Source organism: Propioniciclava sp. (genome assembly GCF_029977985.1).
In the GTDB taxonomy this organism is placed as follows: Bacteria; Actinomycetota; Actinomycetes; order Propionibacteriales; family Propionibacteriaceae; genus Propioniciclava.
On record NZ_JARKOT010000055.1, the window covers coordinates 1 to 44,487 of the forward strand.

The window sequence follows — 44,487 nt, forward strand, 5'->3', positions numbered from 1 at the left end:
CAGCAGAACCATCTGCGCCCGACGCCACGTCACCACCGACCCCGAACTACGACGCACGATCTGCAACAACCGGTTGCCCTCAACGTTGCTGATCTCCCGGACATGGACACGCTCCGCCATGACTACTCCTGAGGGGAAGAACAGGAATCCGACCCCCCAAGCGTCCCGGCACCGGGCCAGTCACCAACATCCGGCACGCCGTCAACACGGGCAAAGGTTCACAGCCGCGGTACTAGGTCAGAAACGTGAGGTAGGGGGCGCCCACCCGTGAGGGTGGACGCCGCCCCTCACTTCTGCTTCAGGGCCGCCTGGGCCGCCGCGAGGCGGGCGATCGGCACGCGGAACGGCGAGCAGGACACGTAGTTCAACCCGACCGAGTTGAAGAACTCGATGGAGGCCGGATCGCCACCGTGCTCACCGCAGACACCCGTCTTCAGGTTCGGCTTCGTGGACCGCCCCTTCTCGACGCCGATCTGGACGAGCTGCCCGACACCGGTCGCATCGAGCGACGCGAACGGGTTCGCCTTGATCACCTCGTTGTCGACGTACGCCCCCAGGAAGCCGGCCTCCGCATCGTCGCGCGAAATGCCGATGCCGGTCTGGGTGAGGTCGTTCGTGCCGAAGCTGAAGAAGTCGGCCTGGTTCGCGATCTCGTTTGCCACGAGCGCGGCGCGCGGGATCTCGATCATGGTGCCCACCGTGTAGTCGAGCTTCTTTCCGGCCTTCTCGAACTCGTCCTCGACGGCGGCGACAACGATCTCGCGCTGCGTCTTGAGCTCGGACTCGAACGCCACCAGCGGGATCATGATCTCGACGCCCACCGTCTCGCCCTCGCGCTCGAGCACGGCCAGAGCGGCCTTGATGATCGCGCGGGCCTGCATGTCGGGGATCGACGGGTAGAGCATCGCGAGGCGGCAGCCGCGCGTGCCCAGCATCGGGTTCTGCTCGTGCAGGCGCTTGACCTGGGCGAGCGTGGCGCGTTCGGCGGCCACCTCGGCCTCATCGGCCCCGGTCAGCTCGAGCTTCTGGACGAGCAGGCTCTGCTCCACCAGGTTCGGCAGGAACTCGTGCAGCGGCGGGTCGAGCAGGCGCACCGTGACCGGCAAGCCCTTCATCGCCGTGAAGATGGCCTCGAAGTCCTTCTGCTGCATGGGCAGGATCTCCGCCAGGGCGGCCGCGCGCTGCTCCTCGTTCTCGGCGAGGATCATCTTGCGGACGGCGGGCAGGCGGTCGGCCGCCATGAACATGTGCTCGGTGCGCGCCAGGCCGATGCCCTCGGCCCCCAGCTCGCGGGCCTTGGAGGCGTCCTCGAAGTTCTCCGCGTTGGCCCGGACGCCGAGGCGACGGATCTCGTCGGCCCACGCCCCCACCTGCTGGAAGTCCTCGTTGATGGACGGCGGCACGAGCTCGAGCGCCCCCGCGAAGACCTCCCCGGTGGACCCGTTGAGGGTCAGCACGTCGGACGTGCCGTAGGCCACGCCGTCGATCGTCACCGTCTTGCCGAGCGGGTCGATCTTGATGCCGGGTGCGCCGGCGACACAGGTGATGCCCATGCCGCGGGCGACCACGGCGGCGTGCGACGTCATGCCGCCGTGGGCGGTCAGGACGCCCTGGCTCACCATGACGCCGTGGATGTCGTCCGGCGTCGTCTCGTAGCGGACGAGGATGATCTTCTCGCCGGCCTTGCCGCGCTCCGCGGCGTCGTCGGCGTCGAAGCTCAGCGCACCGACAGCCGCCCCCGGCGACGCGGGCAGGCCCTTGACGATCGCCTTGGCGGTGTTGTTCGGGTCGATGGCGGGGTGCAGGAGGGCGTCCAGCTGGTCGGGCTCGACGCGCAGGATGGCCTCCTCCTTGGTGATGAGGCCCTCCTCCACCATGTCGACGGCCGTCTTCACGGCGGCTGCGGCGGTGCGCTTGCCGTTGCGGGTCTGGAGCATGTAGAGCTTGCGATCCTCGATCGTGAACTCCATGTCCTGCATGTCCTTGTTGTGGAGCTCGAGCTTCTCCATGGTGTCCAGCAGTTCGCGGAACGCCTCGGGCAGCACGCCCTCCATCTCCTCCAGGTTGCGCGGCGTGCGGATGCCCGCCACCACGTCCTCGCCCTGGGCGTTGGTGAGGAACTCGCCGTAGAGCTCCTTGACGCCCGTGGAGGGGTTGCGGCTGAAGCAGACGCCGGTGGCGGAGGTTTCGCCGCGGTTGCCGAAGACCATCTGCTGCACGTTCACGGCGGTGCCGAGATCGCGCGAGATGCCGTTGGCGCGGCGGTACACCTCGGCGCGCGGGTTGAGCCAGCTGGAGAACACGGCGTTGACGGCCCGGTTCAGCTGCTCGCGCGGGTCCGTGGTCCAGTGGCCGCCGAGCGCCTCGTTGGCGAGCTCCTTGAACTCGGCCGTCAGCTCCTTGAGGTCCTCGGCCGTGAGGTCGGTGTCCTGGGCGGCGCCCTTGCGCTCCTTCATCTGCGTGAGCGCATCCTCGAAGACGTGCGGCTCGATGCCCTCGACGACCTCGCCGTACATGGAGATGAAGCGGCGGTAGCAGTCCCAGGCGAAGCGCTCGTTGTCGGCGAGCGCGGCGACGGCGTCCACCGTCTCGTCGGAGATGCCGAGGTTGAGGATCGTGTCCATCATGCCGGGCATCGAGAACACGGCGCCCGACCGCACCGAGACCAACAGGGGGTTCTCGGCCGAGCCGAGCTTCTTGCCGGTGCGCTCCTCGAGGCGGGCGAGGCCGGCGGCCACCTGATCGGCGAGGCCGTCGGGCCATTCGCTGTTGTTGTTCATCGCGTCCACGCACGCCTGCGTGGTGACGGTGAAGGCATCCGGGACCGGGACCCCGATGCGGTTCATCTCGGCCAGGTTGGCACCCTTGCCACCCAGCAGGGGCTTCAGTGAGATGTCACCTTCACTGAGGTCGTAGACGTACTTCGTCTCGGTCATGGACTGCTTCTCTCCTTCGGTGCTCCGACACGTCGGTGTGCAGTGGCTCGCCGTCTCCCCGCAGTGGAGCAACCCGCGGGGGCGACCCGGGGTCAACCGTAGTCGAACGGGCCGCGAACGCGCTGCGGGGCGGACTCCGTCCACCAGCTGGACGCCCTGCAGGAACCACATGAATAAACACAGAACCACAGTCCTGCAGCCCTCAAGACCGTGGCAACCACAGGCAACACGTACGCTCGTACACGAAGCGTTACTACGATTCGTCGTATGACGTTGGATCCCGTGGGATCGTTGATGATCGACGAGGCCGGCCCCCTCTCCGGTCGGGTCTTCGTGCTGGACGACGTCGACGGCTCGATCACCCGCGAGGCCATCCGCCAGGGCGCGGACGTCCGCGCCTGGAGCGACGACGTCCGCGAGCAGTCCAAGCTCCCCCGCGCCCACGTCTTCGACGGCCCGCTCACCGCCGACTGGGTTCCCGACACCGTCCTCTGGCGGCTCCCGCGCGCCGTCTCCGGCGTCGAGGATCTCGCCGAGTCCCTCAGCACGTGGCTGACGCCGTCGGCGCGCGTGATCGCCGGCGCCCGCGTGAAGCACATGACGATCGCCCAGAACGCCGCCCTCGAGCGCTCGTTCGCCCACGTCACGGCCAGTCGCGGACGCCAGCGCTCCCGGGTGCTGCACGCCACCGGCGCGCGTCCCTCCCTCGCGCGCTGGCCGATGCGCCGCTACCTCACCGAACTCGACCTCACCGTCATCGCCCGCGGCACCGTGTTCGCCACGAACCGCCTCGACGACGGCACCCGCCTGTTGCTGCGCACCCTGAGCCGCATCACGTCGCAACCGCGCCGGCAGCCCTCGTCCCTCCCGACCGCGGGTGTGGCCATCGACCTCGGCAGCGGCTCCGGCATCATCGCCAGCTGGCTGGGGGTGCGCGGCTACACGGTCACCGCGATCGACGTCAGCCAGCATGCGCTGCAGTCCACACGGCTCACGGCGAACGCGAACCAGGTGCAGGTCGGGACGCGCCGCTCCGACGGCTTCGGAAGGACCCCGGACGCCTCGGCCGACCTCATCGTCAGCAACCCGCCATATCATCGGGGCGCGGCCAAAGACTCCACCCCGACGATCGAGATGATCCGCCGCGCCGGCGCCGTCCTGCGGCCGGGTGGCGAACTGTGGCTCGTCTACAACAGCCACCTGCCCTACCTGCCCGAACTGCGCCGCCACGTCGGCGTCACCACGATCGAGGCGCGCGACCGCAACTACATCGTCACCCGCTCCCTCAAGCAGCCCGAAGCCCTGAGCGAGGTCTGAGCGCGGGGCCGGACGCCGCCGGTCGTTCCAACGCCTCGTGCCACGATGGGGGCGTGATGCATCGCGCCCGGCAACCTCGCCGCTCGCTGCCCCGGTGGGTCCCGAACCAGCACGGGGCCTGGGCGATGCTCATCGTCCCCTTCGTCCTCGGTTCGGTCCTGCGCGCCCGGGCGGGCGAGTCGCTGGTGGCCCTCGTGCCGCTCTTCGGCTGCTGGATGGCGGGATACGTCGCCTTCTACGCCACCTCCGGCTGGTTGAAGGCTCCCCACGGACGCCGACCCGCCTGGCTGCCTTCACTCATCGCTGCCGCCGGGGCATCGGCCGCTTTCGGTGTCCTCGCCCTCGCGCTCGTCGGGTCCGGGCTGCTCGCGTGGGTGCCGGCATTCCTGCCCCTCCTCGTCCCGGCACTGGTCCTGGCCTCACGTCGCCGCGAGCGCGCCGTCCTGGGCGGCGCGCTGACCGTGGCCGCGGCGTCCCTCATGACCCTCGTGGCGCGCCACCCCGACGCCGGGCAGCTTCTGGCCCACCCGGACGCCGCGGCCGCCGGCGCCGCGGTGGGCGCGTTCGCCTACTTCTTCGGGACGGTCCTCTACGTGAAGACCCTCATCCGCGAGCGCGGCAATCGCGCGTACCTCGTGGCCTCCGTGGGCTGGCACGCGGTCGCGACCCTGGTCGCCGCCGCAGGCGCGTCGACGGGCGTGGCGCGCCCGTGGTGGGCGCTGTTCTTCGCCGCGACCACCGTGCGGGCGTGGGTCGTGCCGCACCTGCGGTCCCTGCCTACCCCGAAACAGGTGGGTTTCGGCGAGATCGCCCTGTGTGTCGCCCTGGTGGGTGCCTTCGCACTGACGTGAGCGGGGGGTACGTTGCTGCCCATGACTTCTCCCTCGGCGACCGCGGCCGAGCGTGCCCTCGCCCGCCGCAACACGTGGACGTTCGCCGTGGGCACCCTGGGTCGCGACTTCGTCTACACGATGGTGACGATGTTCCTCATCGTGTTCCTGACCGAGGTGCTCGACCTCGACGATGCGACGATGTGGTGGATCAACGGCATCCTGCTGGCCGCCCGCCTGTTCGACGCGTTCACCGACATCGTCATGGGCGGCATCGTCGACAACACGCGCTCGCGCTGGGGCGCCTACAAGCCGTGGATCGCGTTCGGCATCGTGGCGGCGTCCGTCTTCGCGGTGCTGCTGTTCACCGACTTCGGCCTGCGCGGGCCGGCGTTCATCGCGTTCTTCGCGGTCGTCTACCTGTGCTGGGGTCTGTCCTGGACGACGAACGACATCCCCTACTGGTCGATGCTGCCCGCGCTCACCCTCGACCCGGTGGAGCGGGAGAAGATCGGGTCCATCACGAAGGTGTTCGCCACGATCGGGCTGTTCGCTGCCGTCGCGAGTGTGATCCCGGTGACGGCTGCGCTCGGCGGGACGCCGCCGGCGTGGACCACGTTCATGCTCGTCGCCGTGCTGGCCACCATCGCGTTCCAGTCCATCACGCTGTTCGGCGTCAAGGAGCCGCACCTGGCGCGGACACAGGAGCGCACGTCGCTCCGCGAACTGGCGGCGATCGTGCTGCGCAACGACCAACTCGTCGTCACGTCGGCGTCCATGATCCTGTTCACAACCGGGTACGTCACGACGACGACGTTCGGCGTCTACTTCTTCAAGTACGCCTACCGCGACGAGGGCATGTACACGCCGTTCGCGATCGTCCTCGGGGTGGCGCAGCTGCTCGGCTTCGCCCTGTTCCCGCTCATGCGGAAGGCCCTCACACGCCGCCAGCTGTTCACCACCGCCATCGCCATGTGCGTGCTGGGCTACGTGGTCTTCTTCTTCGCGCCGATGAACATGATCCCGATCGGCATCGCGGGGTTGCTCGTGTTCATCGCCAACGCGATCATCGTGGTGCTCATCATGATGGCGATCACCGACTGCATCGAGTACGGCCAGTGGCGCACCGGCCGCCGCAACACAGCGGTCACGTTCGCCCTGCAGCCGTTCATCAACAAGGTCGCGGGCGCGTTGGCCACGGCCATCGTGGGCGCGACGCTGATCCTCACGGGCATCAACGCCGCCGCCACTCCCGCGGACGTCACCGAGGGGGGGCTCCTCGGCATGCGCCTCATGATGATGGGCTTCCCCATGATCCTGATCGTGCTCGCCTACCTCGTCTACCTGCGCTGGTACCGCATCGACGAGGCGTTCCACGCCCGCATCGTCGCCGACCTCACCGAGCGGGGCGAGCTGGGCGTCGTGTGACGCCGGCCCAGCCCCGCCGGTCTCGTCAGGCTTCGATCTCGACGACGGCGGCGTCCGGAGCGTTCTTCTGCACCGAGGCGACGCCCTTGAGGCAGGCGGCCTTCGACTCGTAGGCCTCACCTGTGGCGATGACCTGCCCGTTGCTGGCCTTGAGGCGGAAGCGGTACTTCCCCGCCTTGTCCTGGTACACCTCGAACTTGCCGGCCATGGGACCCCCTTTCCCCGCGACCCCGTCGTTGGGGTCATGGAAAAGTTAGCGCTCTCTGCGGTGAGAGCACGAGGGGCGCGGCGGATAGGCTCGGCTCCGTGCGTCCTGAACACATCGAACTGCTCCAGCTCCCCAGCTCCCCCACCGTGCATCCGGACGGCTCGTGGGCCGTTGTGGCCGTCAGCCGGCCCAGCCTGGACGCCGACTGTTACGTCGGCCAGCTGTGGCGGCTCGACCTGGCCGGAGACGCGGCCCCGCGCCGGCTGACACGCGGCGTCCACGACTCGGGCCCCCAGCTCAGCCCGGACGGCCGTCTCCTCGCCTTCACCCGCGGCGACGCGGATGGCAAGCCTCAGGTGCACGTCGTACGTACCGATGGTGGCGAGCCGTTCGTGATCACCGCCGCCAAGCTCGGCGTCGGCGCGTTCCGCTGGTCGCCCGACTCGGCGCGCATCGCCTTCACCGCACGCGTCGCCGAGGACGGCCGGTACGGCTCCACCGAGGGCGTCGCTGCCGGTGCCGAGGACCCGCGCCACATCACCACCAACAAGTTCCAGGCCAACGGCCTCGGCTGGACCAACGACCGCCGACCCCGCCTCTTCGTCGTCGCCGTGCCCGACCCGGACGCCGAGCCTCCCGTCAAGCCCGTCGGCCGTGCCGCCAAGCACACCGACACCGCCGAGCCCTTCTCGCCGGCCCCGCAGGCGACCGAGCTCACCGACGGCACCTACGACGTCCACGGGCCCGTGTTCACCCCGGACGGCGACGCCATCGTCTTCGCCGCTGCCCGTGCCGGTGACGCCGACCTGACGCTCCGCACCGAGCTCTATCGCGTGCCCGTCGAGGGCGGGGAGGCCGAACCCGTGGCGGCGGATGGGCGCTGGTCGTACGACCAACCGGCTTTCTCCACCGATGGGCAATGGCTCTTCTTCATGGGGGCCGACCTGGGCGACACGGGCACCGACTTCGTGGCCACCAACGAGGCCTTGTTCGTCGCACCCGCGGCCGGTGGGGCGCCCCGCCGGCTCACCGATCCGACCGCATTCGAGCTGGTCAGCTCCCCGGAGCCGAGCGGCGCGGACGCCGTCCTCGTCCTGCACTCCACCCGTGGCTCCGCCGATCTCCTTCGGGTGACGGCCCACGGCGTGGTCACGACCGTCCACGCGGGGCTGCCGACCATCCTGGAGGCGGTCGCGGTCCCGGGCTCGGAAGCCGTCCTCGCCGTCGTCACCGGAACCGACTCGCCGGGTGAGGTGGCCGTGGTCGACCGCGACGGCGTCCGGCTGCTCACCGATTTCGCAGCACGGCTGCGCGCCGAAACCCGTATCGCGCAGCCGATCGAGCTGGTCTCGACCTCGCCGGACGGCCACGAGGTGCACGGTTGGGCGCTGCTGCCCGAGGGAGACGGCCCCCACCCGGTGTTGCTGTCCATCCACGGCGGCCCGTACGCGAGCTACCCGGCGACGTTCTTCGACGAGTTCCAGGTGTACACCGAGGCCGGGTATGCGGTCGTGGCCTGCAACCCGCGCGGATCGGGCGGCTACGGCCCCGACCACGGCGCCGCGATCCGCCACGACTTCGGCAACCTCGACACGATCGATGTCCTCGGCTTCCTGGACCATGCGACGGCCACCGTGCCCGGCCTGGACGCAGCCCGCGTCGGCGTCATGGGCGGCAGCTACGGGGGCTACCTGACCGCGTGGATCATCGCCCACGACCACCGCTGGGCGGGAGCGATCGTCGAGCGGGGCTTCCTCGACCCGGCCTCCTTCCTCGGCAGCTCCGACATCGGCTGGTTCTTCATGCCCGAGTACAACGGCACCGACCGCGCCGACCAGGATCGGCAATCCCCCACTCTGCTCGCGCACCAGGTGACGACCCCGACCTTCGTCGTGCACTCCGAGCTCGACCTGCGCTGCCCGCTCGCCCAGGCGCTGCGCTACTACGCCGAACTCAAGCAGGCGGGCGTCGAGACCGAGCTGCTCGTGTTCCCGGGCGAGAACCACGAGTTGTCCCGCTCGGGCACGCCCTGGCACCGGGTCCGTCGTTTCGAGAAGATCCTCGACTGGTGGCAGCGGCATCTGCCGGTGGGAGCGAGCGACCCCGCCGAGTAGGCTTCTGCGCGTGACGGGGACGCGGCGGGTGTCGGCGCTGATGATGGCGCCCGTCGTCGCGGCGTTCGTCCCGCTCGCCGCCTGCGGTCCTGCCCCGACGCCCACCCCTGTCCCCACCACGGCCACACCCACGCCGACGGCGTCCGGCACCGTGTCGAGCCCGGCTGCCGAGCTCGACCTCACCGCCCCGGGGGTGGCCAGGGCCGTCGTCGACGACCTCATGGAGGCCGCCGGTGCCGACCGGGCGGTCCTGGTGTCCGTGACGCAGCGTGAGGCGACGGTGGCCGTCGTGAAGAACGGGGCGGCCGAGGCGTGGGGCTACCGCGGGGGCACGATCGCGCCCGTCCGCTCCGATGTGAACTACGTGGCACAGGCCTTCTTCAGCCCCGACGACTTCGCCCTCGACGACGTGGGCGCGCTGTTTCGGGCAGGCATGGCGGTCTCGGGCTCGGACGCCGGCCAGGAACTGTCGATCGTCGACTACTCGGGTGGCTATGTGGCCATGACAGTGACGACGAACCCCGAGTCGCGGACGGTCTTCTTCAACCCCGACGGCACGCTGCTGCCCACCCTCGAGTTCGGCTCGGCCGAGGGACTGGCGCAGGGCTATCGCGAGGTGGTCGGCGACCGGGCGCTCGCCCTGCAACTCGGCTTCGGCACCGACCTCGGGGTCTATCTGGACGCCGCGGGTGCAGGCGTCGGCACCACGACGCGGCGCCAGCGGGCAGCGCGCACACCGGTGATCGTCACGACGCGCAACGAGTCGGCCACGCTGGCCACGTTCAATCCCCAGCAGATCGAGCCGGCCGTCGTGTGGAAGGTTGTGCGGGATGCCTGGGTCGCCGGCGAGTTCACCTACGACCAGCCGTGGAGCTGTGTCGCCGACGACCGCGCGGGGACGGGGACCCCGCGGCTCTACTTCCAGGTGGGGTCCACGTCGTTCACGACCGACCTGAGCGGCCGTCGGCTCGTCGGCTGAGCCCAGCGCTCAGGCGCCCAGGTTGTCGGTGGAGAAGGTGTCGCACTGGTTCGGGTCACCGGACTCGAAGCCGCGGGCGAGCCAGTACTGACGCATCTGCGAGCTGCCGTGCGACCAGGTCTCGGGGGTCACCTGGCCCTGCGTCTTGGCCTGGATCCGGTCGTCGCCCACCGCGGACGCCGCCTCCTGCGCGGAGTTGAGGTCCTCTTGGGTGATGTTGCTGATGGGGCTGTTCGGATCGGAGTCGGCATGCCGGAACCAGACGCCGGCATAGCAGTCGGCCTGGAGCTCGAGGCGGACGCCGGGCGATGTCGGGCCGGTCGTCTGACCCTGGGCCTGCACCTGCGACATCACGCCGGTGAGGTTCGAGATGTGGTGTCCGTACTCGTGGGCGAGCACGTAGGCCTCGGCCGCGTACGTGTGCTGCGCACCGAGCTGGGTGAGCAGCCCCTCGAAGAAGGTGGTGTCGAGGTAGACGATCTGGTCGGCCGGGCAGTAGAACGGTCCGACCTGAGACGTCGCCTGGCCGCAGGCCGTGTTAACCGAGCCGGTGAAGGTCGTGGTGGACGCCTCCTGGTAGCCGTTCACCGCTCCCGACCAGTAGGACTGGATGGAGTTCGTGTACGCCACCCAACGGCATTCGGGATCGTTCTCGAGGTCGGCACCCGTCTGGCAGTGCGCGTACTGGTTCGTGCTCGTGTCGGTGGGCGCCGTCGTGCCGCCGCCGAGCAGCGCCCCGGGGTCGAACCCGAACAGGAGCGCGAGGATGAGGATGATGAGACCGGCGCCGCCGCCCACCGCGATGGGGCCGCCACGACCGCCACCACCGCCGCCCCGCATCTGCGACGGGTCGAGACGAGCGCTTCTGTTGAACTCCACGACGTTCCCCCTCTGAAGCGACAGTGCCGTCGAGCGGAGCATAGTCCGTAGTGCCCACCAACACGAGGGATCGAGGTTCACGGCGCGCTGTCGATTCGTTTGGTTGCGGCCACTGCGCGCGCCAAGATGGGACAGGTGCAGATCGTGGGGGTTGAGGTGCCGGGCGGCAGCCCCGTGCTCACCGCCACGCTCGGCCACGGCCAGGACCCCCACCAGCTGGTGTGGGAGGGAGGCTACCGGGTCGTCCGGCCGCTGAGCGCCACCGGCACCGTCCACGACCTCACCGTGACCCTCCAGGTCGCCGCCCACCACCGCCCCATCACGCCCCGCGGTCCGCAGCGGACCCGCACCACCTTGCGCGCCGACGAGCAGACCGCGCCGCCCGTGATCCGGCAACGGCTGGCGGCCTACGGCATCGTCGTGTCCGATCGGGGCATCCTCGCGACCGAGTTCTCGCCGCGCACCGCCGTCCCCGGCATGTGGGGGCTGCCGGGCGGTGGCATCGATCCGGGCGAGAACCCGGCCACCACCGTGCAGCGCGAGGTGTTCGAGGAGACCGGGCAGACCATCGACGTCGTGCAGTTCCTCGACATTCAGTCCGATCACTGGATCGGCCACTCGCCGGCAGGCGTCGTCGAGGACTTCCACGCCGTCCGGCTCATCTATGCCGCGCACTGCACGCACCCTGTCGACCCCGTCGTGCACGACGTGGGCGGCACCACGGCCTCCAGCCAGTGGGTGGCCGCCAACCGGCTGCGGGAAGTCGACTGGATCAACGGCTCGCGCGCCCTCCTGGGCAAACACGCGGGCGGCGTCCTGCGCGGCTGGCGGACCCGGCTGCTCACCCAGCCGCGCCGCCCGTAACGGACCCGGAACAGGGCCCCCGCACCGACGTGCGGGGGCCCTGCGCGAGCCGAGGGGCGGCGTCAGTTGCGGAAGTAGCTCATGACGCGGAGGATCTCGGTGTAGAGCCACACCATGGTGACGGTCAGGCCGAACGCGGCACGCCACGACTCGGACGCCGGCAGCCGGTTTCGAATGCCCTGCTCGATGTAGTCGAAGTCCATGATCAGGTTCGCCACGGCCAGGACCAGGGCCACGATCGAGATGGCGACCGCGAGCAACCCGGCCCCCGAGCCGATGTTGCGGATGCCGAGGTCGATGCCCGCGAAGGACAGGCCGAGGTTCAGCAGGACGAGGCCGGCGAAGGCGAACGTCGAGATCGTGACGATCTTGCGGAACTGGCTGGTCACCTTGATGCGAAGGCCCTTGTAGGCGGCGAGCGTCGCGGCGGCGGCCACGAAGGTCGCGAGCACGGCGGGAACGACGATGCCTGGGTAGAGGATCTCGAACAGCAGGCTGAAGGCGCCCACGAACACGCCCTCGACGACCGAGAACAGCATCACGAACGGGGCGCCGATCTGGCGGCGGAACGACATCATGAGGACGACGCCGAAGGTGATGAGGCCGGCCACCATCGTGACGACGCCCAGCGACATCATGCTCGGCAGAACGGCGGGCAGGAACATGAACGACAGCGCCGCCACCAGGAACACCACGCCGAGCGTGATGGCCGACTTGGTGATGACGTCGTCGATCGTCATGACGCCGCCTGCGGGCTGCTGCGGCTGCGGCACGCCGTACGGCTGCTGGCCGTACGGGTCGCCGGAGGGCTGCTGGGGGTAGCCGTAGCCCTGCTGCGGGTACCCCTGGGAAGTGGGCTGCTGCGGAGCGAACTGCTCGCTCCGAGCGAAGACGGGGTTGGAACTGCGCATTTTTCTGGCCTTTCATCGGTCAGGTCGTGTCGTCATTGTACGCAACGCCTGGCAGACGGCCGTCATTCCCGACCCCCGGTCGCCCCCCGGTCGGCCCCTGCCTTCGGTGGACAGAGCTGGCGGGTGCCCCCGGCGGGATTCGAACCCGCACTCGGGCGGGTTTAAGCCGCCTGCCTCTGCCGTTGGGCTACGGGGGCCCGGGAGCCTCAGCCTACGGCGTCCGGCCCTGGGGTCAGGAGACCGAGGACGAGACCGTCCAGGATGTCCGCCTCGCTGACGGTGAGGTCGACGCCGAGGCGCTCCCCCACACGGCCCGCGATGAGCGCGCCCGCGCAGATCACGTCCGCCCGGCCGGGCTGCATGGTCGGAACGCGGAGCACCTCGGCCACCGGCATGGCCAGCAGACGGCTGGCCAGCTCGAACAGATCCGTGCGGCGCACGACCGAACCGTGGACCCGGGCCCGGTCGTAGGTCTCGAGACCCTGGACGATCGCCGCCAGCGAGGTGGCCGTCCCGCCCACCCCGAACCACGTGCGGGCCGCCCCGAAGTCCACGGCCGACGCGTCCAGGAGGTCGTCGACATATTCCATGGCCTCGGTGATCTCGGCGCCCGTCGGCGGATCGCCCGCAAGGAATCGCTCCCGCAGCCGCACCGAGCCCATGTCGAGGCTGATGCCGCGGGCGATGCGCCCCGGTCGGCCGAGCACCAACTCGGTCGAGCCGCCGCCGATGTCCATGACGAGGGCGGGGACGTCGGCGTCCGGGTTGGCGGTGAGTGCGCCGGTGAACGACAGCTCCGCCTCCTCGGCGCCGCTGATGATCTCGGGGGTGACGCCCAGCCGCTCGCGGACGCCGGCGTAGAACGCCTCCCGGTTGCGCGCATCCCGTGCCGCGGAGGTCGCGGCGAAGCGGACGCGCTCGACGCCCAGATCGGCCAGCACGGCGGCGTACTCGTCGCAGGCGGCGAACGTGCGGGTCAGTGCGTCCTGGTGGAATTCACCGGCGGCGTCCACGCCCTGCCCCAAGCGGGTGATGCGGAGGTCGCGGGCCAGCTCGGTGAAACCCGCATCGGACGCCTCGGCCACCAGCAGGCGGACCGAGTTCGTGCCGCAGTCGATGGCGGCCACGCGGTGGGGGGCGGTCATGCGTTCTCCTCCAGGCAAGGTCGGGTCCAGAAGTCGCCGAGGGCGGCCAGGGCTTCGTCGCCGAGCGGGGTGACGCCCGGGCCGGCGGCCAACGCGTGGCCGACGAGGACGTGCAGGCACTTGACACGCGTCGGCATGCCGCCGGCGCTCACCCCGTCGATCTCGGGCACGTCGCCGAGCGTGGCCCGATCGGCCAGATAGGCGACGTGGGCGGCACGATGCGCCCGGGCGAGGCTCGGATCGTCGGCGAGCCGGGCCGTCATGGCGGCCATCAGGCCTTGCGCTTCGAGGGTCGAGCAGCCGGCGACGGCGCGCGGGCACGTGAGGTAGTACATGGTGGGGAAAGGGGTCCCGTCGGCGAGGCGGGGCTCGGTGGCGACGACGCCGGGCTTGCCGCACGGGCAGCGCCACGCGATGCCGGCGATGCCGCGCGGAGGGCGTCCGAGCTGGGCGGTCAGGATTTCTACGTCAGCGGGGGTCGCGGGCTCGAATGTGGGCACCCGACCAGACTAGCCGCTCACCCGCGCGCAGGTTCGGGCTCGTCGGCGGCGTTGACGGAGCCGGCCAGGTGGTCCCACCAACGGGGCTCGAGCCCGTTCGGGACGCTGCTGCCGACACCTCGGATCTCCACACCGCCGGTGAGCACCCTGCCGTCGCGCCCGATGACCCGATAGCCCACCTCGCCGGGCATCACCCAGCCCAGGCGTTGGCGAGCCTGCGCCTGGACGTAGGCCGGGTCGTTCCACCGTTCCAACTCGGAGGTGAGTTCGGCGATGCGCGCCGAGTTGGCCTCGATCTCGGCGCGTGCCGCAGCCAACTCGCCCGCCTGGACGAGGTAGACGCGCAACGATCCGGCGAACGACAGGGCCATGATGACGAGCACCGCCGCGAACACCAAGGCGCGCCGGGTGACATGGAACGGCCGCTTCGGGCGCGGCATGCGCCTCGCCGCCCGGGTGACCACCTGGGCGACCGGGGCGGCCGCTTGGGCGATCGTCTGCTGGGCGAGACCCTTGCCCGTGCGCGGACGGCGCGACTTCCGGCCGGGGCCGGCTGGCTTGCGGGCACTGTGGGTGTCGCGCGCCACGGGTCCTCCTTCGACTGGGGTGTCTCTTCAGGGTAGGCGGGCGCCGGCGTCCGGGAGACCGCCGACACGCCCGTGACGCCGAACGGCCGGCCCCCGAAGGGACCGGCCGTTGCGGGTGTCGGAACTCAGCCCTTGAAACGCGGGAACGCGGACCGGCCGGCGTACACGGCGGCGTCGTCGAGCGTCTCCTCGATGCGGATGAGCTGGTTGTACTTCGCGACGCGCTCGGAGCGAGCCGGCGCGCCGGACTTGATCTGGCCGCAGTTCGTCGCGACAGCCAGATCGGCGATCGTGACGTCCTCGGTCTCACCGGAACGGTGCGACATCATGCAGCGGTAGCCGTTGCGGTGGGCGAGCTCGACGGCGTCCAGCGTCTCGGTGAGCGAGCCGATCTGGTTCACCTTCACCAGCAGCGCGTTCGCGGTGGCGGTGTCGATGCCCTTCTGGAGGCGCTCCGGGTTGGTGACGAAGAGGTCGTCGCCCACGAGCTGCACCTTGTCGCCCAACTCGTCGGTGATCTTCTTCCAGCCGTCCCAGTCCTCCTCGTTGAGCGGATCCTCGATGGAGACGAGCGGGTACTTCTGCACGAGACCCTCGTAGTACTCGATCATCCAGTCGGAGGTCTTCTTCTCGCCCTCGAACAGGTAGCCGCCGTCCTCGTAGAACTCCGACGCCGCCACGTCGAGCGCCAGCGCGACGTCCTTGCCGGGCTCGAAGCCGGCGTTCTTGATGGCCTCGACGATCAGGTCGAGCGCAGCGGCGTTCGACTCGAGGTTCGGCGCGAAGCCGCCCTCGTCGCCGAGACCGGTGGCCAGGCCACGATCGTGGAGCACCTTCTTGAGCGAGTGGTACACCGCCGCACCCATCTCGACGGCGCCGGCGAACGTCTCGGCACCGATCGGGGCGATCATGAACTCCTGGATGTCGACGTTGGAGTCGGCGTGCGACCCACCGTTGAGGATGTTCATCATCGGGACGGGCAGCACGTGCGCGTTCGGGCCACCGAGGTAGCGGAACAGCGGCAGGTTGGCCGACTCGGCAGCCGCGTGCGCCACGGCGAGCGACACGCCGAGGATGGCGTTGGCGCCGAGCTTGCCCTTGTTCGGCGAGCCGTCCAGCTCGAGCATGGCGGCGTCGATCTCACGCTGGTCGGTGGCGTCGAAGCCGATGACCTCCTCGGCGATGGCCTCGTTCACGTTCTCGACAGCCTTCAGGACACCCTTGCCACCGAAACGGCCCTTGTCGCCGTCGCGGAGTTCGACGGCTTCGAAGGCACCGGTCGACGCGCCGGACGGGACGGCCGCACGGCCCTGGGAGTCATCATCGAGGAGCACCTCGACCTCGACGGTGGGGTTGCCGCGGGAATCCAGGATCTCCCGGGCGTTGACGATCTCGATGCTTGCCACGTTGTTACCTTTCGACGGAAGTCGGACGCGGCCCAGCCTACCGATGATTCGGCGGGCCGGAGCCCGAAATGTTCCGGACGCCTCAGCTCGCCTCGGCCTCCCGCACCCGGCCCTCCAGCGCGCGGACGGCGGCGCGGACCGCCTGGTCGGCGTCCACGCCCGACGCCTGCGCCCGGGCCACCAGGGCGACCATCTGCTCGCCCACCTCGCCCGCCGTGACCGGCTCGTCGGGGAGCGGGACGCCGACGCCGAGATGCCGCACGCGGCCGACGACCTTGGTCGCGCGCGCCAGCGTGTCGAGCGGCGCCGGGATGCCGTCGAGCGCCGACGTGCGGCCCTTCTCGGCACGCTTGCGCGCCTCCCAGCTGGACAGGAGATCGTCCGGGACGGCGGCGTCGGTGAAGACGTACGGATGGCGACGGACGAGCTTGTCGGCGATGCCGTGGGCGACGTCGTCGATCGTGAACCGACCCTCCTCGGCGGCGATCTCCGCATGGAAGACGATCTGCAGGAGCAGGTCGCCGAGCTCCTCGCGGAGGTCGGCGTCTCCGCCGGTCTCGATGGCCTCGACGACCTCGGCCGCCTCCTCGACGAGGTGGGTGACGAGCGAGGCGTGCGTCTGCCCGGCATCCCAGGAGCAACCGGCACGCAGGGCGTGCATGACCTCGACCAGCCGGTCAAGGCCGGCTCCGTCAGCCACGCAGCCGGTCGGCCGGCGCCGCGTAGGACAGGTTCGACTCGTAGACGAACGGCGGCGACGGCGCCCAGATGCCGAACTTCGGGTTGAGCGTGATGTCCAGGTCACGCAACTGCTCGAGGTAGACGCTCTCGCCCAGGGCCTCGACGACGATGTTCGTGCGGCTGATGTTCTCGGCCGCTGTCCGGCCTCCCGAGCGCGCCGTGCCGTCGGCCGCGGCGTAACTGGCGGCGTCCGACTCGGCCATCGCCTGCAGGATCTGGCTCGCCTGGATGCCCTGGTTGACCACATCGTCGCCGAGGGCGACATCGTTGCGCTGCGCGATGATCGTGGACGCCTCGGCGAGCACCGCGTCGCGCACCGCCTGGCTCGTCGGGTCGGCGCCCTGCTGCAGGAACGGCTGGACCGCGGTCGCCACTGCACGCACCTCACTCGTCGGGATCGGCACGCCTTCGACGGACGCCGCCGGCTGGTCCGGCTGGGTGCAACCGGCAAGGGCGAACGCCGCGAGGGCGGCGACGGCGGCGATGCCGTGGGCGCGTGGCTTCATGGTGGTCCGACCTCCTGGTGGGTTGTCCGCGCTCATCCTAGTGGGCCACGCTCACGATGGCCGCGAGGACCAGCCCCGCGATCACCGCCGTGCCCAGCCCGAGCACCAGGACCGAGGAGGTTGCGGCAGGTACCGAATCGGACACGATCCCGCCGACCGCGCGATGGTGGCGGGCCGTCTCCTGCTGGAGCGTGAGCACGATGACGAGCGCCACGAGCAGGACGGCGGGGGTGACGGGCACCCCCGCGTTGGAGAGGGGCTTGAGCAGCAGGACGCCGACGAGGAGGAGGGACAGGGTCGTGCGCGTCCAGGCGAGGGTGGTGCGCTCGGGCTGGAGGCCCGGGTCGTCGTGGGTCGGGACGTCCCGCGTAGCCGCGGCCACCTCAGAGCCACCCGAGGACGAGGCCCACCAGCAGCAGCGAGCCGATCACGAGGCCGAGCGCCACCGTGAGAGCCAGCGCTGGGGCGGGCAGCGGACGCCGGCGCCGCATGGCAGTCTCGACGCGGAACCAGCGCATCGTCGCAGTAAGGGAGACGAGGAGGGCGGTGAGGACCAAGGTGACGGCTGCGACGTGCCGGGACAGGCTCGGGAAGACGTCGACGGTGAACGCCTCCAGCGCCACGCCGCCGCCCAGCAGGGCGAGGGCGGTGCGCATCCAGGCGAGGAAGGTGCGCTCGTTCGCGAGCGTGAACCGCGGATCCGGCTCGGCGCCGTCCGGAAACAGCGTGCGCGTCAGCCAGCCACGGGCCGGGGCGCCGGCGTCCTTGTCCTGCTCATCCGCCACAGCCAGACGATACCGCTTGCCCTGGCCCCGCTCGGCGCGGTCTGCGCCGGGGGCTGCCGGTGGATCAGGGGGCCAGCAGGGCGCGGACGGCGTCCGTCGCCCAGCCGAGGAGTTCGCGGTCGACCACGGCCGCCCCGCCGACCGGAGCCGTCCGGGGCCGCGGCAGGAACAGTTGGCCGGTCTGCTTGTTGACCCGCGAGCCGGGGTACAGCCGCTGCCGGCGCAGATCGCGACTCTCGGCCAGCACGGCGGGAGCGAACCGCACCATCGTTCCCGCCGTCAGCACCTCCGTGAGCCCCACCTCGCGGCACAGCAGCCGGAAGCGGGCCACCTCGAGAAGGTTGGCGGCGGCCTCCGGCAGCGGACCGTACCGGTCGAGCAACTCGTCGGCGACGGCGTCCAGTTCGGCCTCCGACCGCACCGCCGCGAGCCGCTTGTACATCTCCAGCCGCAGCCGCTCGGACTCGACGTAGTCGACGGGCAGATGCGCCTCGACGGGCAGCTCGATCTTCATCTCCGGCTCGGGCTCGGTGTCCTCGCCGCGGTACTCGGCGACCGCCTCGCCGACGAGCCGCAGGTACAGGTCGAAGCCGACGTCGGCGATGTGCCCCGACTGCTCCTCCCCCAGCAGGTTGCCCGCGCCGCGGATCTCGAGGTCCTTCATGGCGATCGCCATGCCCGCCCCGAGGTCGGTGTGCGCGGCCATGGTCGCGAGCCGGTCGTGGGCCGTTTCGGTGAGCGGCTTCTCGGGCGGGTAGAGGAAGTAGGCGTAGCCGCGCTCGCGGCCGCGCCCGACGCGTCCCCGCAACTGGTGCAACTGCGAGAGCCCGAGCAGGTCGGCCCGCTCGATCAACAAGGTGTTGGCGGTCGAGATGTCGAGCCCCGCTTCGACGATCGTGGTGCAGACGAGCACGTCCGCCTCACGCTCCCAGAAGTTGACCATCACCTGTTCGAGGGCGTTCTCGTTCATCTGCCCGTGCGCGACGACCACCCGCGCCTCGGGCACCAGCTCGCGGATGCGCGCCGCCGCCTTCTCGATGCTGTTCACCCGGTTGTGGATGTAGAACACCTGCCCCTCGCGCGCGAGTTCGCGGCGCACCGCGGCCCGCACCTGCGCGGCGTCCCACGGGCCGGCGAAGGTGAGCACCGGGTGGCGTTCCTCCGGCGGCGTCGCGATGACGCTCATCTCGCGGATGCCCGTGACCGCCATCTCCAGCGTCCGCGGGATCGGCGTCGCCGACATGCTCAGCACGTCCACGTTGAGGCGCATCTTCTTGAGCGCCTCCTTGTGCTCGACCCCGAACCGCTGCTCCTCGTCGACGATGACGAGGCCGAGATCCTTGAACGCCACGCTGTCCGACAACAGCCGGTGCGTGCCCACGACGACATCGACCGAGCCGTCGGCCAGCCCGTCGGTCACCTTCTTCGCCTCGGACGCCGTCTGGAACCGGCTCAGCGCCCCGAGGCTCACGGGAAAGCCGGCGTAGCGGTCGGCGAACGTCGCGTAGTGCTGCTGGACGAGCAGCGTCGTCGGCACGAGGATCGCCACCTGCTTGCCGTCCATCACCGCCTTGAACGCGGCCCGCACCGCGATTTCGGTCTTGCCGTAACCCACGTCGCCACACACGAGGCGGTCCATGGGCACCACGCGCTCCATGTCGGCCTTCACCTCGGTGATCGCCGCCAGCTGGTCGGGCGTCTCGACGTAGGTGAACGTGTCCTCCAGCTCGCGCTGCCACGGGCTGTCCGGCCCGAACGCGTGCCCCTGGGTGGCCTGGCGGGCGGCGTACAGCTTGATGAGCTCGGCCGCGATCTCCCGCACCGCCTTGCGGGCCCGCGACTTGCGCTTGTTCCAGTCGGCGCCGCCCATGCGGTCGAGCGTCGGCGCCTCGCCGCCGACGTAGCGGGTGATCTGGTCGAGGGCGTCCATGGGCACGAACAGCCGGTCGGCCGGCTGGCCCCGCTTGGACGCCGCGTACTCGATCACCAGGTACTCGCGCGTCGCCCCGCCGATAGTGCGCTGGGTCATCTCCACGTAGCGGCCGACGCCGTGCGCGTCGTGCACGACGTGGTCGCCCGGCTTGAGCTCCAGCGGGTCGATCGTGTTCTTGCGCCGCACCGGCATCTGCCGGGACGCCTTCTCCACGCCTTTTTGCCCCGACAGATCGGACGCCGTCACGACCCACAGCCCCAGCTCGTCCAGGGTGAAGCCGCGGCCCAGGTCGGCCTCCACGACCTCGACCTTCCCGGCGAGGTCGTTGCCGGCGAGGATCTCGGTCATGCGGGCGGCTCGGCCCGGCGAGTCGGCGACGAGCACGACGCGGCGTCCGGACGCCGTCGCCTCGGCGATGGCGCCCACCGCGGCCTCCACGTCGCCGCGGAACGGCTCGTTGACGCTGCCGGGGACCTGCCGGCTGTCGGGGTCCTCGGCGAACGCCGACAGCGACCACCAGCCCAGGCCGCGGCCGAGGGCGTCCGTGCGGACCTCGCCCAGCTGCCGGTAGGCGGACGCCGCGAGGTCGATGGGCGCCTTGCCGCCGGCCGCGGCGGCGGACCAGCTCGCCGCGAGGAACTCCTGGGACGTCTCGTGGAGCTCGGCAGCGCGAGCGCGGACCTTCTCGGGGTCGCTGACGAGGACGAGCGTGCCGGGGGCGACGACGTCGACGAGGAGCTCGAGGCGGTCGACGAGGGCCGGCGCGAGCGCCTCCATGCCGTCGACGGCGTGGCCGTTGCCGATGCGCTCGAAGAGCTCACGGAGTTGCTGGGGGATCTCGAGGTTGGCGGCGTGCTCGAGGGCGCGCAGGCGGACGTCGTCGCTGAGCAGCAGTTCGCGGCAGGGCGAGGCGACGACCTCGTCGAGGGTGGTTTCGAGGCTGCGCTGGTCGGCGACCGAGAAGGGCCGGATCTCCTCGACCGTGTCACCGAAGAAGTCGATGCGGACCGGATGCTCCTGCGTGGGCGGGAACACGTCGACGATGCCGCCGCGGACGGCGAACTCGCCGCGGCGCTCGACGAGATCGACGCGCACGTAGGCGGCGTCCACGAGGGCCTGGGCGACGGCGTCCACGTCGTGGTCCTCGCCGGCGGCGAGCCGGACGGGCCGCAGCTGGCCGAGCCCCGCGACCTGCGGCTGCAGCACGGCGCGCACCGGGGCGACGACCACCCGCGGCGGCGGCAGCTCGGAGGTGCCGGCGAAGCGGCGCAGGACGGCGAGGCGGCGCCCGACCGTGTCGGAGCGCGGCGAGAGCCGCTCGTGCGGCAGGGTCTCCCAAGCGGGGTAGTAGGCGACGGCGTCCGGGCCGAGCAGCGAGGCGAGGGCGTCGCGTGCGGCCTCCGCCTCGCGGTAGGTGGACGTGACGAGCAGCAACGGCCGCCCCGCCTGCTCGGCGAGGGCCGCCGCGACGAGCGGCCGGACGGGCTCGGGACACGTGACGTCGCCGGTGGGTGCGGCGGCGGAGCGCGCGGCGTCCACCAAGTCGGAGACAGTGGGTTCGGACGCGACGAGCTCGATCAGCTCCGAAAGTTGCACCGGGCAAGTCTAGGACGCCGTCTGCCGGCCGGCTTTCGTGATCGCCCAGCCTTCGCGCCGCTTCATCATCCAGCCGGCAGCTCCGCGACATCGACGACCCACGCGTCGCTGACAGCTACGCGTGCTCGCCGACGTTGCTCATCATTTCGCCCCCACATCTGCGCCAACCATCGGTAGGAGATCCTGGCCGGCCGATCCGACAAGCCGGGTCGGCACGGGCCCCGGCAGCGCGGTCACGGATCCACCTGACGCTGGATGAACGCAGCCATGGCGGGCACGGTGTAGGCAACCACCCCATGGTCGGGGGAGTAGATGAGGCCTTGTTAATCAGGCTGGCCCGCGTGGGTCCGAGCCCGTTGATCCGCTTCCCAAGTCGCGCCGCCACGACGCCCGAGTTACTCTGCTGATCGCCGTCGACGGCCATGGCCCGCAGATACTGCTTCTCGGCAGCGGTGGCGCGGTCCCAGCGGATCCGGAAGAAGCCCGTGTCGAGGGCATGGAAGCCGGTGGCGATCCCGAGCCTCGCATCACTCTCCGTGATGGGAGGTGCACCGGCCACGTTCCACGTGTCCTGGCCGAACTGCTGGAGGAAGTAGGGGTAGCCGCCAGACGCCTCGGCGACCGCGTCCAACGCCGTGGCGGCCCACGTCACATGCTCGACCTGGGCCGGCTGGACGAGGGCCTCGCGGGCTTCCCCCTCCGTGAGAGCGTCCACCGTGTGATAGGCAAAGAGCCGTTCGGCATACGATTTCGCCTCAGCGACCTTTCGGGGCAGGCTCGGCAGGCCAGCCATGGCGATCACCATCGGATCCCGTCGCTGGTTGGCCGCGTGAACGACGGAACACAGAGCGATGAGCTCTTCGTGCGGCAAGTCCTGCGCTTCGTCGACCAGGAGCGCCAGACCCACGCCCTGCTCGGCGGCCGCACCGCTCAAGTCCCGCAGCAGCTTTCCCAAATCGGCTTCGAAGATGCCGGTGTCCGCGCCACCGCCAGGGGCCCCACTCAGGTCGACGCCGAAGTTCCAGGTGCCGACGGCGTCATAGGAAGCCTTGAAGCTGAGTGCGGTTTTGAGCGCTTTCAGGATCCGGCCACCGACGCCGGGACGAGCGAGATCGACCAAGGCGTCATGCAACGCCTCGCCCACCATGTCGCGCGCCGACTTGGCCGACTTGGCCTCAACCTGGGCCACCAGCCAGCCTGCGTCCCGCGCGATGTCGGCCATGCGCGACAGCAGCACCGTTTTCCCCACGCCGCGGAGGCCGTACAGCACCATCGATTGAGCGTCGCGTCCAGATGCGATCCGGCGCAGAGCGATGTCCCAGGCTTCCAGCTGCCGCTTGCGGCCCACCAGGGCGACCGGAGGGCGGCCTGCCCCCGGCGAGTAGGGATTGGTCACCGGGTCCATGGGTACCTCTCTAGCGAAGTATCCCCACTGTATAGCGATTCACTATACGGAGCTAGAGATCCCTATTCTCGCAGCCTGACGGCCGTCCGGTCACCCGCACCCGGCAGGGCCGCGAGGTCTGGTGCGCACTGTCCTCCGCGCGCTCGACGAGGCCGCAGCGTGGCTGACCGATCGCGTCCGCTGGTGCTACCCCAACCCCCACCTCCCGCTCGATGGCAGGTGGACCACCACCGGCGTGCACTGCCGTGGAAGAACCGACCCTGCTGGCGTTCACGTGGCAGTGGGCGCATGAGGACGGCCCCACGCACGTCACGGTCGAACTCATCGAGGACGCCCGATGCCCGCGGCCACGCCGAAGGCTGGCACCTGGAGTTCGACCGGCTCGCCGGGTTTCTTGCGGAGGCGTCCTGACCGGCCGCTCCCGGCCTCGCGCGCGTCGGCAAGGCGTGGACGCCGCCGTCTGGGTACGGCCGGCGCTTCTCGAAGCGGAAGAGTTCGCACCCACGTCGGCGGGCATGCCGCCGAGGTGGTCCCCGGCCGCCTGGGGTGCCTGGCGCCCTGGTGGTAGAACTCGACGATCTGGAAACCGAGGGGGGGTACACATAGAGGAGGCTTGCGCTTCTCGAAGTAGGGCGCGATCGTCTGCCAGACCTCGACCTCGGGATACCGCGCCTGAAGGGCAGTCCAGATCGCCCGGCCTGTGCCCTTGCTCTGTGAACCTACGGTCACGTACAGCAGGTCCAGGTGGCCGTGTCGTGCCACCCGGCCCGGTGTCGTCTCGGCCGACGGAAGGCCGCCTGGCGTGACGGACGCGCCAACCGCCCTCGGACACCCACAGGTTGTCGTGGCTATGCCGCAGCCACCTGTGGCGATTCGCCCCAAGAGGCTAGGGCCCCTATCTACCCTCAGGCGGCGTCGCGGGGGCGCCGAGGGCGATGGCGTCGTGGACGCGGCGTTCCAGCTCTCCGGCATGGGTCGCGATCACCGTCCACACGATCTCGTAGTCGATGGCGTCGTACTCGTGCGCTATGCGGTGCCGCATGGCGATGGCCCGGCGCCACACGGGATCCTTCGCCCGCTCGCGCAGGAACTCCTCGGGCAAACGGCGCACGGCCTCGCCCAGCTTCAGGACGAGCGAGTCGGCCGCGAGCTGCGGCACGTGGAGTTCCTCGTCGCTGTCGAACCAGGCCCGCCCGCGCGCCGCGAGGGCCTGAGCCTGCTGACACAGGCGCGCCACGTCTTCGAGCCGGGCTGTCGTCACGGCGTCCAAGGGCCCCATCACAGGGCCCGGGCCGTCCGCGTGATCTCGTGGCCCGGACGCAGCGATCGCGACGTCACGATGTCAACGTGGGAACCGAGGATGCTCTCGAGGGCCTCCGCGGCGTCGACGATGTCGAGCAGGTCGAGGTCGTCTGCGGCGTCCACCAGCAGGTCGATGTCGCTGCCGGGACGATCTTGGCCTTGGGCCACCGACCCGAAGACCCGGGGGTTGGACATCTTGTGCGCCGCCAGCACACGCACCGCGGCGTCGCGATGCTCGCGCAACTGCGCGCTCGGCAGCGGGGCCAAGGCCGCGTTCAAGCGGGCGACGGTGGCAGGGGACGGCCTGCGTCGGCCGGCCTCGTAGGCGGCGATGTTGGGCTGCGCCACGCCACTGCGCGCCGCCAGTTCGGCTTGGGTGAGACCCGCGCGAGAGCGTCGGGCCCGCAGATCAGTCATGGCACCACTCTATATCGCGCGATATATACGGCGCGGGGCCGAGGCGGAACGCGTGCCCAGCCTCAGGGCTGGGTGGACACGCGCTCCTGTGCACGCACGCCGCCGAAAGTCGGGTAGGCGGTTCTCGGCGATCGGATCCGCGGGCCAGGGGAACTGCTCGGAGACGTACAGGGAGCCGTCCAGGTCCTGGCCCGCCGAGACGTCCCGAGTGGCGGGGCACGTAGGTGGCTCTGAGTTGCGCGTGACCGCCTTGACGACCGCGTACTCCTGGCCGCACTCGCGGCCTCAAGGCAAACGGGAACCGAGGTGCCGATGCATGGGAGCGACGGCGACGCGCAGGCTTCGCGCACCCGCAGCACCAGCAGGGGGGCGTCGGCGCCCTGGCGTCCGCGGTAGGTGTGGAGTTCGTCCAAGACCAAGAACTGCAACCCCTCAGCCTGGCCGCATCGCCGACGTCAGGGCAGCGCTGTGACCACGCCGTCGGCGAGGGCTGAGGCGGCGGCGTCCAGGGTGGCGGGGTCCTGGACGAGGGCCCAATCGTCGGGGCTGCCGAGGTTGGCGAGCTCGACGAGAACGCCGGGGGTGGTGTCGAGGAGGCTGAGGACGCCGAGGTTGGTGCGGGGGTCTAGGGGCGCATCGGGGGTCCCCTTGTAGTTGGCCGTCGGGAGTGGCGTGCCGGCGCGGAGGGCGTTCGCCAGGGCGAGGGCGACCGTGCGGGACCGCTCGGTGAGGGCCTCGCCACCGACCATGGTGGGGGCGTAGATGAGGTGGAAGCCGTGCTTGTCGGCGGAGTCCCCGTCGAAGTGAAGAGAGACGAGCAGGTCGGCCCCGTGGGCGTTGGCGAGCCGGGCGCGGTCGTCGTTGCAGGGGCCGAGAGAGGCGTCGTCGCCCCGGGTGAGGACGACGGTGGCACCGCGATCGCGCAGGTGCGTGGCGAGCCGAGTCGCCACGTCGAAGTTGAGCGTGTGTTCCGGCGTGCCGTCTGGGGCGGTGGCACCGTCGGTGTAGCAGGGGCGCGTGCCGGCGGGACCCATGTCGAGCGGGTGCGCCGAAACCGCCCGATCGTAGAGGCCCGCGTGGCCCGGATCGACGACGATCGTGCGGCCCGTGAGCGGCCCCGGGGCCGTCGGCCCCAAGAGGAGGCCCTCGGCCGGCGGGCGGACGAACCCCTCATCGAGGGCGTCTCGCGCCGGGGTGGGCAGCAGGCCGCACCCCGCGAGCAGGACGGCGATGATCGTTGCGGCCAGTCGGTGGGTCATGTGTCCAGTGTGCGCGGCCCGGGCCGGCGCCGGGCGGAGGGGGCCCGGCATCACACATGGGTGGCCACCCCCGGAGGACCGGTTACAGGGCAGAAGTGAGGCCAAGTTCACACTCAACGCAGCCTCCAGACGCGGTCCACGCTCACTCTGGCAGACGAGCCCCCCGTGAGTGTGAATCTGGCCGCACCGAGGGGCCGGCACCTGCCCTCAACCACACCGGGACCGACCCGTCGGCGTAGGGCCAGGCGGGGATGGTCGGCTGATCGGGGCGCCGGCGGGGCCCGGTAGCCTGATCCCGTCCCGAACCGAGCCGCTGGAGGGCCCACCGTGTCGTCGACCACGTCCCATCACCATGACGTCCTCGTTGTCCCGGGCGGCTCGGCGTTGTCGCCCTTCCGCGCGGCAGCGCTCCTGACCGGCCTGCAGGAGGTCGCGCCGCAGGTCACCGCGGTGCAGGGTCGGTACGTGCACGTGGTCTCGACCAACGCGCCCCACGCGCAGGACGCCGGCGCGACCCTCGCCCGCCTGCTCGATTACGGCCCCCCGGCCTCCCCGGCACCCTCGGGCCTGACGGCGACCATCGTCGTGGCGCCGCGGCTGGGCACGATCTCACCCTGGGCGTCGAAGGCGACCGACATCGCCCACAACTGCGGGCTCGACGTGCACCGCGTGGAACGCGTGACCGAGTACACGCTCACGCTCGACGGCGCGCTGAGCCACAACGCCTGGCACGCGTGCGCGGCGCTGCTGCACGACCGCATGACCGAATCGGTGCTGCCCGACCGGGACGCGGCCGCCGACGTGTTCGCCGAGAAGGACGCCGAGCCGATGGTTCACGTCGACGTCCTCGGCCACGGGCGCGCGGCGCTCGAGACGGCGAACGCGCAGTTCGGCCTGGCGCTGTCCGACGACGAGATCGACTACCTCGTGGACGCGTTCACCCAGCTGAGGCGGAACCCCACCGACGTCGAGCTGATGATGTTCGCCCAGGCGAACTCCGAGCACTGCCGCCACAAGATCTTCAACGCCGACTTCGTCATCGACGGCGAGCCCCAGCCCCACTCGCTGTTCGGCATGATCCGGCACACCGAGGCGGTGGCCGGCGGTGAGGCGTCGGGCACGATCGTCGCCTACGCCGACAACTCGTCGATCATGGCGGGCGGCCCGTCGACGCGCTTCGTCCCGACCACGGACGCCGCCTATGCCGCCCCGGCCCCCTACGCCGAGCGGCCGGGCGACGTGCACGTGTTGATGAAGGTCGAGACGCACAACCACCCCACCGCCATCTCCCCCTTCCCTGGGGCAGCGACGGGATCGGGCGGCGAGATCCGCGACGAGGGTGCCACCGGCCGCGGCTCGGCCCCCAAGGCGGGTCTCACCGGCTTCGTCGTGTCGAACCTGAACCTGCCCGGCACCGAGGAGCCCTGGGAGGCCGATCCCTACGGCGCCCCCGGCCACATCGCCAGCCCCCTCGACATCATGATCGAGGCGCCACTCGGCGCTGCCGCGTTCAACAACGAGTTCGGACGCCCCGGGCTCGGCGGGTTCTTCCGCGTCTACGAGCAAACCGTCGACGGCGTCCGGCGCGGCTACCACAAGCCGATCATGAGCGCCGGCGGCCTCGGCACGATCAGCGCCGACCTCACCCAGAAGGTGCGGTTCGGCGCGGGTTCGCTGCTCATCCAGCTGGGCGGCCCCGGCATGCGCATCGGCATGGGCGGCGGGGCGGCGTCCTCCATGGCGGCGGGCGCCAACGCGGCCGAACTCGACTTCGACTCGGTGCAGCGCGGCAACCCCGAGATGGAGCGGCGGGCGCAGGAGGTCATCAACGCGTGCTGGGCTCTCGGTGCCGACAACCCCATCCTCGCCGTCCACGACGTGGGTGCCGGGGGGCTCTCGAACGCGTTCCCCGAACTGGTGAACGATGCCGGCATGGGGGCCCGGTTCGATCTCACCGCGGTGCCGCTGGAGGAGTCGGGGCTGGCGGCCAAGGAGATCTGGTCGAACGAGAGCCAGGAGCGCTACGTCCTCGCCATCGCGCCCGAGTCGCTGGAGCGCTTCCTCGCCATCGCCACCCGCGAGCGGGCGCCGTTCGCCGTGGTGGGGGTGGCCTTCGACGACGGGCAGCTGGTGCTGGCCACCGACGGGATCGAGTCCGGTCCCGGCGCGGACCCGGCCGTCGACATGCCTCTCGACGTCCTGCTCGGCAAGCCGCCGCGGATGACCCGCGACGTCACCCGCATCGAACGCACGGGCGACCCCCTCGACCTCGCCCGCTTCGATGATCCCGAGGTTCTGCGCGCGGCCGCGTATGCCGTGCTGCGCCACCCGTCGGTGGCCTCCAAGCGCTTCCTCATCACGATCGGCGACCGCACCGTCGGCGGGCTCGCCCACCGTGACCAGATGGTCGGCCCGTGGCAGGTACCCGTCGCCGACGTGGCGGTCACGCTTACCGATCACGTCGGGTTCAGCGGCCAGGCGATGTCCTCCGGCGAACGGACGCCGCTGGCGGCGCTCGACGCGCCGGCGTCGGGGCGAATGGCCGTGGGCGAGGCGATCACCAACCTCCTCGCCGCCCCGATCACGCTGAACCGGGTGAAGCTGTCGGCCAACTGGATGGCCGCGTGCGGTGAGCCCGGTGAGGACGCCGCCCTCTACGACACCGTGCGTGCGGTCGCGCTGGAGCTGTGCCCCGCCCTCGGCGTGAGCATTCCCGTCGGCAAGGACTCCTTGTCGATGCGCACGAAGTGGACCGACGCCGGGCAGGAGAAGCAGGTCACCTCCCCCGTCTCGCTCGTCGTGTCGGCGTTCGCCTCGCTGGCAGACGTGCGCGGCACGCTCACCCCGCAGGCCGGCCCCGACCAGGCGCTGCTGCTCGTCGACCTCGGCGCCGGCGCGAACCGGCTGGGCGGGTCGATCCTCGCCCAGGTGAGCGGAGCGTTCGGCGAGACCGTGCCCGACCTCGACGACCCCGCGCGGCTCGTCGCGCTCGTGGACGCCGTGAACGCCCTGCGCGAACGCGGGCTGCTGGCCGCCTACCACGACCGTTCCGACGGCGGGCTGTGGGCGGCGGCGTCCGAGATGGGGTTCGCGGGGGCCGTGGGGCTCTCGCTCGAGGTGGAATCCGTCGCGGCGCTGTTCGCTGAGGAACTGGGCGCGCTGCTGGCCGTGCCGGCGGCGTCCACCGCCGCAGCGTTGGCCGTGCTCGCCGAGCACGGCCTGGCCGACCTGACCCGCGAGCTGGGCGCCACGACGACCGACCGGCGGGTGCGGGCGACGATCGACGGGCGTCCCGCGCTGGACGAGCCGCTGCGCGACCTCGGCGAGGCCTGGGACGCCGTGAGCTGGCGGATCGCGGCGTTGCGCGACAACCCGGCGTGCGCGGACGCCGAGCACGCCGCGTTCGCGGCCGACGACGACCCCGGGCTGCACGTGCACCCGACGTTCGACGTGGCCGACGACATTGTGGCGCCGTTCCTGAGCCGCGGCGTCTGGCCGAAGGTGGCGATCCTGCGGGAGCAGGGGGTGAACAGCCACGTCGAGACGGCCTTCGCGTTCGACCGGGCCGGGTTCGAGGCGTGGGACGTGCACATGACCGACCTCCAGACCGGCCGGTTCGACCTCGCCGACGTGGCGGGGCTGGTTGCGGTGGGCGGGTTCAGCTACGGCGACACGCTGGGCGCCGGCGAGGGCTGGGCGCGGTCGATCCTGTTCAACCCGGCGCTCGCCGAGGCGTTCGGACGCTTCTTCGCACGGGGGGACACGTTCGGCCTGGGCATCTGCAACGGCTGCCAGATGTTCGCAGCGCTCGCGGATCTGATCCCCGGAGCCGATGCCTGGCCGCTGTTCCAACGCAACACGTCGGAGCAGTTCGAGGCGCGGCTCTCCCTCGTCGAGGTGCTGGAGTCGCCGTCGGTGTTCTTCACCGGCATGGCCGGATCGCGCCTGCCGATCGCGGTGTCGCACGGTGAGGGCCGAGCCGACTTCCGCGCCCGCGGCGAGATGGACGCCGTCGCCGCCGCCCTGCGGTTCGTTGACAACCACGGCCGTCCGACCGAGGACTACCCCGCCAACCCCAACGGGTCTCCCGGCGGCCTCACCGCCGTGACGACGCCCGATGGCCGGTTCACCGCGATGATGCCGCACCCCGAGCGGGTGCTGCGGAACGTGCAGCTCAGCTGGACCTCCGGCGGACCCAGCGAGCCCAGCCCGTGGCTGCGGATGTTCCGCAACGCGCGGGCCTTCGTGGGCTGAGCGGGGCTAAGAGTTGAATCGGTTCTGTGCCGGGGCGAGGCCGTCGAGGAGGAGCGCCTCGACGGCGTCCGCGACGCGCCCGGTCTCGACGGCGTAGTCCTCACGCAGCGCGGTCGGGATGGGCGCCAGCACGTAGGCGGCCGGATCTTGGCGGCCCGGGGGGCGTCCGATGCCGAACCGGACACGGAAGAAATCGCCCGTCCCGAGGTGGGCGCGCATCGACCGCAGCCCGTTGTGGCCGTTGTCGCCGCCGCCTGACTTGAGGCGGAGCTGGCCGAAGTCGAGGTCGAGCTCGTCGTGGATCGCGACGACGTGGTCCGGGTCGATCTTGAAGAAGGCGGCCGCCTTGGCGACCGCCGCGCCGGACTCGTTCATGAACGTGCGCGGCTTGAGCAGCACGACCCGCTCGGCGTCGGCGCCGACGCCGCCCATCCCGGACGCCGCCACGCGCGTCTCGCATACGTCCGCGCGCATGCCGCGCGGCGCCGAAAAGGGCGCACGCGCCCGCGCGGCCAGCTCGTCGGCGACCATGAAGCCGACGTTGTGCCGCGTGGACGCGTAGGTCGGGCCCGGGTTCCCGAGCCCGACCACGAGCCAGGTCGCCACGGATTACTCCGCGTCGGCCTCGGCAGCCTCGTCGGTTTCGGCGCCGGCCTTGGGCTCCGCCGCGGCACCCTCCTCGCCGGCGTCCGCGACCGCGGCGTCCAGCTCGGCTGCGATCTCGTCGGCCGTCGGCGCCGCGGCGATCGACAAGATGAGATCCTCGGGGGCGCCATGGAAGACGGCACCCTCCGGCAGGTCGAGCTGGGCGGCGGTGATCTGGTCGCCGATCTCCAGGCTGGCGACGTCGATCTCGATGTGCGACGGGATCGCGGTAGCCTCGACCTCCAGGCTGATCGACTGCTGATCGAGCACGAGGATGCGATCCTCCTTGTCGGCGCCGACCACGTGCAGCGGAACGTCGACGGTCACCTTCTCACCGCGGCGGACGACGATGAGGTCGACATGCTCGACGGTGCCCCGGATCGGGTCGCGCTGGACCTGCTTCGGCAGCGCGAGCTGCTCCTTGCCGCTGCCGATCTTGATCGCCAGCAGGGCGTTCGCGGTGCGCAGGGCGAGGAGGGTCTCGTGGCCCGGCAGCGTGACATGGACCGGATCGGTGCCGTGACCGTAGATGACCGCGGGCACCTTGTGCTCACGGCGGATCCGGCGGGCGGCGCCCTTGCCGAACTCGGTGCGCGCCTCGGCGGCGAGCTTGATCTCGTTGTTAGCCATGAGTGGTTCTCCTCAACCTTGCTGGCAACGGGTGGACGGCTCGGCAAGGGAGGGCCAGTCGATCACGGGACGTGCGTCCCCTCGCCAAGCAACCCCACCATCCTACCGGCGCGGGCGGCGTCCGACGAAATCGTGCTCAGGAGAGCGCGTGCACCTGCACCAGCCGACCGTCGGGATCGGCCACATGGACGGCCGTGAGGAACTCGTCCGTGACCAGCTCGGCGGGGTACCCGGCCGCCCAGAGCCGGGCGACGACGTCGGCGAGCGGCTCGGGCGTCTCGAAGCCGGCATCCACCGTGGCGGTCTCGGCCGTGCATTCGGGGTGCCCGGGGTCGACATGGTGGAGACCGACGCGACCGTGGCCGCCGTCCAGCGCCTGCCACCATGCGTCCCCCTCCCCCACCGGGCGAAGCCCGAGGTGGGCGAACCAGGCGGCGTCGCGGGCGAAGTCGGCGGAGAAGTGGATCGCGCACACCTGGATCGGGCCGGGTTGGCCCTCGGGGTGGGCGCGGTAGCCGTAGAGATCGTCTTGGTGCTCGTTGATCCAGACGTTCGAGCCCAACGGCGTCCGAACCACCGCGTGGCGCCCGTAGGACTCGTCCCACACGCGCGTCTGCAGTCCCTTGCTCTGCAGGTCGGACGCCGCCGCCGCGGCATCGCCGTCCTCGACGAGGAAGACGAGCTGGGTCTCGCCGGGGGTGGCACCGGTGTCGCTGCCCTCGGCGGGGTGCACCGCGACCCAGCCGGCGCCCGCCTGCAGCAGCGCGAAGCGGCCGTCGCCGGAAGTCACGCGCATGCACAGGCCGAGCGCCTGGTAGAACGCGATCATCGCGGCGGGATCGTCGGTGAAGCGGTACAGGTTCACGGCGTAGGTGGTCATCGTCGGGCCTCCAGGTACTCGGTCAGGGCGCGCTCGACCAGGGCGGACAGGCTCGCCCCCTCGTCGATGGCGCGGTGTTTGGTCTGCTTCACGATGTCGGGTGGCAGGTAGACGTTGAATTGCACCTTGGCCCCCGAGGCTTGCTCACGTGCCATGCAAGAATGCTAGCATCCTTGCATGCGAGGAGGCAAGGGGTCGTCGGCGCCGTGGTCGATCAGGCGCTGCCACCGGGTTCCAGCCGGGCGCCGGGCTCGATGACGGCGTTCGTGCCGATGCGGCAGTCGATGCCGATGAGGGCGATGTCGGCGTCCCGCACCTTGGTGGCCCGCGGGGGCGCACCGACCCTCGCACCGCGCCCGATGCGGGTGCCGTCGTCCACGATGGCGGTGTGAACGCGAGCGTCCCGGCCGATTTGGACGCCGGAACCGATCACACAGCCCTCCACGACCGCACCGGCTTCGACGACGGTGCCGGGGCCGAGGACGGACCGGTGGACGGTGCCGCGCACGTCGACGCCGGGCGACAGCAGGCTGTCGTTGACCTCGCCGGACGCGCCCACGCGCGCCGGGGGCCGCTCCGGCCAGCGCGACAGGATCGGTTGGTCGAGGTCGTCGAAGACGTCGACGCGGCCGGCGAGGAGGTCGCGGTGGGCCTGGAGGTACTCCTCGGGACGCCCCAGGTCGCGCCAGTAGTGGGTGATCGGGGTGGCCCAGGTCTTGCCGCGGCGGACGAGGGCGGGCAGGAGGTGGTCGCCGAAGTCGCCGAGCCCGGAGCTGTCGTCGTCTTCGTGGCCGAGATCGATGCGCAGGCGGGCGAGCTCGGCGAGGAGGGTCTGCGGGTCGTAGACGAAGATCTCGGTGGCGATGGTGGTGCTGTCGGGCCGGTCGGGCTTGTAGCTGAACCGCGTGACGCGACCCGCGGCGTCCACCGTGACGACGGCCTTGTGGGCGGCCTGGCTGCGGGTGACGTCGGCGGTGACGATGGTGCACTCGGCACCGCGCTCGAGGTGCTCGCGGACGACGGGGCGCAGGTCGAGCCGGAAGACGTGGTCGGCACTCATGACGACGATGGCGTCCGGGGCGAACTGGCGGATCTGGCCGGCGATCTGGACGAGGTTGTCGGCGTTGCCGTCGGCGAAGCCGGACTCGCTGGTCGCCCGGCCCTGCTCGGGCACGAGGCGCCGGTAGCCGCCGCGGGTGCGGTCCAGGTCCCAGGGGCGGCCGTGGGCGATGTAGGGGTCGAGGCTTGCGGCGAGGTAGGCCACGCTGACCCAGACGTCGCTGATGTGGCTGTGGGCGAAGGAGGAGAGGGCGAAGTCGATGAGCTTGTACGAGCCCGCGAACGCCAGGGCCGGCTTGGCGCGCTCGCGAGTGAGGACGTCCATGCGGCTGCCCTGCCCGCCGGCCTGGGTGATGCCGAGCACCCTTGGGGAGGCTTCCATGAGCCCAGACTAGGGCCGACGCCGCCCCGTGGGCGTCCGGGTGGGGTGGGCCGTCACGTTGTTGACATAGTTCTTTTCGTCACGTGCGACGAAACGCTATGTCAAAAAAACTATGTCACAAACCTGCAGTCCCCTCACCCGGAGGTGCTACGCGGATTTATGACATAGTCTTTTTCACATAGAGAATGTGGGCACGTGCCAACAAACTCAATGTCAAAAATGTGACCCGCCCCGCTCCCAGTCCACCACCGCAACCACCGCAGCGGGACGCCGCGGGCGCGGCTAAGTGGTCGCGCCGTTGAAGAGGCTGGTGACGGAGCCGTCCTCGAAGATCTGCTTGATCGCCTCGGCCAGCAGCGGCGCCACGGAGAGGACGGTCAGCTTCGGGATGTCCAGCTCGTCGGCGATCGGCAGGGTGTTCGTCACGATGATCTCCTCGAACGCCGACGCGTTCAGCCGCTCCGCTGCCGGCCCGGACAAGATCGGGTGCGTCGCGGCCGCAATGACGGCCTGGGCACCATGGTCCTTGAGCGTCTGGGCGGCGGCACAGATGGTGCCGGCCGTGTCGATCATGTCGTCGACCAGCAGGCAGACGCGTCCGGCGACATCGCCCACCACTTCGCCCACCGCGACCTCGTTCGCCTTGTTTGGGTCGCGCCGCTTGTGGATGATCGCGAGCGGCGCGCCCAGCCGATCGGTGTAGGCATCGGCGAGACGGACGCGGCCGGCGTCGGGGCTGACGACGGTGAGGTTCTCCAGCGGGTACTTCTGGATGATGTACTCCACCAGCACCGGCAGCGCGATGAGGTGGTCGACGGGACCGTCGAAGAAGCCCTGGATCTGCGAGGCGTGCAGGTCGATGGACATGAGCCGGTCGGCGCCGGCCGTCTTGTACAGGTCGGCGATGAGGCGGGCCGAGATGGGCTCGCGGCCGGCGTGCTTCTTGTCCTGCCGCCCGTACGGGTAGAACGGGGACACCACGGTGATGCGCTTGGCGGAGGCCCGCTTCAGCGCGTCCACCATGATGAGCTGCTCCATGAGCCACTCGTTCACGGGCGCGCAGTGGGACTGGATGACGAACGCGTCGGCGCCCCGCACCGACTCCTCGAACCGCACGTAGATCTCCGAGTTGGCGTACGTGAGCGCCCGCGTGGGGACGAGCTCCACCCCCAGCAGCGAGGCCACCTCCTCCGCCAGCTCCGGATACGCCCGGCCGGACGCGAGGATGAGGTGCTTCTCGGACTGCCGCTTGATCCCGGTCACTGCTCGGTGGCCCCTTCGTTGTCGATCGCCTCGCGGGCTGCCTGCCACGTCGCTGTGTCGCCGCGGCGCGTCTCCACCCAGCCCGGGATATTACGCTGCCGCGACCGTGCGATTCCGAGTTGTCCGGGATCGACGTCTTCGGTGACCGCGGAGCCGGCCGCCACGTAGGCGCCGTCGCTGATCTGGACGGGCGCCACCAGCACGCTGTTGCTGCCCACGAAACTCGCCTTCCCCACCCGCGTCTTCGACTTCACCACGCCGTCGTAGTTCGCGAAGATCGTTCCGGCGCCGATGTTGGCTCCCGGACCGATCTCGGCGTCGCCGCAGTAGGTGAGGTGCGGCACCTTCGCGCCGTCGCCGATGACCGCGTTCTTCGTCTCCACGAACGCGCCGATCTTGCCCTTCACCCCGAGCTCCGTGCCCGGCCGCAGGAACGAGAACGGCCCCACGGACGCCCCCGCTCCGATCACCGACAACGACCCGTGCGTGCGGATCACCGTCGCCCCCTCGCCGACCTCCACGTCGACCAGCGTCGTGTCCGGCCCGATCGTCGCCCCGGACGCCACGCTCGTCGCTCCTTCGAGGCTCGTGTTGGGCAGCAGGGTGACGTCGGGCGCCAGGTCGACGCTCGCCTGGATCCACGTCGTCGCCGGGTCCACCACGGTCACCCCGGCCCGCATCCACCTCTCCACGATGCGCCGGTTGAGTTCGCGGCCGAGCGTGGCCAACTGGACACGGTCGTTCACCCCCTCGGTCTGCCACCGGTCGGCCAGGACGAGGGTGTGGACGCCTCGGCCGGCGGACCGCGCGTACCTGACCACGTCGGTCAGGTACAGCTCACTCTGGTCGTTGTCCGTCGTGAGGGACGCCAGCCCGTCACGCAGCACGCCCCCGTCGAACACGTAGATGCCCGCGTTGATCTCGCGGATCGCCGCCTGCTCGGCCGTGCAGTCGCGTTGTTCGACGATGGCGGCCACCTGGTCACCGCCGGCGTCGCGGACGATGCGGCCGTAGCCGGTCGGGTCGGAGAGCTCTGAGGTGAGGATCGTGACCCCGTCGCCGGTCGCCCGGTGTTGCGCGACCAGGGCCTCGAGCGTCTCCCCCTCGAGCAGGGGGACGTCGCCCATCGTCACGACGACCTCTCCCTCGGTCGACTCCAGCACCGCCAGGCCGCAGCGCACGGCGTCCCCCGTGCCCAACTGCCGCTCCTGCACCGCGGTGAGAGCGCCCGGAGCGATCTCGGTGAGGTGCGCGGTGACCTGTTCGCGCTCGTGGCCGACGACGACCACCATGCGTCTCGGGTGGAGGTGTTCGGCGGCGTCGACGGCGTGACTCAGCAGGGACCGTCCGGCGATCTCGTGCAGCAGCTTGCTCTTGGTGGACTTCATGCGCGTGCCCGCGCCCGCCGCGAGGACGATCACCGCCGCCACGCTCGTCGCCTGTTCGGTCATGGGTGTGGAGTCCTCTCGTCGTCCCGGTGTCGTCATCCTAACGAGCGGGCGGGCCGCCGAGGGGTGCTCCGGTCGGTCCGTCACCGCTCGGGTCTGCGGCGGCGGCGTCCGGGCCCGGATCTGCTGCCCGGGCACGCTCCCACGCCTTGGCGTACCGGGTCCCGACGAACAACAGCAGCAGGCCGACGACGAGGAACGCCCCCACGCGGGCGATGGCGTCGAGCATGGACAGGTCGAGCAGGAACAGCTTGGCGAGCGCCAGCCCGGCCAGCACCAGCGCCAGGCGCAGCCACACCTCGGCGCGGTCGCGGGTGGACGCCAGCCCGCGGCGCAGCAGCAGGACGCACAGGAGCATCCACGAGCTGGTGACGAGGAACTGCCCGAGCTGGAAGCCGGCGGTCGGGTTCTGCAGCAGCCGGCCCACCAAGGTAGCCAGCTCGACGACCGCGACGGAGCCGGTGGCGAGGGAGACCGCCCACGCCACATAGAGGTCGGCGGGCCGCGACCAGAAGAATCTCCGGACGCCGAAGTAGGCCAGCACGCCGAGCGGCACCCCCAGCACCGACCTCAGCACGTCCTCGCCCGCGGCGGTCACGGCGGCTGCCTGACCGAGCACATGCGTTACCTGCGGCAACCACGAGAGCAGCGCCACGGCGCCGAGCACCAGACCGACGAGCCAGCTGACCCGCGACTGCGCCCCCAGGCCGGCCGCGAGGTAGGCGATCGCCATGCCCATCGCGATCGCGCCCACGTAGCGCTGCTCGGTGAGAGCGAACACCGTGAGGAAGAGGAACAGCGCGCCGAGGGGCAGGAGGGCCGTCGCGGTTCCGGGGCGCGCGGATGGTAGGGCGCCCACCACGGTGAAGGCCACGGCCACCACCCAGAAGGCGAGCGCCTGCAGCACGATCGAGTCGAGCAGCGCGGGCGCGAACACGGCGGGCACGGCGGCCGCCACCACGAGGCCGAGGCGCGTGGCGAACAGCCCCTGGGTTTCGCGGCGCGCCGTGACGACCCCCGCGAGCGACACACCGACGAGGATCAACGCGAGCGCCACGAGCGCGAACCGCTCCCCCTCCTCCAGCGAGGAGCCGCTGATCACCACGTACAGCAGCACGCCCGCGGTGGGCAGCACGCGCACCAGCGGGAACACCCGCCAGCCGCGTCCGCCCTCGAGCCACTGCGTGACCCCCGTCATGGCGACCATGAGGGCCGAGGTCACCACCGGCTCCCCGGCTCCCACGAACGGCGCCAGCACCAGGCTGGCTCCGACGGCCACGACTGCCAGCACCTCGTTCTCCCAGCGCCGTGCCAGGGCAAGCCCGAACAGGCCGAGGGCGGCCACGAGGGCGAGCCCCACCCACGGTGGCAGCCACCCGTAGATGACCGTCGCCGCGACCACGCTCAGGAACCCCGACGCCACACCCGTCGCCGCGAGTGCCGGGGCACCCGGGTTGTCGGGGCTGCGCCCGTGCACCCAGAACGCGATCGCGAGCAGGACGACGCCCAGCCCGGCGGCAGCCAGCGTGCGGGCCAACGGGCCGAAGAACCCGTACTGCGCCGCCAGCACGAGCAGGAACGCGATGCCGATGAGCGTGATGCCCGCGCCCACCACCGCGAGCAGCCGCGCCACGAACTGGGGCCGTTCCCACACCGGCGGCCGCGGCGGCGAAAAGCGTGGGGACGCCGCGGGTCCCGTGCCGGCCGGGCCGGGAAGAGCCGGGTCGGGCGCGCTCGGGACGGGCACGGTCGAGACTGGCTGGTCGGGAACGTCGGCCGTAGTCCCCGGCAGGGGTGCCCCATGACCGGCGGGGTCCGGGTAGGGCATCCGGGCGTCCGTGGCGAGTTGGACGGGGTCGGCCCAACCCTCCCAGCCGGGCCCGAGCACGAGCACTCGACCGTCGACGACCCGATCGGTCACCCGCAGGGGCGTGCCGACGGGGACGGGGAACGACGCCGATCCGTCGGCGCGGGCGTCCCGCCACACCCCGACGAACCCGCGGACGCCGTGCTCCCGCACGACGATGGGCCTGGAGTGTGGCCGCGCGGCCGGCGTCTCCGGGGCTGCGGGCACGCGCTGCTCGAGGTCGCCGAGGGTGCGCCGCAGGGTCTCGACGCGCTGCTCGGCGAGGGCGGTGATGCGGCCGTCGATCTCGGCGATGCGGCGGGTGATGCCCTGCAATTCGCTCAGCAGGGCGCCGAACTCGTCAGGGGCGGGTTCGTGGGTCATGAGGTTCCTCCTGTCGCGCCCCACCGTAACGGTCGGGCCCGACGATGTCGTCGGACAAGCGCGCGCCGATGGCGACGAGGGCCTCGACGATGGCCCGGACCGACGGTCGGGCATGGCGGTCGGGGCGGCAGAGGGCCACGATGCTGCGCCGGGCGGGCAGGCCGGTCAGCGGCCGGAGGACCACCCCGTCGAGATGAGGGGTGGTGAAGCGCGGCAGCAACGCCAGACCCACCTCGCGCCCCACCAGCGCGGCGATGAGACGGTTGTCGCGCAGCCGGAACCGCCGCGGGAACCGCTCCCCCGCGGCCGTCTCGATCGCGATGAGGAGGTGGTCGAACGGGTAGCCGGCAGGCACGCCGACCCACACGGTGCCCCGCAGATCCTGGGGACGCAGGGCGGCGCGCGCCGCCAGTGGGTGGGCGGCCGGCAGCGCGACGTCGATGGGCTCGCGCGCGAGCACCCGCCGCACGAGCCGCTCGGCACCCGCAGGGCCCTCGCCGCTGAGGCTGTGGGCGATCACGATGTCGTGGTCGAGCGTGCGGCCGGCGTACTCCGCCTCCATGAGGTCGAAGTCGTCGAGGTTCAGCTCGACACCGGTGCCCTCGAACCGCAGGACGAGTTCGGGCAGCAACGCCGCGCCGGCGCTCGGGAAGCAGCCGATGCTCACCGGACCACCGACCTCACCGCGGGCGGCGTCCAGGCGCGCCCGCACCGTCGCCAGGGCGGCGTTGACCTCTTCGGCGCCCTCGGCGAGCAGCCGCCCCTCGGCCGTGAGCCGCAGGCCGCGCCCCTCGCGTTCCACCAGCCGGACGCCGAACTCGCGCTCCGCAGTGCGGAGTTGCTGGGACAGGGCCGAGGGCGTCCGATGGGTCGCCTCCGCGACCGCCGCGAGCGTGCCCCGGGTGGCCAGTTCCCGCAGCAGGTCGAGATGCCGCACATCCATGAAGTCAGCCTAAGGTGTCGATGAAGGAAAACGCGCTGGACCTGCATGATCACACCACCCACACTGGAAAGCGTGCCCGTCACCCACCGCCTCCTCGCCATCGCCGTGGCAGCCCTCTGGGGCGTGAACTTCCTCGCGATCCACGCCTCGCTGGACCAATTCCCCCCGCTGCTGCTCGGCGCGCTGCGGTTCGGGCTGCTGGCCATCCCGACCGTGCTCTTCGTGCCGCGGCCGGCCGTCCGGCTGCGCTGGCTGCTCGGCTACGGCCTCGGCTTCGGCACGCTGCAGTTCGTGGGCCTCAACCTCGGCATGGCCGCAGGCTTCCCGCCGGGGCTGGCCTCGCTCGTGCTGCAGGCTTCTGCGCCGTTCACGGTCGTCCTCGGCGCCTTGCTCCTCCACGAACGCATCGGACGCCGCCGCGCCCTCGGCATCATGGTCGCCATCCTCGGGCTCGCCGTCGTCGGCGTCAGCCGGGCGCAGGCGGCACCGGTCATCCCGTTCCTGCTGGTCCTCTTCGGGGCGCTCGGCTGGGCGTTCGGCAACCTGGCGAGCCGGCTCGCCGCCCCCGACAACCCCCTCCACCTCACCCTCTGGATGAGCGTCGTCCCGCCGCTGCCCATGCTCGCCCTGTCCCTGGTGGTCGAGGGGCCCGAGGCGATCACGACCGCGATCGCCACCTCGTTCCAGCCGGACGCCGCCGGCGCCTGGCTCGGCCTGGCCTACACGATCGTGCTGGCCACGGTCGTGGGGTCAGGGGTGTGGGTTTGGCTCATGGCGCGGCACGCCGCCGGGACGGTGGCGCCGTTCTCGATGCTCGTGCCCGTCTTCGGCATGACGGCGGCATGGCTGGCGCTCGGCGAGGTGCCGACTCCGGTCGAACTGCTGGGCGGCCTCCTCGTCGTCGGCGGCGTCCTGGCAGGGAGCCGCGCCGGCGGCGTCCGGGCGCAGACCCAGGGGCCGGCGCCGGTGGGAGTCACCGGCTGAGGGCTTGAGGTCCGGCTGGGCCGCCGGCCGTCTTGTCGGGGTCCTGCCCCACAATGGCACCGTGGAAACTGCCCTGCTTCTCGTGGCGCTGGCGACCGTCGTGCTCGCCGGGACGGCGCTGGCCGATCGGCTGCGGCTGCCCGCGCCCCTGCTGTTGATCGCGGTCGGCGTGGCGCTGGCGACGTGCCGGCCCTGCCCGAGGTGCACCTCGAGCCCGAGGTCGTCCTCGTGGGCCTGTTGCCGCCGCTGCTCAACACGGCCGCCATCCAGACCTCGCTGGTCGACTTCGCGACCCATCGCAAGCCGATCCTCATGTTGTCGGTGGGGTTGGTGGTGGTGACCACGGTGGCGGTCGGCGCCGTCGTCCAGTGGCTGCTGCCCGGCCTGGGCTGGCCGGCCGCGCTCGCGATCGGCGCGGTCGTCGCTCCCCCGGACGCCGTGGCCGCCACCGCGATCGCCCGCCGCATCGGGCTGCCGCGCGTGGTGGTGACGGTGCTCGAGGGCGAGTCGCTGCTCAACGACGCGACGGCGCTGGTGGCCCTGCGCAGCGCGATCGCGGCCATCGCGGGCACCGTGTCGGCCGTGCAGGTCGGCGTCGACTTCTTCGTGGCCGCGGCGGGTGGGGCGCTGGTCGGGTTCGTGGTGTTCTGGCTGGTCGCTTCGGTGCGCCGCCATATCAGCGACCCGCTGCTCGACACGGCGCTGTCGTTCGTCGTGCCCTTCGCCGCGTACCTGGCGGGCGAGGAGATCCATGCGTCCGGGGTGATCGCGGTGGTCGTGGCGGGCCTGCTGCTCGGCCACAAGGCGCCGATCATCCAGAGCGCCCCCTCACGCATCACCGAGCGCACGACGTGGCGCTCGATCTCGTTCCTGCTCGAGAACGCCGTCTTCCTGCTCATCGGCCTGCAGGCCCGGTGGATCATCGAGGCCGTGGGGGCGTCCACCTTGGGGGTGGGGCAGATCCCCGGGTTGTGCGCGGCCGTCCTGGCCACGGTCATCGTGGTGCGACTGGTCTGGGTGTCGGCCCTGCAGGTTCCGCTGGTGGGGCGCGGCGTCGCGGGGGCGTCCCCTGGCAGAACGGTCTGCTGGCCGGGTGGGCCGGCATGCGGGGCGTGGTGACGCTCGCGGCGGCCTTCATCATCCCGGCGGACACCCCGCACCGTGAGGTATTGCTGCTGATCGCGCTGGCCGTCGTGGGCGGCACCCTGTTCGTGCAGGGGCTCACCCTTCCCTGGCTGACGCGCCGGCTCGACGTGCCGGCTCCCGACCCGGCGAAGGACGCCCTCGCGCGCGCCACGCTGTTGGAGCAAGCGAGTCAGGCCGGGCTTTCCCGCCTGTCGGAGATGGACGGCGACGACCCGCATGGGGTGTGCGACCTGGTGCGCAAGCGGATCGACGAGCGCAACTTCGCCGCGTGGGAGCAGTTGGGCACCGTCGGCGGGCAGGAATCGCCGTCGGAGGCCTACGCGCGGGTGCGCCTGGCGATGCTGGAGGCCGAGCGCGAGCGGGTCCTCGAGGTGCGTTCGGCGGGCGGAGCGCCCTCGGAAGTGGTCAGTGAGGTGCTTGCGATGCTCGACATCGAGGAGACCACGATCACGGTCGCGGCGCGCGACCGGGAGCGCATTCGTACGTCGGCCTTGCGCCTCGACGAGGCCTCAGAATGCCCCGAACTGCTCGCCCAGCCGGCGACACCGACGCCGCCGCAGCCGGTGTGCGCCGAATGCATCGCCGAGGGGCTCAGCTGGGTGGCGCTGCGGCGCTGCCTGGACTGCGGCAACATCGGCTGCTGCGACTCCTCACCTGGGCGACATGCCACCGCCCACTTCCATGCGACCCAGCACCCGGTCATGCAGTCGGCGCAGCCCGACGAGGTGTGGCGCTGGTGCTACGTGCACCACCTCACGGCCTGATGGCTGGTCGAGCCCGCCCCGCTGGTCGATCATGTCGGGACCCCGGTCCCTCCACCGGCAGCCACGCCGCTTGGTCGCGTCCACGCCGCTTGGGTGCACTAACGCCGCTTCGGATCCACTCGCACGCCGCGTAGGTGCTCATACGCCGCGCAGACCCGGCGCTTCTATACCTACTTCGACCTGAAAAAGTCAGGGCGTGTCGAACCCTGAATCGGCTTGTGACAAGGGAGAATGGTCTCAAACCCTTGGGCTAGAAGGGCTTGGGACCATTCATGTTGCGTACGGTAGCTGACCAGCCGACGTTGTGGGAGTCGATCCTGCCTGAGGAACTTCGGCGGCTGCCGGTGGAGTTGGCCCGGGTGGACGCCCTCCTGGATGACCCGGTGTTCTTCGAGCCGTTCAAGCCGTTCTTCCACGCCCGGCTGGGGCGGCCGTCGACGCCGGTGGAGACCTACCTGCGGTTGATGTTCCTCAAGTTCCGCTACCAGCTCGGATACGAGTCGTTGTGCCGGGAGGTGTCGGACTCGATCACGTGGCGGCAGTTTTGCCGGATTGGGTTGGACCAGTCGGTGCCGGACCCGACCACGTTGATGAAGCTGACCACCCGGTGCGGGTCGGCGGCGGTCGACGGCTTGAACAACTCGTTGTTGGCGAAGGCCGCCCAGGCGAAGGTGCTGCGCTGCGCTCGGGTGCGAGTGGACACCACCGTCGTGCCCTCCAACGTCGCCTACCCGACCGATTCGGGGTTGCTGGCCAAGGCGGTCCGCCGGATCGCGACCACCGCCCGGCGGGTCCAGGCCGCTGGTGGGGCGGTCCGCACCAAGCTGCGGGACCGATCAAGGGCGGCCGGACGTCGCGCCCATGACCTGAACGCGAAGCTCCGCACCCGCAGCGCCGAGGGCCGCGACGAGGCGATGGCCGTGGTCCGCCGCAAGAACGCCGAACTGGCCGGCTTGGCCGAGGTCGCCGCCCGCGAGGCCGGGCGGGTGCTCACCAACGCCAAACGAGCCTTGCGGGTCGCCCGGAAGAAGGCCGCCGACCTGGCTGCCGTCGGGCAGAAGGACGCGGTCGCGGGCCGCCGGCGGGGACGCCTCGCCCGGGCCGTGAACGACCTGACCGACCTGCTCGAGGCCACCAGGAAGATCGCCGACCAGACCCGGCAGCGCGTCGCCGGGGTCACCCCGGCGGGAGCCACCCGGCGGGTCAGCCTTCACGATCCCGACGCGCGGCCGATCGCGAAGGGCCGGCTCGGCAAGCCAGTCGAGTTCGGCCATAAGGCCCAGGTCTGTGACAACGCCGACGGCATCATCCTCGACCACGATGTCCAGCCCGGGAACCCGCCTGATGCACCCCGGCTCACCCCCTCGATCGAGCGGGTGATCAAGCGGACCGGGCATACCCCCAGGGTGGTGGCCGCCGACCGCGGCTACGGCGAGCAAGCCATCGACGACGCCCTCCACGAGTTGGGTGTCACCAACGTTGTCATCCCCCGCAAGGGCAGACCCGGGAAGGCCCGGCAAGCCGACGAACGACAACGAACCTTCCGTCGGCACGTGAAATGGCGGACCGGCTGCGAAGGACGGATCGCCACCCTGAAACGCGGCTACGGCTGGGACCGCAGCCGGATCGACACCACCGAAGGAGCCCGCATCTGGACCGGACACGGAGTCCTGGCACACAACCTGATCAAGATCAGCGCCCTCCTGGCCGGCTGACCCCCAGAGCCGGGAGACTCCCAGTCAGGAAGGGCCCGCGCCGTCAGCCCGGCCAGCCAGCCGACCGGCGCCACCGGACTTCTTCAGGTCGAAGTA

At 71.0% G+C, this 44,487-nt stretch carries 37 protein-coding genes and 1 tRNA gene; 11 read left to right on the top strand and 27 right to left on the bottom strand.

All coding sequences use genetic code 11. The features are described 5' to 3' along the window. Positions 1 to 287: 287 nt before the first annotated feature. Positions 288 to 2,936 (bottom strand): pyruvate, phosphate dikinase, encoded by a 2,649-nt coding sequence (ppdK, locus tag Q1K57_RS03205; RefSeq protein WP_300078933.1) that lies wholly within the window; start codon positions 2,934 to 2,936, stop codon positions 288 to 290. Between the two features lie 267 nt (positions 2,937 to 3,203). On the opposite strand from ppdK, the gene Q1K57_RS03210 reads away from it, so the two are divergent. From Q1K57_RS03210 to Q1K57_RS03220, 3 genes are read left to right on the top strand one after another with little or no spacing between them, the layout of a single operon-like run. Then, positions 3,204 to 4,253: a methyltransferase gene (locus tag Q1K57_RS03210; RefSeq protein WP_300078934.1), complete on the top strand. Its 1,050-nt coding sequence runs from the start codon at positions 3,204 to 3,206 to the stop codon at positions 4,251 to 4,253. Positions 4,254 to 4,309: 56 nt separating this feature from the next. Then, complete coding sequence (locus Q1K57_RS03215) at positions 4,310 to 5,104, top strand: YwiC-like family protein (protein WP_300078974.1); 795 nt, start codon at positions 4,310 to 4,312, stop codon at positions 5,102 to 5,104. A 21-nt stretch (positions 5,105 to 5,125) separates the two neighbouring features. Next, a complete protein-coding gene (locus tag Q1K57_RS03220) occupies positions 5,126 to 6,511 on the top strand; it encodes a glycoside-pentoside-hexuronide (GPH):cation symporter (RefSeq protein ID WP_300078935.1) in 1,386 nt (461 codons plus the stop codon). Between the two features lie 25 nt (positions 6,512 to 6,536). Here Q1K57_RS03220 and Q1K57_RS03225 read toward each other — a convergent pair whose 3' ends face one another. Further along, positions 6,537 to 6,719, bottom strand: a complete 183-nt coding sequence (locus Q1K57_RS03225; RefSeq protein ID WP_300078936.1) for a YegP family protein — start codon at positions 6,717 to 6,719, stop codon at positions 6,537 to 6,539. Between the two features lie 98 nt (positions 6,720 to 6,817). On the opposite strand from Q1K57_RS03225, the gene Q1K57_RS03230 reads away from it, so the two are divergent. Both Q1K57_RS03230 and Q1K57_RS03235 read left to right on the top strand, forming a co-directional pair. Further along, a complete protein-coding gene (locus Q1K57_RS03230) occupies positions 6,818 to 8,833 on the top strand; it encodes a S9 family peptidase (protein ID WP_300078938.1) in 2,016 nt (671 codons plus the stop codon). 10 nt (positions 8,834 to 8,843) lie between these two features. Next, positions 8,844 to 9,812, top strand: coding sequence for a hypothetical protein (locus tag Q1K57_RS03235; protein ID WP_300078939.1), 969 nt, complete (start codon positions 8,844 to 8,846; stop codon positions 9,810 to 9,812). A 9-nt stretch (positions 9,813 to 9,821) separates the two neighbouring features. On the opposite strand, the gene Q1K57_RS03240 is transcribed toward Q1K57_RS03235, so the two are convergent. Beyond that, positions 9,822 to 10,691, bottom strand: a complete 870-nt coding sequence (locus tag Q1K57_RS03240) for a neutral zinc metallopeptidase (protein ID WP_300078940.1) — start codon at positions 10,689 to 10,691, stop codon at positions 9,822 to 9,824. 135 nt (positions 10,692 to 10,826) lie between these two features. Between Q1K57_RS03240 and Q1K57_RS03245 the strand changes: the two genes are divergently transcribed. After that, the gene (locus Q1K57_RS03245) at positions 10,827 to 11,555 is read left to right on the top strand and encodes an NUDIX domain-containing protein (RefSeq protein WP_366525327.1); all 729 of its coding nucleotides are present in this window, start codon (positions 10,827 to 10,829) and stop codon (positions 11,553 to 11,555) included. Positions 11,556 to 11,617: 62 nt separating this feature from the next. Here Q1K57_RS03245 and Q1K57_RS03250 read toward each other — a convergent pair whose 3' ends face one another. The 15 genes from Q1K57_RS03250 to Q1K57_RS03320 all read right to left on the bottom strand — a co-directional run bounded on the left by Q1K57_RS03250 (position 11,618) and on the right by Q1K57_RS03320 (position 26,048). Then, on the bottom strand, positions 11,618 to 12,466 hold the full coding sequence (locus Q1K57_RS03250) for a Bax inhibitor-1/YccA family protein (RefSeq protein ID WP_300078942.1): 849 nt from the start codon (positions 12,464 to 12,466) through the stop codon (positions 11,618 to 11,620). Between the two features lie 124 nt (positions 12,467 to 12,590). Then, positions 12,591 to 12,663 (bottom strand) — tRNA-Leu (locus Q1K57_RS03255). A gap of 9 nt (positions 12,664 to 12,672) precedes the next feature. Then, entirely contained in the window at positions 12,673 to 13,611 is a 939-nt protein-coding gene (locus tag Q1K57_RS03260) for a Ppx/GppA phosphatase family protein (RefSeq protein WP_300078943.1), read from the bottom strand. After that, positions 13,608 to 14,111: a DUF501 domain-containing protein gene (locus tag Q1K57_RS03265; protein WP_300078944.1), complete on the bottom strand. Its 504-nt coding sequence runs from the start codon at positions 14,109 to 14,111 to the stop codon at positions 13,608 to 13,610. Before Q1K57_RS03265 ends, Q1K57_RS03260 begins: the two co-directional genes overlap by 4 nt. Before the next feature lie 17 nt (positions 14,112 to 14,128). After that, complete coding sequence (locus Q1K57_RS03270) at positions 14,129 to 14,698, bottom strand: septum formation initiator family protein (protein WP_300078945.1); 570 nt, start codon at positions 14,696 to 14,698, stop codon at positions 14,129 to 14,131. A 125-nt stretch (positions 14,699 to 14,823) separates the two neighbouring features. Then, complete coding sequence (gene eno, locus Q1K57_RS03275; RefSeq protein WP_300078947.1) at positions 14,824 to 16,104, bottom strand: phosphopyruvate hydratase; 1,281 nt, start codon at positions 16,102 to 16,104, stop codon at positions 14,824 to 14,826. 82 nt (positions 16,105 to 16,186) lie between these two features. After that, positions 16,187 to 16,765 carry a MazG family protein gene (locus Q1K57_RS03280; protein WP_300078976.1) on the bottom strand — a complete coding sequence of 193 codons (579 nt, stop codon included), beginning with the start codon at positions 16,763 to 16,765 and terminating at the stop codon, positions 16,187 to 16,189. Between the two features lie 31 nt (positions 16,766 to 16,796). Then, positions 16,797 to 17,351, bottom strand: coding sequence for a hypothetical protein (locus Q1K57_RS03285; RefSeq protein WP_300078948.1), 555 nt, complete (start codon positions 17,349 to 17,351; stop codon positions 16,797 to 16,799). 37 nt (positions 17,352 to 17,388) lie between these two features. After that, a complete protein-coding gene (locus tag Q1K57_RS03290) occupies positions 17,389 to 17,733 on the bottom strand; it encodes a DUF202 domain-containing protein (RefSeq protein WP_300078949.1) in 345 nt (114 codons plus the stop codon). Position 17,734: 1 nt separating this feature from the next. Continuing rightward, positions 17,735 to 18,136 (bottom strand): DUF202 domain-containing protein, encoded by a 402-nt coding sequence (locus tag Q1K57_RS03295; RefSeq protein ID WP_300078950.1) that lies wholly within the window; start codon positions 18,134 to 18,136, stop codon positions 17,735 to 17,737. Positions 18,137 to 18,200: 64 nt separating this feature from the next. Beyond that, positions 18,201 to 21,665, bottom strand: a complete 3,465-nt coding sequence (gene mfd, locus Q1K57_RS03300; protein ID WP_300078951.1) for a transcription-repair coupling factor — start codon at positions 21,663 to 21,665, stop codon at positions 18,201 to 18,203. 115 nt (positions 21,666 to 21,780) lie between these two features. Further along, on the bottom strand, positions 21,781 to 23,070 hold the full coding sequence (locus Q1K57_RS03305; protein ID WP_300078952.1) for an ATP-binding protein: 1,290 nt from the start codon (positions 23,068 to 23,070) through the stop codon (positions 21,781 to 21,783). A gap of 895 nt (positions 23,071 to 23,965) precedes the next feature. After that, positions 23,966 to 24,331 carry a HepT-like ribonuclease domain-containing protein gene (locus Q1K57_RS03310; RefSeq protein WP_300078977.1) on the bottom strand — a complete coding sequence of 122 codons (366 nt, stop codon included), beginning with the start codon at positions 24,329 to 24,331 and terminating at the stop codon, positions 23,966 to 23,968. Positions 24,332 to 24,348: 17 nt separating this feature from the next. Continuing rightward, positions 24,349 to 24,789, bottom strand: coding sequence for a helix-turn-helix domain-containing protein (locus tag Q1K57_RS03315; protein WP_300078953.1), 441 nt, complete (start codon positions 24,787 to 24,789; stop codon positions 24,349 to 24,351). A gap of 455 nt (positions 24,790 to 25,244) precedes the next feature. Continuing rightward, the gene (locus Q1K57_RS03320) at positions 25,245 to 26,048 is read right to left on the bottom strand and encodes an N-acetylmuramoyl-L-alanine amidase (protein WP_300078955.1); all 804 of its coding nucleotides are present in this window, start codon (positions 26,046 to 26,048) and stop codon (positions 25,245 to 25,247) included. 327 nt (positions 26,049 to 26,375) lie between these two features. Here Q1K57_RS03320 and purL point away from each other — a divergent pair, with 327 nt between their 5' ends. Continuing rightward, positions 26,376 to 30,302 carry a phosphoribosylformylglycinamidine synthase gene (purL, locus tag Q1K57_RS03325; RefSeq protein ID WP_300078956.1) on the top strand — a complete coding sequence of 1,309 codons (3,927 nt, stop codon included), beginning with the start codon at positions 26,376 to 26,378 and terminating at the stop codon, positions 30,300 to 30,302. Positions 30,303 to 30,308: 6 nt separating this feature from the next. On the opposite strand, the gene pth is transcribed toward purL, so the two are convergent. From pth to Q1K57_RS03370, 9 genes are all read right to left on the bottom strand, one after another. Next, the gene (pth, locus tag Q1K57_RS03330) at positions 30,309 to 30,908 is read right to left on the bottom strand and encodes an aminoacyl-tRNA hydrolase (protein WP_300078957.1); all 600 of its coding nucleotides are present in this window, start codon (positions 30,906 to 30,908) and stop codon (positions 30,309 to 30,311) included. Between the two features lie 3 nt (positions 30,909 to 30,911). After that, positions 30,912 to 31,577 (bottom strand): 50S ribosomal protein L25/general stress protein Ctc, encoded by a 666-nt coding sequence (locus Q1K57_RS03335; protein WP_300078958.1) that lies wholly within the window; start codon positions 31,575 to 31,577, stop codon positions 30,912 to 30,914. A 136-nt stretch (positions 31,578 to 31,713) separates the two neighbouring features. Next, positions 31,714 to 32,457, bottom strand: a complete 744-nt coding sequence (locus Q1K57_RS03340) for a VOC family protein (protein ID WP_300078959.1) — start codon at positions 32,455 to 32,457, stop codon at positions 31,714 to 31,716. Then, on the bottom strand, positions 32,454 to 32,612 hold the full coding sequence (locus tag Q1K57_RS03345) for a CopG family transcriptional regulator (protein WP_300078960.1): 159 nt from the start codon (positions 32,610 to 32,612) through the stop codon (positions 32,454 to 32,456). The genes Q1K57_RS03340 and Q1K57_RS03345 overlap by 4 nt, the downstream gene beginning before the upstream one ends. 59 nt (positions 32,613 to 32,671) lie before the next feature. Further along, complete coding sequence (locus Q1K57_RS03350) at positions 32,672 to 33,898, bottom strand: sugar phosphate nucleotidyltransferase (RefSeq protein ID WP_300078961.1); 1,227 nt, start codon at positions 33,896 to 33,898, stop codon at positions 32,672 to 32,674. Positions 33,899 to 34,180: 282 nt separating this feature from the next. Continuing rightward, positions 34,181 to 35,161, bottom strand: coding sequence for a ribose-phosphate diphosphokinase (locus Q1K57_RS03355; RefSeq protein ID WP_300078963.1), 981 nt, complete (start codon positions 35,159 to 35,161; stop codon positions 34,181 to 34,183). Then, the gene (gene glmU, locus Q1K57_RS03360) at positions 35,158 to 36,612 is read right to left on the bottom strand and encodes a bifunctional UDP-N-acetylglucosamine diphosphorylase/glucosamine-1-phosphate N-acetyltransferase GlmU (protein ID WP_300078964.1); all 1,455 of its coding nucleotides are present in this window, start codon (positions 36,610 to 36,612) and stop codon (positions 35,158 to 35,160) included. Before glmU ends, Q1K57_RS03355 begins: the two co-directional genes overlap by 4 nt. A gap of 37 nt (positions 36,613 to 36,649) precedes the next feature. Then, on the bottom strand, positions 36,650 to 38,839 hold the full coding sequence (locus Q1K57_RS03365; RefSeq protein ID WP_300078965.1) for a DUF2339 domain-containing protein: 2,190 nt from the start codon (positions 38,837 to 38,839) through the stop codon (positions 36,650 to 36,652). Continuing rightward, on the bottom strand, positions 38,817 to 39,782 hold the full coding sequence (locus tag Q1K57_RS03370; RefSeq protein WP_300078966.1) for a LysR family transcriptional regulator: 966 nt from the start codon (positions 39,780 to 39,782) through the stop codon (positions 38,817 to 38,819). Before Q1K57_RS03370 ends, Q1K57_RS03365 begins: the two co-directional genes overlap by 23 nt. 72 nt (positions 39,783 to 39,854) lie before the next feature. Here Q1K57_RS03370 and Q1K57_RS03375 point away from each other — a divergent pair, with 72 nt between their 5' ends. From Q1K57_RS03375 to Q1K57_RS03390, 4 genes are all read left to right on the top strand, one after another. After that, on the top strand, positions 39,855 to 40,766 hold the full coding sequence (locus Q1K57_RS03375; protein WP_300078967.1) for an EamA family transporter: 912 nt from the start codon (positions 39,855 to 39,857) through the stop codon (positions 40,764 to 40,766). 183 nt (positions 40,767 to 40,949) lie between these two features. Then, positions 40,950 to 41,885, top strand: a complete 936-nt coding sequence (locus tag Q1K57_RS03380) for a cation:proton antiporter (RefSeq protein WP_300078969.1) — start codon at positions 40,950 to 40,952, stop codon at positions 41,883 to 41,885. Continuing rightward, positions 41,870 to 42,676, top strand: coding sequence for a UBP-type zinc finger domain-containing protein (locus Q1K57_RS03385; protein WP_300078971.1), 807 nt, complete (start codon positions 41,870 to 41,872; stop codon positions 42,674 to 42,676). The genes Q1K57_RS03380 and Q1K57_RS03385 overlap by 16 nt, the downstream gene beginning before the upstream one ends. Positions 42,677 to 42,948: 272 nt before the next feature. Continuing rightward, positions 42,949 to 44,391 carry an ISNCY family transposase gene (locus Q1K57_RS03390; RefSeq protein WP_300078973.1) on the top strand — a complete coding sequence of 481 codons (1,443 nt, stop codon included), beginning with the start codon at positions 42,949 to 42,951 and terminating at the stop codon, positions 44,389 to 44,391. The last annotated feature ends 96 nt before the right edge of the window (positions 44,392 to 44,487 follow it).

Coding starts and splice junctions, on each gene's coding strand:
- ppdK (WP_300078933.1), bottom strand. CDS start 2,936: ATGACCGAGACGAAGTACGTCTACGACCTCAGTGAAGGTGACATCTCA.
- Q1K57_RS03210 (WP_300078934.1), top strand. CDS start 3,204: ATGACGTTGGATCCCGTGGGATCGTTGATGATCGACGAGGCCGGCCCC.
- Q1K57_RS03215 (WP_300078974.1), top strand. CDS start 4,310: ATGCATCGCGCCCGGCAACCTCGCCGCTCGCTGCCCCGGTGGGTCCCG.
- Q1K57_RS03220 (WP_300078935.1), top strand. CDS start 5,126: ATGACTTCTCCCTCGGCGACCGCGGCCGAGCGTGCCCTCGCCCGCCGC.
- Q1K57_RS03225 (WP_300078936.1), bottom strand. CDS start 6,719: ATGGCCGGCAAGTTCGAGGTGTACCAGGACAAGGCGGGGAAGTACCGC.
- Q1K57_RS03250 (WP_300078942.1), bottom strand. CDS start 12,466: ATGCGCAGTTCCAACCCCGTCTTCGCTCGGAGCGAGCAGTTCGCTCCG.
- Q1K57_RS03260 (WP_300078943.1), bottom strand. CDS start 13,611: ATGACCGCCCCCCACCGCGTGGCCGCCATCGACTGCGGCACGAACTCG.
- Q1K57_RS03280 (WP_300078976.1), bottom strand. CDS start 16,765: ATGCACGCCCTGCGTGCCGGTTGCTCCTGGGATGCCGGGCAGACGCAC.
- Q1K57_RS03285 (WP_300078948.1), bottom strand. CDS start 17,351: ATGAAGCCACGCGCCCACGGCATCGCCGCCGTCGCCGCCCTCGCGGCG.
- Q1K57_RS03305 (WP_300078952.1), bottom strand. CDS start 23,070: ATGGACCCGGTGACCAATCCCTACTCGCCGGGGGCAGGCCGCCCTCCG.
- Q1K57_RS03315 (WP_300078953.1), bottom strand. CDS start 24,789: ATGACTGATCTGCGGGCCCGACGCTCTCGCGCGGGTCTCACCCAAGCC.
- Q1K57_RS03320 (WP_300078955.1), bottom strand. CDS start 26,048: ATGACCCACCGACTGGCCGCAACGATCATCGCCGTCCTGCTCGCGGGG.
- Q1K57_RS03335 (WP_300078958.1), bottom strand. CDS start 31,577: ATGGCTAACAACGAGATCAAGCTCGCCGCCGAGGCGCGCACCGAGTTC.
- Q1K57_RS03340 (WP_300078959.1), bottom strand. CDS start 32,457: ATGACCACCTACGCCGTGAACCTGTACCGCTTCACCGACGATCCCGCC.
- Q1K57_RS03345 (WP_300078960.1), bottom strand. CDS start 32,612: ATGGCACGTGAGCAAGCCTCGGGGGCCAAGGTGCAATTCAACGTCTAC.
- Q1K57_RS03350 (WP_300078961.1), bottom strand. CDS start 33,898: ATGGAAGCCTCCCCAAGGGTGCTCGGCATCACCCAGGCCGGCGGGCAG.
- glmU (WP_300078964.1), bottom strand. CDS start 36,612: ATGACCGAACAGGCGACGAGCGTGGCGGCGGTGATCGTCCTCGCGGCG.
- Q1K57_RS03365 (WP_300078965.1), bottom strand. CDS start 38,839: ATGACCCACGAACCCGCCCCTGACGAGTTCGGCGCCCTGCTGAGCGAA.
- Q1K57_RS03370 (WP_300078966.1), bottom strand. CDS start 39,782: ATGGATGTGCGGCATCTCGACCTGCTGCGGGAACTGGCCACCCGGGGC.
- Q1K57_RS03385 (WP_300078971.1), top strand. CDS start 41,870: ATGCGGGGCGTGGTGACGCTCGCGGCGGCCTTCATCATCCCGGCGGAC.
- Q1K57_RS03390 (WP_300078973.1), top strand. CDS start 42,949: ATGTTGCGTACGGTAGCTGACCAGCCGACGTTGTGGGAGTCGATCCTG.